56 protein-coding genes and 1 pseudogene (1 of these 57 running past the window's edge) are annotated in these 57,671 nt (G+C 54.4%); 42 read left to right on the top strand and 15 right to left on the bottom strand.

The annotated features are described in order from the left end of the window. The 3 genes in view from uvrB to hprK are tightly spaced (at most 60 nt apart) and all read left to right on the top strand, a layout consistent with a single transcriptional unit that may run on beyond the window. Positions 1–1,444 carry the 3' portion of an excinuclease ABC subunit UvrB gene (gene uvrB, locus BLU70_RS10645; protein WP_006446531.1) on the top strand. It extends 554 nt beyond the left edge of the window, so the window shows 1,444 of its 1,998 coding nt (coding positions 555–1,998); its start codon lies off the left edge, out of view; it ends in the stop codon at positions 1,442–1,444. Positions 1,445–1,474: 30 nt separating this feature from the next. Continuing rightward, positions 1,475–4,339 carry an excinuclease ABC subunit UvrA gene (uvrA, locus tag BLU70_RS10640; protein ID WP_074693438.1) on the top strand — a complete coding sequence of 955 codons (2,865 nt, stop codon included), beginning with the start codon at positions 1,475–1,477 and terminating at the stop codon, positions 4,337–4,339. Positions 4,340–4,399: 60 nt separating this feature from the next. Then, entirely contained in the window at positions 4,400–5,341 is a 942-nt protein-coding gene (gene hprK / locus BLU70_RS10635; RefSeq protein WP_006446529.1) for an HPr(Ser) kinase/phosphatase, read from the top strand. A gap of 31 nt (positions 5,342–5,372) precedes the next feature. Here the strand turns inward: hprK and argS are convergent, their stop codons facing one another. Next, positions 5,373–7,073 (bottom strand): arginine--tRNA ligase, encoded by a 1,701-nt coding sequence (gene argS / locus BLU70_RS10630; protein ID WP_052012255.1) that lies wholly within the window; start codon positions 7,071–7,073, stop codon positions 5,373–5,375. A gap of 217 nt (positions 7,074–7,290) precedes the next feature. Between argS and BLU70_RS10625 the strand changes: the two genes are divergently transcribed. The 8 genes from BLU70_RS10625 to BLU70_RS10590 all read left to right on the top strand — a co-directional run bounded on the left by BLU70_RS10625 (position 7,291) and on the right by BLU70_RS10590 (position 14,428). After that, positions 7,291–9,021 (top strand): tetratricopeptide repeat protein, encoded by a 1,731-nt coding sequence (locus BLU70_RS10625; protein ID WP_074693437.1) that lies wholly within the window; start codon positions 7,291–7,293, stop codon positions 9,019–9,021. Between the two features lie 292 nt (positions 9,022–9,313). Then, the gene (locus tag BLU70_RS10620; protein ID WP_237716425.1) at positions 9,314–9,835 is read left to right on the top strand and encodes an NUDIX domain-containing protein; all 522 of its coding nucleotides are present in this window, start codon (positions 9,314–9,316) and stop codon (positions 9,833–9,835) included. Beyond that, a complete protein-coding gene (gene rapZ, locus BLU70_RS10615) occupies positions 9,832–10,698 on the top strand; it encodes an RNase adapter RapZ (RefSeq protein WP_074693436.1) in 867 nt (288 codons plus the stop codon). Before BLU70_RS10620 ends, rapZ begins: the two co-directional genes overlap by 4 nt. Positions 10,699–10,700: 2 nt before the next feature. Continuing rightward, positions 10,701–11,861, top strand: coding sequence for a gluconeogenesis factor YvcK family protein (locus tag BLU70_RS10610; protein WP_040289121.1), 1,161 nt, complete (start codon positions 10,701–10,703; stop codon positions 11,859–11,861). An 11-nt stretch (positions 11,862–11,872) separates the two neighbouring features. Then, entirely contained in the window at positions 11,873–12,850 is a 978-nt protein-coding gene (whiA, locus tag BLU70_RS10605; RefSeq protein ID WP_006446523.1) for a DNA-binding protein WhiA, read from the top strand. Between the two features lie 79 nt (positions 12,851–12,929). Continuing rightward, the gene (locus BLU70_RS10600) at positions 12,930–13,193 is read left to right on the top strand and encodes an HPr family phosphocarrier protein (RefSeq protein ID WP_040289141.1); all 264 of its coding nucleotides are present in this window, start codon (positions 12,930–12,932) and stop codon (positions 13,191–13,193) included. Positions 13,194–13,289: 96 nt separating this feature from the next. Beyond that, entirely contained in the window at positions 13,290–13,826 is a 537-nt protein-coding gene (locus BLU70_RS10595; RefSeq protein ID WP_058095254.1) for a hypothetical protein, read from the top strand. 86 nt (positions 13,827–13,912) lie between these two features. After that, positions 13,913–14,428 carry a DUF402 domain-containing protein gene (locus BLU70_RS10590; RefSeq protein ID WP_040289119.1) on the top strand — a complete coding sequence of 172 codons (516 nt, stop codon included), beginning with the start codon at positions 13,913–13,915 and terminating at the stop codon, positions 14,426–14,428. Between the two features lie 76 nt (positions 14,429–14,504). Here the strand turns inward: BLU70_RS10590 and BLU70_RS10585 are convergent, their stop codons facing one another. Continuing rightward, the gene (locus tag BLU70_RS10585) at positions 14,505–14,732 is read right to left on the bottom strand and encodes a hypothetical protein (RefSeq protein WP_040289118.1); all 228 of its coding nucleotides are present in this window, start codon (positions 14,730–14,732) and stop codon (positions 14,505–14,507) included. A 153-nt stretch (positions 14,733–14,885) separates the two neighbouring features. Between BLU70_RS10585 and mutY the strand changes: the two genes are divergently transcribed. The 8 genes from mutY (at position 14,886) to BLU70_RS10545 (ending at position 22,574) form a co-directional block, all read left to right on the top strand. Further along, complete coding sequence (gene mutY, locus BLU70_RS10580; RefSeq protein ID WP_074693435.1) at positions 14,886–16,031, top strand: A/G-specific adenine glycosylase; 1,146 nt, start codon at positions 14,886–14,888, stop codon at positions 16,029–16,031. A 38-nt stretch (positions 16,032–16,069) separates the two neighbouring features. After that, positions 16,070–16,723, top strand: a complete 654-nt coding sequence (locus tag BLU70_RS10575; RefSeq protein WP_058095256.1) for a Bax inhibitor-1/YccA family protein — start codon at positions 16,070–16,072, stop codon at positions 16,721–16,723. Positions 16,724–16,849: 126 nt separating this feature from the next. After that, entirely contained in the window at positions 16,850–19,255 is a 2,406-nt protein-coding gene (leuS, locus tag BLU70_RS10570) for a leucine--tRNA ligase (protein WP_040289116.1), read from the top strand. A gap of 59 nt (positions 19,256–19,314) precedes the next feature. Next, the gene (locus tag BLU70_RS10565) at positions 19,315–20,013 is read left to right on the top strand and encodes a FadR/GntR family transcriptional regulator (RefSeq protein WP_237716422.1); all 699 of its coding nucleotides are present in this window, start codon (positions 19,315–19,317) and stop codon (positions 20,011–20,013) included. A 78-nt stretch (positions 20,014–20,091) separates the two neighbouring features. Continuing rightward, positions 20,092–20,517: a hypothetical protein gene (locus BLU70_RS10560; protein ID WP_100218613.1), complete on the top strand. Its 426-nt coding sequence runs from the start codon at positions 20,092–20,094 to the stop codon at positions 20,515–20,517. Positions 20,518–20,758: 241 nt separating this feature from the next. Next, positions 20,759–20,953: a hypothetical protein gene (locus tag BLU70_RS10555; RefSeq protein ID WP_006446512.1), complete on the top strand. Its 195-nt coding sequence runs from the start codon at positions 20,759–20,761 to the stop codon at positions 20,951–20,953. 22 nt (positions 20,954–20,975) lie between these two features. After that, entirely contained in the window at positions 20,976–22,097 is a 1,122-nt protein-coding gene (ytvI, locus tag BLU70_RS10550) for a sporulation integral membrane protein YtvI (protein WP_237716423.1), read from the top strand. After that, positions 22,098–22,574, top strand: coding sequence for a DUF402 domain-containing protein (locus BLU70_RS10545; protein WP_006446510.1), 477 nt, complete (start codon positions 22,098–22,100; stop codon positions 22,572–22,574). A gap of 3 nt (positions 22,575–22,577) precedes the next feature. On the opposite strand, the gene BLU70_RS10540 is transcribed toward BLU70_RS10545, so the two are convergent. Then, complete coding sequence (locus BLU70_RS10540; protein ID WP_006446509.1) at positions 22,578–23,135, bottom strand: RsfA family transcriptional regulator; 558 nt, start codon at positions 23,133–23,135, stop codon at positions 22,578–22,580. 186 nt (positions 23,136–23,321) lie between these two features. On the opposite strand from BLU70_RS10540, the gene BLU70_RS10535 reads away from it, so the two are divergent. From BLU70_RS10535 to BLU70_RS10485, 12 genes are all read left to right on the top strand, one after another. Then, entirely contained in the window at positions 23,322–25,598 is a 2,277-nt protein-coding gene (locus BLU70_RS10535; RefSeq protein ID WP_074693434.1) for a DEAD/DEAH box helicase, read from the top strand. A gap of 3 nt (positions 25,599–25,601) precedes the next feature. Beyond that, positions 25,602–26,855 (top strand): ribonuclease H-like domain-containing protein, encoded by a 1,254-nt coding sequence (locus BLU70_RS10530; protein ID WP_074693433.1) that lies wholly within the window; start codon positions 25,602–25,604, stop codon positions 26,853–26,855. A gap of 65 nt (positions 26,856–26,920) precedes the next feature. After that, entirely contained in the window at positions 26,921–27,571 is a 651-nt protein-coding gene (locus tag BLU70_RS10525) for a YktB family protein (RefSeq protein ID WP_074693432.1), read from the top strand. 12 nt (positions 27,572–27,583) lie between these two features. Then, positions 27,584–29,017: a bifunctional metallophosphatase/5'-nucleotidase gene (locus BLU70_RS10520; RefSeq protein WP_074693431.1), complete on the top strand. Its 1,434-nt coding sequence runs from the start codon at positions 27,584–27,586 to the stop codon at positions 29,015–29,017. Between the two features lie 4 nt (positions 29,018–29,021). Next, positions 29,022–29,702, top strand: a complete 681-nt coding sequence (nth, locus tag BLU70_RS10515; protein WP_074693430.1) for an endonuclease III — start codon at positions 29,022–29,024, stop codon at positions 29,700–29,702. A gap of 28 nt (positions 29,703–29,730) precedes the next feature. Continuing rightward, positions 29,731–30,327 carry a DUF2140 family protein gene (locus tag BLU70_RS10510; protein WP_006446503.1) on the top strand — a complete coding sequence of 199 codons (597 nt, stop codon included), beginning with the start codon at positions 29,731–29,733 and terminating at the stop codon, positions 30,325–30,327. 137 nt (positions 30,328–30,464) lie between these two features. Next, a complete protein-coding gene (locus BLU70_RS10505) occupies positions 30,465–32,261 on the top strand; it encodes a spore germination protein (RefSeq protein WP_244885184.1) in 1,797 nt (598 codons plus the stop codon). Next, positions 32,258–33,412 carry a GerAB/ArcD/ProY family transporter gene (locus BLU70_RS10500; RefSeq protein WP_074693428.1) on the top strand — a complete coding sequence of 385 codons (1,155 nt, stop codon included), beginning with the start codon at positions 32,258–32,260 and terminating at the stop codon, positions 33,410–33,412. Before BLU70_RS10505 ends, BLU70_RS10500 begins: the two co-directional genes overlap by 4 nt. Further along, complete coding sequence (locus BLU70_RS14640; RefSeq protein ID WP_176780886.1) at positions 33,405–33,578, top strand: hypothetical protein; 174 nt, start codon at positions 33,405–33,407, stop codon at positions 33,576–33,578. Before BLU70_RS10500 ends, BLU70_RS14640 begins: the two co-directional genes overlap by 8 nt. Positions 33,579–33,657: 79 nt before the next feature. Next, entirely contained in the window at positions 33,658–34,098 is a 441-nt protein-coding gene (rnhA, locus tag BLU70_RS10495; protein WP_040289114.1) for a ribonuclease HI, read from the top strand. Next, complete coding sequence (gene queG / locus BLU70_RS10490) at positions 34,095–35,270, top strand: tRNA epoxyqueuosine(34) reductase QueG (RefSeq protein ID WP_006446499.1); 1,176 nt, start codon at positions 34,095–34,097, stop codon at positions 35,268–35,270. Before rnhA ends, queG begins: the two co-directional genes overlap by 4 nt. 5 nt (positions 35,271–35,275) lie before the next feature. Continuing rightward, the gene (locus BLU70_RS10485) at positions 35,276–35,809 is read left to right on the top strand and encodes a methylated-DNA--[protein]-cysteine S-methyltransferase (protein WP_052012257.1); all 534 of its coding nucleotides are present in this window, start codon (positions 35,276–35,278) and stop codon (positions 35,807–35,809) included. Here the strand turns inward: BLU70_RS10485 and BLU70_RS10480 are convergent. From BLU70_RS10480 to BLU70_RS10470, 3 genes are all read right to left on the bottom strand, one after another. Beyond that, positions 35,765–37,051, bottom strand: a complete 1,287-nt coding sequence (locus tag BLU70_RS10480; protein WP_244885182.1) for a phosphotransferase — start codon at positions 37,049–37,051, stop codon at positions 35,765–35,767. The genes BLU70_RS10485 and BLU70_RS10480 overlap by 45 nt on opposite strands. A 202-nt stretch (positions 37,052–37,253) precedes the next feature. Next, positions 37,254–38,342 (bottom strand): isocitrate/isopropylmalate family dehydrogenase, encoded by a 1,089-nt coding sequence (locus BLU70_RS10475; RefSeq protein ID WP_040289113.1) that lies wholly within the window; start codon positions 38,340–38,342, stop codon positions 37,254–37,256. A 46-nt stretch (positions 38,343–38,388) separates the two neighbouring features. Next, complete coding sequence (locus BLU70_RS10470; RefSeq protein ID WP_074693426.1) at positions 38,389–39,156, bottom strand: IclR family transcriptional regulator; 768 nt, start codon at positions 39,154–39,156, stop codon at positions 38,389–38,391. 153 nt (positions 39,157–39,309) lie between these two features. On the opposite strand from BLU70_RS10470, the gene BLU70_RS10465 reads away from it, so the two are divergent. Then, the gene (locus BLU70_RS10465; RefSeq protein ID WP_074693425.1) at positions 39,310–40,296 is read left to right on the top strand and encodes an amidase domain-containing protein; all 987 of its coding nucleotides are present in this window, start codon (positions 39,310–39,312) and stop codon (positions 40,294–40,296) included. Positions 40,297–40,383: 87 nt separating this feature from the next. Beyond that, on the top strand, positions 40,384–40,848 hold the full coding sequence (locus tag BLU70_RS10460; protein WP_040289111.1) for a tRNA (cytidine(34)-2'-O)-methyltransferase: 465 nt from the start codon (positions 40,384–40,386) through the stop codon (positions 40,846–40,848). A 127-nt stretch (positions 40,849–40,975) separates the two neighbouring features. On the opposite strand, the gene lpdA is transcribed toward BLU70_RS10460, so the two are convergent. From lpdA to pdhA, 4 genes are read right to left on the bottom strand one after another with little or no spacing between them, the layout of a single operon-like run. Next, on the bottom strand, positions 40,976–42,388 hold the full coding sequence (gene lpdA, locus BLU70_RS10455) for a dihydrolipoyl dehydrogenase (RefSeq protein ID WP_006446492.1): 1,413 nt from the start codon (positions 42,386–42,388) through the stop codon (positions 40,976–40,978). A gap of 3 nt (positions 42,389–42,391) precedes the next feature. After that, positions 42,392–43,672, bottom strand: coding sequence for a dihydrolipoamide acetyltransferase family protein (locus tag BLU70_RS10450; RefSeq protein WP_006446491.1), 1,281 nt, complete (start codon positions 43,670–43,672; stop codon positions 42,392–42,394). 17 nt (positions 43,673–43,689) lie between these two features. Then, entirely contained in the window at positions 43,690–44,670 is a 981-nt protein-coding gene (locus BLU70_RS10445; RefSeq protein WP_006446490.1) for an alpha-ketoacid dehydrogenase subunit beta, read from the bottom strand. Continuing rightward, positions 44,671–45,807: a pyruvate dehydrogenase (acetyl-transferring) E1 component subunit alpha gene (gene pdhA / locus BLU70_RS10440; RefSeq protein ID WP_081503908.1), complete on the bottom strand. Its 1,137-nt coding sequence runs from the start codon at positions 45,805–45,807 to the stop codon at positions 44,671–44,673. A gap of 141 nt (positions 45,808–45,948) precedes the next feature. On the opposite strand from pdhA, the gene BLU70_RS10435 reads away from it, so the two are divergent. Then, on the top strand, positions 45,949–46,677 hold the full coding sequence (locus tag BLU70_RS10435) for an alpha/beta hydrolase (RefSeq protein WP_074693424.1): 729 nt from the start codon (positions 45,949–45,951) through the stop codon (positions 46,675–46,677). 8 nt (positions 46,678–46,685) lie between these two features. Here the strand turns inward: BLU70_RS10435 and BLU70_RS14635 are convergent, their stop codons facing one another. Continuing rightward, the gene (locus tag BLU70_RS14635) at positions 46,686–46,856 is read right to left on the bottom strand and encodes a hypothetical protein (protein ID WP_176780884.1); all 171 of its coding nucleotides are present in this window, start codon (positions 46,854–46,856) and stop codon (positions 46,686–46,688) included. A 90-nt stretch (positions 46,857–46,946) separates the two neighbouring features. Next, positions 46,947–48,155 carry a multidrug effflux MFS transporter gene (locus BLU70_RS10430; protein WP_074693423.1) on the bottom strand — a complete coding sequence of 403 codons (1,209 nt, stop codon included), beginning with the start codon at positions 48,153–48,155 and terminating at the stop codon, positions 46,947–46,949. Positions 48,156–48,453: 298 nt separating this feature from the next. Here BLU70_RS10430 and BLU70_RS10425 point away from each other — a divergent pair, with 298 nt between their 5' ends. Genes BLU70_RS10425 through BLU70_RS14630 form a run of 4 tightly spaced genes read left to right on the top strand, consistent with a single transcriptional unit; the run spans position 48,454 to position 53,147 of the window. Further along, a complete protein-coding gene (locus BLU70_RS10425) occupies positions 48,454–50,352 on the top strand; it encodes a PrkA family serine protein kinase (RefSeq protein WP_074693422.1) in 1,899 nt (632 codons plus the stop codon). 21 nt (positions 50,353–50,373) lie between these two features. Continuing rightward, positions 50,374–51,534: a sporulation protein YhbH gene (gene yhbH, locus BLU70_RS10420; RefSeq protein ID WP_006446484.1), complete on the top strand. Its 1,161-nt coding sequence runs from the start codon at positions 50,374–50,376 to the stop codon at positions 51,532–51,534. Beyond that, positions 51,531–52,979, top strand: a complete 1,449-nt coding sequence (locus BLU70_RS10415) for a SpoVR family protein (protein ID WP_074693421.1) — start codon at positions 51,531–51,533, stop codon at positions 52,977–52,979. The genes yhbH and BLU70_RS10415 overlap by 4 nt, the downstream gene beginning before the upstream one ends. A gap of 6 nt (positions 52,980–52,985) precedes the next feature. Next, positions 52,986–53,147 carry a hypothetical protein gene (locus BLU70_RS14630; RefSeq protein WP_157785454.1) on the top strand — a complete coding sequence of 54 codons (162 nt, stop codon included), beginning with the start codon at positions 52,986–52,988 and terminating at the stop codon, positions 53,145–53,147. On the opposite strand, the gene BLU70_RS10410 is transcribed toward BLU70_RS14630, so the two are convergent. After that, positions 53,110–53,658, bottom strand: a complete 549-nt coding sequence (locus BLU70_RS10410; protein WP_074693420.1) for a transcription repressor NadR — start codon at positions 53,656–53,658, stop codon at positions 53,110–53,112. The two genes, BLU70_RS14630 and BLU70_RS10410, sit on opposite strands and share 38 nt — an antisense overlap. A 243-nt stretch (positions 53,659–53,901) precedes the next feature. Between BLU70_RS10410 and BLU70_RS10405 the strand changes: the two genes are divergently transcribed. The 3 genes from BLU70_RS10405 (at position 53,902) to BLU70_RS10395 (ending at position 55,683) form a co-directional block, all read left to right on the top strand. Further along, positions 53,902–54,483: a hypothetical protein gene (locus BLU70_RS10405; protein WP_006446479.1), complete on the top strand. Its 582-nt coding sequence runs from the start codon at positions 53,902–53,904 to the stop codon at positions 54,481–54,483. 88 nt (positions 54,484–54,571) lie between these two features. Beyond that, a complete protein-coding gene (locus BLU70_RS10400) occupies positions 54,572–54,985 on the top strand; it encodes a thiol-disulfide oxidoreductase DCC family protein (RefSeq protein ID WP_074693419.1) in 414 nt (137 codons plus the stop codon). Positions 54,986–55,053: 68 nt separating this feature from the next. Further along, on the top strand, positions 55,054–55,683 hold the full coding sequence (locus tag BLU70_RS10395; RefSeq protein WP_074693443.1) for a trimeric intracellular cation channel family protein: 630 nt from the start codon (positions 55,054–55,056) through the stop codon (positions 55,681–55,683). Positions 55,684–55,697: 14 nt separating this feature from the next. On the opposite strand, the gene BLU70_RS10390 is transcribed toward BLU70_RS10395, so the two are convergent. Both BLU70_RS10390 and BLU70_RS10385 read right to left on the bottom strand, forming a co-directional pair. Continuing rightward, positions 55,698–56,315, bottom strand: a complete 618-nt coding sequence (locus BLU70_RS10390) for an alpha/beta hydrolase (RefSeq protein ID WP_074693418.1) — start codon at positions 56,313–56,315, stop codon at positions 55,698–55,700. Between the two features lie 6 nt (positions 56,316–56,321). Further along, positions 56,322–57,278 carry a ring-cleaving dioxygenase gene (locus BLU70_RS10385; protein ID WP_074693442.1) on the bottom strand — a complete coding sequence of 319 codons (957 nt, stop codon included), beginning with the start codon at positions 57,276–57,278 and terminating at the stop codon, positions 56,322–56,324. Positions 57,279–57,519: 241 nt separating this feature from the next. On the opposite strand from BLU70_RS10385, the pseudogene BLU70_RS14770 reads away from it, so the two are divergent. Continuing rightward, positions 57,520–57,671 (top strand): annotated as a pseudogene (locus BLU70_RS14770) (IS256 family transposase); the annotation flags it as partial.

Genomic DNA, 57,671 nt, shown 5'->3' with positions numbered 1-57,671 from the left:
GTACGAGCGCAACGACATCAATTTCATTCGTGGTACATTTCGCGTGCGTGGTGATGTTGTCGAGATTTTTCCGGCGTCCCGCGACGAGCATGCCATTCGGGTCGAACTGTTTGGCGACGAGATTGATCGCATTTCGGAAATCAACGTAGTCACAGGCGAAGTCGTGGCCAGGCGCAATCACTTCAGCATCTTCCCGGCCTCGCACTTTGTCACATCGCGGCCTCGACTAGAGGCGGCCATCGAGCGCATTCGTGAGGAGTTACGCGAGCGGCTGCACGAGTTGCGTTCGCAAGATAAGTTGCTTGAGGCACAACGGCTTGAACAGCGAACGATGTACGATATCGAGATGATGCTGGAGATGGGATTTTGCTCAGGTATCGAGAATTACTCCAGACATCTGGAAGGCCGTGCTGCAGGCGAACCTCCGAACACGCTCCTCGACTATTTCCCGCCGGGCTTTTTGACGCTAATCGACGAGTCGCACGTCACCCTGCCACAGATCCGAGGGATGTATGGCGGTGACAGAACGCGTAAGCTGACGTTGATCGAACATGGCTTTCGGCTTCCGTCTGCGGCGGACAACCGCCCTTTGACGTTTGAGGAGTTCGAGCGCGCAGTCGGGCAGTGTATTTACGTCAGTGCAACGCCGGGGCCGTATGAGGAGGAGCACCAGCAGCGCATTGTCGAACAGATTATTCGCCCGACGGGATTACTGGATCCCATCATTCACGTCCGCCCAATTAAAGGGCAAATTGACGATCTCGTCGGCGAGATTCGCGACCGCATCCGCCGCGATGAGCGCGTACTTGTCACGACGCTGACTAAGAAAATGGCCGAGGATTTGACGGATTACCTCAAGGAAATCGGCATTAAAGTGAGGTATCTGCACTCCGATATCAAGACCATTGAGCGCATGGTGATTCTTCGCGATTTGCGCAAGGGCGCATTTGACGTGCTGGTTGGCATCAACCTGCTTCGCGAAGGCCTTGATTTGCCTGAGGTATCGCTCGTTGCCATTCTCGACGCTGATAAAGAAGGTTTTTTGCGCGCGCATCGGTCGCTCATTCAGACGATTGGACGCGCCGCTCGCAACGCCAATGGCACGGTCATTATGTATGCGGATCAAATTACAGATTCGATGCGGATCGCAATCGACGAGACGGAGCGACGCAGAGCTAAACAGATTGCGTACAACGAAGAGCACGGCATCACGCCGACGACCGTTCGCAAAGCAGTCCGTGATGTCGTCGAGACGACGAAGGTAGCGGACACCCATGAGGAGTATGTAGCGGTCGCCGAACAGGCACAAGCTCTTAAAGGGCGTGAACGCAAAGAGCTAATTGCCAAGCTGGAGCAGCAGATGCGTGAGGCGGCGAAGGCCTTGGAGTTTGAGCGCGCTGCCCAGTTGCGCGATATGATTGCCGAATTGATGGATGCATCGTGATCGCAAGCGTGGGAGGAAGGGAAGAACGAGATGCCTCAGGATTTCATCTACGTGCGCGGCGCACGTGCGCACAATTTGAAAAACATCGACGTCAAAATCCCGCGCGACAAGTTTGTGGTAATCACGGGACTGAGCGGATCGGGCAAGTCGTCGCTCGCGTTTGATACGATTTATGCCGAAGGACAGCGACGTTATGTCGAGTCGCTCTCTGCGTATGCACGACAGTTCCTCGGTCAGATGGACAAGCCGGATGTCGATGGCATCGATGGACTATCGCCGGCCATTTCCATTGATCAGAAGACGACCAGCCGCAATCCGCGTTCGACAGTTGGCACGGTGACAGAAGTCTATGATTATTTGCGTTTGCTGTTTGCGCGGGTGGGGCGTCCCTACTGTCCGAATTGTCATATTCCTATCCAATCGCAGACGGTGGAGCAAATGGTCGACCGCATTGTGAAGTTGCCTGAACGTTCACGATTGCAGGTTCTGGCTCCCGTGGTGCGTGGGCGCAAGGGCGAGCATCAGAAGGTATTTGAGCAGATGCGCAAGGCAGGCTATGTCCGTGTGCGCGTCGATGGCGAGGTTCGCGAGCTTGAAGACGACATTCAACTGGAAAAGAACCGCAAGCACAGCATAGAAGTCGTGGTTGATCGCCTCGTCGTTCGCGATGATATTGCCAGTCGTTTAGCCGATTCATTGGAGGCTGCACTCGGGCTTTCGGGTGGCATTGTGTTGGTTGACGTGATCGACGGCGAGGAAATGTTGTTTAGCCAAAATGCGGCGTGTCCGAATTGTGGCTTTTCGGTGGAGGAACTCGCGCCTCGCATGTTTTCGTTCAACAGTCCGTTTGGCGCTTGTGACACGTGTTTGGGCCTGGGCGTCAATATGGAGGTGGACGAGCAGTTGGTGGTGCCCAACCCAGCGCTCAGTATTGACGATGGCGCTATCGTTCCATGGGCGGGTTCCTTTTCAAACTATTACCCAGAGCTATTACGGGCCGCCTGCCAATCATTCGGGATCGATGTTACGGTGCCGGTCGCAGAGTTGCCAGACGAAGCGTTGCACAAGTTGCTCTATGGCAACGGGGAAACTATACGCTTTGCTTATGAAAACGACTTTGGTCAGCACAAGACGGCACAGATTCCGTTTGAGGGTGTCATTCCGAACTTGGAGCGGCGCCATCGGGAGACGGCTTCAGATTCCATTCGTGAGTTTATCGAGTCGTTTATGAGCGCTAAGCCTTGTCCTGCCTGTCATGGCAAGCGGTTGAAGCCGCAGAGCCTGGCGGTCCTCATCGGGGGCAGAAATATTGCGGATGTCACCGAAATGTCTGTGGGGGATGCGTTAGCATTCTTCGGCGATTTGACACTATCCGAAAAGGAAATGCATATTGCTCGCCAAATTTTAAAGGAGATTGAGAGTCGGCTCGGCTTTTTGCGCGACGTGGGATTGGATTACCTGACCTTGGCGCGCTCGGCGGGGACACTGTCAGGCGGTGAAGCGCAGCGCATTCGTCTTGCGACACAGCTTGGATCGTCACTGATGGGCGTTCTCTACATTTTGGACGAGCCCAGCATCGGCCTACATCAGCGCGACAATGAGCGTCTCATCCGGACGTTGGAGCATATGCGCGATCTCGGCAACACCTTGATTGTCGTCGAGCACGACGAGGACACCATGCTGGCGGCCGATTATATCATCGACATGGGCAAGGGTGCCGGCATTCATGGCGGCGAAGTGGTGAGTCAGGGGACGCCCGCTGAGGTTATGCGCGATCCCAATTCTGTGACCGGCCAGTTTTTGTCAGGTTGCCGTTTCATCCCGGTGCCGGATGAGCGCAGGCGGCCTGGAGATCGATGGTTGGTGGTGAAAGGGGCTCGTGAAAACAACCTGAAGGGTATCGATGTCAAAATACCTATTGGTGTGTTCACATGTGTGACAGGCGTCTCGGGGTCGGGCAAGTCGACATTGGTCAATGAGATTTTGCACAAAGCCTTGGCACGTGACCTCAACCGAGCGCGTGTGCGGCCTGGTGCCCACGATGTCATTACAGGGTTGGAGCATTTGGACAAGGTCGTCGATATCGACCAATCGCCTATCGGTCGTACACCGCGATCCAATCCTGCGACGTATACAGGGGTGTTTGACGACATCCGCGACTTGTTTGCCTCGACGAACGAAGCAAAGATGCGAGGATACAAAAAGGGCCGCTTCTCATTTAACGTTCGCGGTGGGCGCTGCGAGGCGTGCAAGGGTGACGGCATCATTAAAATCGAGATGCACTTTTTGCCTGACGTCTACGTTCCGTGCGAGGTGTGCAAGGGCAAGCGGTACAACCGTGAGACGCTCGAGGTCCGATTTAAAGGCAAGAATATCGCGGAGGTGCTCGACATGACCGTGGAGGATGCGTGCACGTTTTTCGAAAATATTCCGCGCATCCAGCGCCGATTACAGACGCTCATGGACGTGGGGCTCGGTTATATCCGTTTGGGGCAACCAGCGACCACATTGTCTGGAGGCGAGGCGCAGCGCGTAAAATTGGCCTCAGAGTTACACCGTCGAAGCACGGGACGCACGTTGTACATTCTCGACGAGCCTACGACAGGACTGCATGTCGCTGACATTGAGCGGCTATTGACCGTGCTTCATCGTCTCGTTGACAATGGGGACACAGTGCTCATCATTGAACACAATTTGGATGTCATCAAAACGGCCGATTATTTGATTGATCTTGGGCCGGAAGGTGGCAGCCGAGGTGGTCAGTTGGTGGCAGAAGGCACTCCGGAAGCGGTGTGTGCTGTCCCAGCATCTCATACAGGGCGCTTTCTTGGTCCCATCCTCGAGCGCGATCGCGCACGTATGGATAAATTGCGCAATGCGGCCGTACGGTCGTAGGTTGATGGCTTTACCGACACGGCGGGACGGGTCTAGTTGTGGTGAAAAGGAGGGTGTCTTTTGGGGCAACCGCGTGGTGTGAGCGTTTCGCAGTTGGTCAAGGATCTCGATCTCCGCGTTTTTAATGACGACGCGGATTTGGATAAGATGATTTATACGCGCGACATCAACCGGCCGGGGTTGGCGTTGGCAGGCTATCTTCGCTATCATCCCGCCGAGCGCGTGCAAATCCTCGGGCGAACGGAGCTCTCGTTTTTGCGTGGAATGAATGAAAAGGAAAAAGCGTTGCGCGTTTTTGCGTTCTGCTCCTATCAACAGACGCCTTGCATCTTGATCACGCGGGGTGATACGCCGCCACCTGTGCTGCTTGCCGAAGCTACATCCAAGCACATCCCGGTGTTGGGCACCAATATGGTAACGACGCGTCTGACGGCCGCCATCTCAAACTATTTGGAAGAGCGTTTGGCACCGGAGACCCTGCAGCACGGTGTGCTTGTCGACGTGTACGGAATCGGCATTTTGATTACGGGATCGAGCGGCATCGGCAAGAGTGAGACGGGATTGGAACTCATTAAGCGCGGGCATCGTTTGGTTGCCGACGATGCTGTGGTCATTCGTCAAATTTCAGATGAAAGCTTGGTTGGTAGTGCGCCGCCGCTTTTGCAACATTTGCTCGAAATTCGCGGACTTGGTGTGCTGAACGCCATGACGCTTTTCGGGGCAGGTGCGGTGCGCACACACAAGCGCATCTCGATGGTCATTCACCTTGAGGCTTGGCGAGAGAATCACGCGTACGACCGTCTTGGCATCGATATGGAGACGATGAAAATTCTCGATCTCGAGGTACCAAAAGTGACGGTGCCTGTACGGCCCGGGCGCAACTTGGCCGTGATTGTCGAAGTCGCGGCGATGAACTTTCGCTTAAAGGGAATGGGCTTAGACGCGGCGAAGGCGTTTACGCAAGAATTGGAGCAGGTGATTGCATCACAGACCGGAATCTAAGGGCAAGGCGGTGGGAGAGCCCACCGCCTTTTTACATCTCTTGTGGAGCGTCAAGGCCAATCAGGTAGAGCGCCTTGGCGATGACATTGCGCGTTGCCTGAGTGAGGGCGAGACGTGCCGCGCGCAGCGGATCGTCCGCTTGGAGAATCGGGTTGTTGTGGTAAAAACGGTTGAATGCGTGGCAGACGTGCAGGACATAGCGAGCCATGACCGATGGATCAAACTCGTCGACCGCCCGCGCTAAAGCTTCCCCGGCTTGCGCCAAGCGCAGGATAAGCGCCCACTCGACGTCGTCTGGCTGCACCTGTGTCGGCCAGTTCAAAGGCTGGGCATCGGTTCCTGCCTTGCGCAACACGCTGCAAGCACGTGCATGCGTGTATTGGACATATGGCCCCGTTTCGCCGTCAAAGTTGAGCACGTCTTCGTAACGGAAGTCGACTTCGTGAATGCGATAGGTCTTCAGATCGTTAAAAATGACGGCACCGACGCCAACACTGCGAGCCACACCGTCTTGATCGGCCAAATTCGGATTTTTCTCCTGAATGATCCGCTTGGCTTCCTCAATAGCCTTGTTCAGTACGTCTTCGAGATACACAACATGGCCGCGGCGCGTGGATAGGCGTTCACCGTTAAATTTCATCAGGCCGAATGCGACGTGTGTACAGCGTTTGGCGTAGTCGCGTCCAAGCAACTCTAAGACCTTAAATACCTGCTGGAAGTGAAGCTTCTGTTCTGCCCCGACCACGTAGACGAGTGTGTCCGCCCCAAGCACGCGATGGCGATAGTCGGCAGCAGCGAGATCGCGCGTTGCATAAATGGAAGTTCCGTCTGACTTCTTGATGATGCAAGGCGGCATATCGTAGGCAGATAGATCGACGACTTCGGCGCCATCGTCTTCGACAAGCAACCCTTTGGCCCGTAATTCGTCGACAATAGCGTCCATCTTGTCGTTGTAAAAGCTCTCGCCAAGGTAGTGGTCAAACTCGACGCCGAGCGTCTTGTACGTCTCTTGAAAGGCGCGCAGGCTCTCATCAATAAACCAGCGCCACAGTCGATTTGCCTGCTCGTGTCCCTCTTCCAGTTGCTTAAACCAATATCGTCCTTCGTCTTCAAGCTCAGGATGCTCACGTGCCTCTTCGTGGAAACGAACATACAGCTTAAACAGTTCTCGCACTGGGTTCTTGCGTACGGTTTCTTCGTCGCCCCACTTGAGGTAGGCGGCAATATTTTTACCGAATTGGGTGCCCCAGTCACCGAGATGGTTGACACCTTCTACCCGATATCCATCTTCGCGCATGAGGCGGACGATGGCCTGTCCGATGATGGTGGAACGCAGGTGGCCAACGCCGAAGGGTTTCGCGATGTTGGGTGCCGAATAATCGACGGCAACGGTATGCCCTGTGCCACGTTCTTCAGAAAATAAATCGTGCACAGACTGAAGGGCTCGGTCCACGATACTAAGGGCATATGTCGAGCGCTCCAAAGTCAGGTTGAGGTATCCCCCCTGGGCGTTCGCATTGCCGATACCGTCTATCCCGGCGAGCTTGTCCGCCAATTCGGATGCGATCAACGCCGGGTTCTTCCGCAGTTGTTTGGCGAACTGGAAACATGGCAATGCGAGATCCCCAAGCTCTGGGTTTGGTGGGTATTCAATCAGGTTGACAATGTCCGCTGCGGGAAATCCTGTGTGTTCTGCGACCGCAGTGGCAATTGCATGCTTAATGGATTTCACGTCAATCCCCCTGTGCTTTCGCTCAAAGCTGATTCTTCATTATACCACATGGACGAATTACTTGAGGTACTTCGCCAACCGGTCTCTGATGTGGTATACTTTTTCCACCAGTTCACATAATCTTTGTCCTTGCGGTTGGTTCAGCAGCAATCCGGCTTGTCAACGCAGGGCCGTTTCGCAGACAACGGACAGCGTTGCAGGAGGTGCGTATGGACGTATGGACACACGTCATTATCGCCAAGATTCGTCCGACCGTCGATCCAACGTGATTGCGATGGAATTTGACGCATCGTACTTCTTTGAGCGCGGCGTTCGCTTTTTGCAGCGCAACGACTTGCCGCGAGCGCTTAGGGCGTTTCGTAAAACAGTCGAATATGAACCGGACAATCCTGTGAACTATTGCAACCTTGCAGGCGTCCTGTCCGAAATGGGCGACTTTGAGGCATCGAATCAGGTACTGCAGCACGTCTTGAACCACTTGGATCCGAATATGGCTGAGTGCCAGTTTTACCTTGCCAACAACTATGCAAACATGGGGCAGTACGATACCGCTGAAGAATACGTACTGCGTTATCTCGATATGGATCCGAACGGCGAATATGCCGCCGATGCGGAGGAAATGTTGGACATCTTAGTGGATGAGTTTGGCGGCGGGCGAGTTCTTCAGAAATGGCAAGAAGAGAAAGAAAAGCTCGATAACTTATCTGCGGTAAAGGATGGACGTTATTTTCTGGAAAACGGACAGTTTGAGGCTGCAGTCGAATGGCTGGAACAAGTTGTGCAGGAAGATCCAGGACATTTGGCGGCGTGTAACAATTTGTGTCTGGCCTATTATTACACTGGGCAGCATGACAAGGCGCTCAGGATGGTCGAAGAGGTTTTAGAACGGCAGCCGGACAACCTGCATGCGCTTTGCAATCGTGCTCTTTTGCTAAAGCACTACGGAGCGGAAGATGCTTTGGCGGTGGCGGCAGAGCCGTTAACGAAAGTGTTTTCTCTAAACCCTGATATTGCCATGAAAATTGGCACGACGCTCGGCATTATCGGTTGGCATCGCGAGGCGATGGTGGCATTTCGCAGACTGCTTCACGTTGCCCAATTGGATGATCCCATCCTGCTTCATGCCATCGCGGCGGCTGCCGCCAACTGTGGCGAGTGGGCGACGGCAGAGCGCTACTGGTTGTTGCTCAAGCGCCATCGCGATTATCGACACGTAGCGGAATACTACTTGGAGCGCTTGATGACCGTTCGGAGCGGGGCAGTTCCTAATTTCCGGGTCGGATATCAGCTCGACTTGCCTATCGAAGCTCAGTTGGCAGAAGTTAAAGACAGGCTGAAGTCGTCGGCTCCGGACGAGTGGCGGCGCGACCCGCTTTTGCGTGCCTCGCTGTATTGGGGGCTGCGCCACGGCAATCATGAGACACGGCGGCGCGTCATTCGCGCACTCGCAGTTGTCGCGGACAGCGATGCGGAAAAGGCTCTGCGGCTTTTCCTGGGGCGCCCTGAAATCGATGACACTTTGCGGCTTTATGCTGTCGTTGCTCTTAAACGCATGGGGGCGAAGGGCAGGTTGAAGGTTTGGCAGAGTGGAACCCTGCAGGAGATTTCGCTCGACGACATCAGTTCGGATGTCATTCTCAACCTGAACCCGCAGTGGCGTTACGTCTCAGAGCGTGTATGCGAGTGGTTATCGACCAAAAGTCTCGAAAGATTAATTGTAGAGGCTAAACGGGTGTGGAACATGTACTTGTACGACATGTTTCTACATGCAAACCGGCGGATCAGCAAACCTGATATCTGGGTGGCAAGCGTTCTGTTTATCGTCTTGCGGTATTACGGAGTTCCTGTGATACAAAGGGAATTAGCTGCAGAATTCAGCGTGTCGCCTTCGTCCATACGCAAGTGTAGCGCTCGCTTGGAACAGATTCTGCTCAAACTTGGCGTTTGACGGCCTCGATGGCAGGTACGGTCGTGAGGAGTCCAGCGTTGCTCAGATTGGACGTCGTACGGGCAGCCATGGTAGCTCTAAAATGTTTGTTGGTCATCGAAATTTCACCTCGCTGTAACACGATTGAAACATGAAGCCCTTATGATGAAACCGTAGCACATTTGACCCCCTTTTGATATAAAGCTTTTGGCGCCCGTTTCGGGCGCCCCTTTTTTTGCCCCGGGTATTCTACCCTGGTATACTTCGGCACGGAAATGCTATGCTTTTCACAAGTGAGGTGGACGCCTTGCAAGTGATTGTGAACTGTTATGTTCCTTGGGAACACGGGTTTGTCATGTTGTGCAAGCCGCGGCGCGGTTGGTGGTATTTGCCGGGTGGCAAGGTGGAAGAACACGAGTTATGGCGGCTAGCCGCCATGCGCGAATTTGCAGAAGAGACGGGAATCACGCTGACGGATGCCGCATTGCGAGGGATATATCAGGTTCGAATTGCAGGTGGTCCCGATGAGGAGCCGAAGCATCGGCTCATTGCACAGTTTGTTGGGTACGGCGCGAGTGGGGTTTTGTTGCCACAACATAGGGAAGGAAAGCTCGCCGTCGTACGGCCGGATGAAATGCTCGGCTTGCCGATGGATGAAGGCGATCGGCTGATGTTAAAGCGCACCATTGCGGCCGAATATCAAGGCGATAAGCGCGTCTTTTTCGGCCGCTTCGAATATGACGTTCAACACAAGTTGCTCGCCTGTGAGATGGATCCCGCCAATTATGAGTTCGATCCGCCGTTTGGGGCAGCGCAAGAGGGGGATGCGATGTGACAAGCCGCTTGCAAACGGTCGTATTGACCGGCATGTCCGGCGCAGGTAAGTCGGTCGCCATGCAGGCATTTGAAGACTTTGGCTTCTTTTGTGTCGACAATTTGCCGCCTGCCTTGATTCCGCGCTTGCTCGACATGGCCGAACACGCATCCGGCAGGCTGGCGAAGATGGCGTTCGGGTGCGATCTGCGCGGAGGCGAGCTGTTTGAACCTCTTTTGCAGACGCTTAAGGCGATCCGCGAACGCAAGGACGCTGAAGTTCAACTGGTGTTCCTCGATGCCGACGACGCGACACTGGTCCGTCGCTACAAAGAATCGCGTCGCCGGCATCCGCTCGCGCAAGGCGCCCGTCTACTGGAGAGCATTCAGGAGGAGCGCGTGGCCTTAGCGGCAGTGCGCCAGGCGGCCGACGCCGTGATCGACACGAGTCAACTGACAGCCAATCAACTTAAGCAGGAGCTTGGCCGACGTTTCGTCGAGCGAGTCATGCGTTTGCCTGTCCATGTCATGTCGTTCGGTTTCAAGTACGGGGTGCCGCTGGATGCGGATATGGTATTGGATGTTCGTTTTTTGCCGAATCCACACTACATCGATGGGCTGCGTCCGTACACCGGCGAGGACGTTCCGGTGTATCAATACGTGATGCAGTGGCCAGCGACGCAGGAGTTCCTTAAAAAGACTGAAGACATGCTCGACTTTTTGATTCCCGAATACCAGCGTGAAGGGAAGAGTCACTTGGTCGTCGGCATCGGGTGCACGGGTGGCAAGCATAGATCGGTTGCCATTGCTAAACACATCGCGAATCATCTCGCGCAGGCGGCCGATGTCGAGCTCACGCATCGCGATTTTCGGCGGGAGGGTTGAGCATGCGACAGTGGTGGCTATTGGCATGGACCATCGCCTGCTTTGGCATGGGTATCTTGGCTGGCGTGGTCCGCTTGGCGCACTGGCCGCATGCGACGATGCTGGGTCTGGCCGTGTTATTGGCGGCCGTACTGTTGCTGGCCTTTGGCTGGTGGTCGGATATGCGGCAGTCGCGTCGGCGCCAGCGCTGGCAAGAGCGGCGCCTGAAAATCGTCGCCATCGGCGGCGGTACTGGTTTGTCTACCATCTTGCGTGGTTTGAAGGAATATCAGGTTGAATTGACGGCGGTCGTGACGGTTGCGGATGACGGGGGAAGTTCGGGGCGATTGCGCGACGACTTCGCCATGCCACCACCGGGCGATATTCGTAACTGTCTCGTTGCCCTGGCAGACACCGAGCCGCTTTTGGAGCGCTTGCTGCAGTTTCGATTTCCAGCGGGACAAGGGCTTGAAGGACATAGTTTCGGCAACTTGTTTCTCGCCGCCATGACGCACATCATGGGTGACTTCGAATCTGCGATCCGCGAAACAAGTCGGGTTCTGGCGGTGCGTGGCAAGGTCCTGCCCGCTGTGCGCGAGGACGTTCGCTTGCGAGCTCATTTGGCGGATGGCAGCGTGATCGAGGGGGAATCGAAGATCCCGGAGGCCGGTGGCCGCATCGAACTGTTGGAACTCGTTCCAAAGGATCTTGAACCGCTGCCAGATGTCTTGAGCGCGATCGCGTCGGCGGACGCCATCGTCGTCGGCCCGGGAAGCCTTTACACAAGCGTGCTGCCAAATTTGCTGGTTCCGGGCATTGCCGATGCCATTGCAGGCAGTAGCGCACGTAAGATTTACGTTTGTAACGTCATGACGCAACGTGGCGAAACGGACGATCTCTCTGCTTCAAGCCACGTCAAGGCGATTTACAAACACATTGGCAAGCCTTTGTTCGACTATGTGCTTGTCAATGCAGCTCCGCTTCCCGAGGAAGCATTGCAACAGTATCAGCAGCAGATGAGCTACCCAGTGCGTGTGGATATTGAAGAATTGAATCGACTGGGGCTCAAGGTGATCGCGCGCGATTTTGTGCATTATGCGACTTATGCCCGTCATGACAGTCGCAAGATCGCCGAACAAATCGTCAGCTTGCTCGGCTATGAGCGAGACACCAGGCGAGAATAGGAGACACGCGTATGTCGTTTGCCGCAGAGACCAAAAAAGAACTCACGCAATTGACGTCCGATGCGGCGGCATCGCGTTTCGAATTGATGGCTATCCTTGCTCTGGGGGCCGTATTTAAGACTTTTGATGGGCGAAGCGAACTCGCGATCGAAACGGAAAATGTTGCGACTGCGCGGCGAATTTACACATCGCTGAAGGATCTCTGCCACGTTCGTCCGGAAGTCGTCGTGCGCAAGAAGATGAGGCTGAAGAAGAACCATGTCTACACGGTACGTTTGCCGCGGGTGCAGGCGGAAGCAGTTCTATCGGATTTGGGGTATCACGGTTCTTATGAGGAGGGTCCTCTGTCGGCAGCCTGGGATCTCCCGCCTGTGGATGAGTGGCGGCGCGCGTTTCTGCGGGGCGCATTTTTGGCTGGTGGTTCCGTCAATGCACCTGGTAGCTCCTCGTATCACTTGGAGATCTATGCCCCATCGCGCGATTTGGCACATTGGGTGCACGAATTGATGAACGCATACGAGTTGCACGCGCGGATGACCAATCGGAAAAAAGGTTACATCGTGTACATCAAGGAAGTCGAGAAAATTGTGGACTTCTTGAACATTATCGGCGCGGTGCGAGCTTTATTGCAGTTTGAGGATAGAAGGATTTTAAAGGGTATGCGCAATCAGGTGAATCGCTTGGTCAATTGCGAGACTGCTAACATGAACAAGACGATTTCCGCGGCGGTTCGCCAATTGGAGCATATTCGCTGGATTGAGCAGACCATTGGCCTCGACAGCCTGCCGGAGCATCTTCGGGAGGTGGCGGACATCCGCTTGCGTCACCCAGAGGCCAACTTGCAGGAGCTGAGCAAGCTTCTCAACGGGCGCGTTACCAAGTCTGGGTTGAATCACCGCTTTCGTAAATTAGAAGAGATTGCGTTGCAACATCGCGATCGTTCAAATATTGGACAACGGACTGTCAACGATTCGTCAGATTTGGTCTAGAAACGCCCCTGTAACCGCTATCGAGTGGGCCTTGGCGCGTGTTATACTCAAAACAAATCATGAGAAACTGGTGATGAAGATGGTGGAAAGAGAAACCACTGTGCGTTTGCAGGGAGGTTTGTTCGCTCGCGCGGCTGCAAAGTTTGTGCAGGAGGCAACGACGTTCAAATCGGAAATTTTTATCGAAAAAGACGGTCGTACCGTCAATGCCAAAAGCATCATGGGTGTCATGTCGCTGGCTATTGCATCCGGGCAGAAGGTGGTTTTGCGGGCTGACGGTTCGGATGAAGAGACGGCTGTTGAGCAACTGAGCCAGCTGATTGAGTCGGATCAACTGTTTTAAACGCTCCTTACTCTCCGCTGCTTTCCTCCTCGCCCCGTTCTGTCCCGAGCGGCTTGTTCATATTCATAGTCGTGAAGGAAGCATGGGGGTGAGTCCATGCAATCACGCATGAATCTTGGGCGCCGCCGCCGCATTCCCATATGGATCATGGCTGTACTGGGTGCGCTGGTACTGCTTTTTATGTTTGAGGCGTATCGGTTGGTTATGCCTTTTGTCTCCCGCAATCCGCTGTATCACGAGGTCAACTTCGGACAAACCGTGATCGACAACTGGGAATACGAAGGTGAAAACGAAGAGGGTTACCTGGAATTTTACAATCCGACTACGGGTGGCCATTCAATGTTGCCCCCGAGCGCAAAGTTGTTTGGCGCCGACGGCAAATGGGTTGTCATTGAGCACGCGGATGCCGCGTCGCTCACCTATGCGGAACCTTTGGAGAGTGCGCCACCATACTGGTATTTGATCATGCTGGCCATGATTGGAGGCGGTTTTTGGTGGATGATGCATCGACGTCGGGCGTTGCGTAAAAAGCGTATGTATCTGCGGGGGACGCGCAAAGAAACCATACATGTGCCGACCGTCAAGCGGCGTCCAAAGCGATTTCGCGCCAAATCTTCGCGCAGGTTGTGGTAAGGGACGGCAGCCTTGGCTTTGTGTTTTCCGCAACTCATGGTAGTCTATATGGAAAAGCGGATTTCACGGAGTCAGGAGGGGCGTGTGTGGCGCTTCGAGCAGGCCGCGTCCAGCAGATACATAAACGGGAAGAGCGCGGGATCGACCGATCGAATGAGCCGTTCACCATCGACAAGTTCTTTCGGCGCCCGGGGTTGGTCGTCGTGGAACGCCCCGCTTTTGAGCACGGCTACAGCAATCACATGCGGGAAATTTATCCGCAGTGGGGGATTGCCGTAAGCACGTGCATGGATCAAGGGGTTCCCGTTAAGCATCCGCGGCTTCGGTTTGATCACTATGTCGATCTCGTCAAGGTCTGGGAAGACCAAGAGTACATATACGTTGAGGATATGTATGTGGACGTGCTGTTGTACGAACGGTCGTACTACCATATCATCGATCTCGAGGAATTTGGGGAAGCGTTGTTCACACGGCAGGTCAGTATGGCTGAGGCGCGCCGGGTATTGGACAACACGCAAAGGTTTGTAGACAGCTTTAAGCGTAGTCGGCTATCGTATCAGGTTTGGAAACATAAGTATGGTATTCATCGCCGCTACCCTTGACTGAACACTGCTCGTCGGCGCCGTTCCCCCTGGAAACGGCGCATCGACGAACCAGCAGAGCGATGGTTACCCGAATTTACTCCTGGATTTCGCTCATCACTTCCTGAGCGATTTCCATCGCACTGCTGTTATTGCTTTGGGAGCCGCTATTCCTGCCTTGGACTTGGCGCACTGCTTCCCACGCGGCGATGCCGACACTCGCGCCAATCAGCAGGGCGGTCATCGTGCCGACGCCATTGCCGCGACGGCGCGGCATCATGCGCTGGCGCGCCATGCCCGTCATTGCGTTCATCACATTCCACATGGACAGCACCCCCCAAAACATATTGTGTCCGCAATCCGACACAGTATGAACGAGTAAACTGGAATCCTCGGTTGTTTTCGCCGCCGCGAAGTTTGACTTTCTGGCTTATCCAATGCGTCGACATGTACATTGCGCGAGAACGGGAGGTTTGGCATGCACTCGGCGGAAAGCTTGGCTGATTTCGCTCATACATTAGTGGCGTGGTATCGCGTCAACGCCCGCAAGCTCCCGTGGCGTGAAACCACGGATCCATACCGCATTCTGGTCAGCGAGACCATGTTGCAACAGACGCGGGTGGAAACCGTAATCCCGTATTATCACCGCTTTGTTGAGGCGTATCCAAACGCCGTCGCGCTGGCGGATGCGGCCGAGGATGACGTGATGAAACTGTGGGAGGGGCTTGGTTATTACCGCCGGGCCCGCAATTTGCACCGAGCGATGCAAGTCGTCCGGGATGCCTATGGAGGTGAGATCCCGGATGATGCCGAGGCTGTTCGCGCCTTGCCGGGGGTTGGCCCATACACGGCAGGTGCGGTGATGAGTATCGCGTTTAACCGGCCGCAGCCCGCTGTAGACGGCAATGTGTTGCGCGTCATGGCCCGCTTCTTATCTATCACTCATCCCGTTGACCTGCCCGCGACCAAGCGTACGATCACCGATGCGGTCGATCTCGCCATCCACACGGAGGAGCCACGCTTGTTGACACAAGCGTTGATGGAACTCGGCGCACTGGTTTGCGTTCCGCGCCGTCCACGTTGCGAGATGTGTCCAGTCGCTTCCGCTTGTCTGGGACGGCAACAGGGCACGGCGCCGGAATTGCCGTTGAAAACGGCGAAAAAAGCCCGCCGCAAGGTCACGGTTGTGGCACTTTGGATTGAGCGGGACGGGGCTTTGCTCGCCGAGCGTCGCGCGGACGACGGCTTGCTGGCGGGGATGTGGCAACTGCCGATGGTTGAACTGCCGGACGATCCGCCGTATAGCAGAGACCAGTTATACCTTGCGGCTCGCACACGATTGCATAAACTCGCATTCGGCAATACCATAGAGGAGGACGTGTCGTCTGTTGCCGAAAAGCCCGCGGCAGTTGATTTTGTGATTGCGGCGGAGGCAAGGCACGTCTTTACGCACCTAGAATGGCGGGTTGTCGTTGTGCGGCCAGTTGGGTATCATCAGGTACACATCGCAACTCAATCTGACGATGCGATGTGGGTTCCACGCGGCGAACTGTCCAAGCTTGTGTGGCCTAAAGTCTATCAAACGCTTCTCTCACAGCTGCTTCATGGCTTGCTCGTTCTTTAGGGGACGATGAATGGAGAAGGCTAAAGGAGGACATCGGCATGCAGCAGACCTATACGATTACGCAAAATCGCCTGTTGGGACGTGTGTTTTTAGGCCTGTTTGGCACCTTGTTGACGGCATTGGTCGGCGTGTTGGCTGGCACGCAACTACCCATGGGTTTGATACCTGTACTTAGCCTCGTCGAACTTGGGATGATTATCTACGCGATGTTCCGGCAGCGCACGCGTGCCATCGGTTTTCCGTTTGTGTATCTCTTCACCTTCATTTCTGGCATCACGCTGTGGCCCATTATCAGCTATTACGCGGTTGGTCTTGGTGTCGGTATCGTGATCAAAGCGCTGGCCGTAACGGCTGGTGCGTTTCTTGTCGCGTCGTTTGTGGCAACGCGTTCGTCGATGGATTTTTCGTTCCTTGGTGGCTTTTTGTTCATCGGAATGCTGGCTTTGCTCTTGATGGGTATCGTGTCTATTTTTACAGGGTTTTCATCGGTGGCAAGCCTCATTTATGCGTTTCTCGGCGTTGCTATCTTCGTCGGCTATGTGTTGTTTGACGTCAATCGCCTGGCGCAGTACGGCGTGGCAGAACAACACGTGCCGTGGATGGTGCTCTCGCTGTACTTGGACTTCGTCAACCTGTTCCTGTTCATCCTGCGCTTGATGGGGATTATGGGCGGATCGTCCGATCGCCGTTAAGTTAGAAATCGACATCAACAGACACGGCCTGGCGCCGTAGGGAACTCTCGTCCTATAATACGGACGAGAGTTTTTTGTCAGAATGCGGCCATGTGGCCGCCGACGCACCTAACAGGGGGACAAGACATGGAATACAAGCCACAGGAAATTGAACGCAAGTGGAAGGAACGGTGGCGGGAGACGGGCGTACATCGCGCTCACGGCAAAAGCGGCAAGCCGAAGTACTACTGCCTCGATATGTTTCCCTATCCGTCCGGCAACGGTCTGCACGTTGGCCACTGGCGGGGTTACACAATTTCCGACGTATGGAGTCGATATAAGCGGCTGCATGGATATGAAATTCTGCACCCGATGGGCTGGGACGCGTTTGGCCTGCCGGCTGAGAACTATGCGATTCAAAACGGCATTCATCCGCGCATCGCAACGGAGCGCAACATCGCAAATTTTAAGCGCCAGCTCGAAGAGATTGGTGCGATGTACGACTGGGAGCGCGAGGTCAACACGACTGACCCGTCGTTTTATCGTTGGACCCAGTACTTTTTTGTCAAAATGTTTGAACGCGGCCTGGCATATCGCAAGAAGATGCCCATCAACTGGTGCCCAAGCTGTAAGACGGGCCTTGCCAACGAGGAGGTCGTCGAAGGCAAGTGCGAGCGCTGTGGAGCTGAAGTGACCAAGCGCGAAATGGATCAGTGGATGCTGAAAATCACGGCATATGCGGATCGCTTGCTGGACGACTTGGACAAGCTGGATTGGCCGGAACATGTCAAGCGCATGCAGCGCGCTTGGATTGGGCGCAGCGAGGGAGCGCGCATTCGCTTTCAGTTGGTCGATCACGATGGCGAAATTGAAGTATTTTCGACGCGACCGGATACCATCTATGGAGCTACCTACATGGTGTTGGCACCGGAACATCCGCTCGTGCAGAGCATTACTACACCTCCCCAACGCGCGGCGGTCGAGGCGTATATCGAGGAAGCTCTGCGCAAATCCAATATCGAGCGGCAAGTGGTTGATAAGACGAAGACCGGCGTTTTCACGGGCGCGTATGTCCAACATCCCTTGCTTGACCGCAAGTTGCCGGTATGGATTGCCGACTACGTGCTGATGGATTACGGCACAGGTGCCATTATGGCCGTACCTGCGCACGATGAGCGGGACTACGAATTCGCGAAGCAGTTTCAACTTGACATCATTCCGGTCGTGAAGCCTTTAGCGGGCGAGACGGAGGAACTGTACACGGGCGATGGCGTCATGTATAACTCAGGCCCACTCGACGGACAAACGGTGGCCGAGGCAAAAAAGGCGGCCATTGATTTGCTTGCGCAAACGGGGCATGCGGAAGCGGCCGTCACCTATCGCCTGCGCGACTGGGTGTTTGCCCGTCAGCGGTATTGGGGCGAGCCCATCCCGATTGTACATTGCCCAAAGTGTGGTGCGGTGGCGGTGCCGGAAGATCAGTTGCCGGTTACTTTGCCTGACGTCGAGCGCTACGAGCCGACGGGCACCGGTGAATCGCCGCTGGCGGCTATTCCGTCATTTGTTCATACGACCTGTCCGAAGTGCGGCGGTCCGGCTGAGCGCGAAACCGACACCATGCCGCAGTGGGCTGGTTCTTGCTGGTATTTTTTGCGGTATGCCGATCCCCATAACGACAAGGCACCTTTCTCGAAGGAGGCCATCGATTATTGGCTGCCTGTCGACATGTACATCGGGGGTGTCGAGCACGCGGTGTTACACCTTTTGTATTCGCGTTTTTACGTCAAGTTCATTTACGATCTCGGACTTATTCAGTTCGACGAGCCGTTCCAACGCCTTTTCACGCAAGGCATGATCACACTGAACGGGGCAAAGATGAGCAAATCGAAGGGGAACGTCGTCAACCCTGACGACATCATCGCAGCCTACGGTGTCGACGCGTTGCGCATGTATGAGATGTTTGTCGGCCCTCCGGAAGACGAAGCGGAGTGGAGCACCAACGGCTTGGAAGGGGTCGCCCGTTTCCTCAGCCGCACATATAGGCTAGTCAGCGCCCATGCTGCGAACCCATCTCGCGAACGCCCGGCACTCACCAAGTTGCGTCATCGCTTTGTCGCTTCGTTGACTGAGCGCATGGAAGGTTTTCGCTTTAACACAGCAGTGAGCGCGTTTATGGAATACGTCAATGCCCTGAGCAGTGAAGCGAAAGACGGTATTGACCGGGCGTCACTAGAAACCTTGACGGTTGCGATCGCGCCGTTCGCACCGCACCTTGGCGAGGAAATGTGGTCGCTATTGGGTCACGAATCCTCTGTCTTTGATGCAACTTGGCCGACGTATGACGAAGCGTGGCTGAAGGATGACGAAGTTGAAATTGCCGTGCAAGTGAACGGGCGCGTTCGGACGCGCTTGACCGTGGCTGCCGATATTGGCCAAGAAGACGCCATCGAGCGGGCAAAGGCCTTGCCGGAACTGGCTGAGTGGGTCGAAGGCAAAGAGATCGTCAAGCAGATTTACGTGCCAGGGCGGTTGGTCAACATCGTCGTGCGCTGACGATGCACGCATTTTTTCGGGCCGTACAATGGCCGTGGCAACTGTAGGGAGGTGGCAGCGTGGACGGCAGAACCCCAAAGAAGCTGTATATGCAGATTGCCGACGATATGCGCCGGATGATCGAGCAAGGCTTGTTTCAACCTGGGGAAAAGCTGCCCACGTTGCAGGCATTGGCAGAGCAGTTCGGCTGTAGCCGCGCGACCGTTCGCGAGGCGCTTGGGGCGCTGCGCGGACAGGGACTGGTTGAATTTCGACACGGTAATGGCACGTATGTGCGTACGGCATCGGTCGAGATGTGGATGCAGCCTCTCGATGCCGCAATCCTTCTTGGCTTGGACGAGGTGCGCGACCTGATCGAATTGCAGACAGCTGTGCTCGCCGGTATTGCGCACGCTGCAGCGAAGCGACGAGGCGGATCGGACTATTCGGCGCTGGCTCGTGCTTTATTTGAACTTGAGTCCTCGGGGCGGCACAGTGAGCACCGCATCGCCAGTGAACTGCACTTTTATTCCGTACTGGCCGAGTGTGCCGCTAACCGTGTGCTCGAAAATGCGTTTCGCGTCCTGCAAGAGGCCTTGCGCAGCAGCTTGCGCGTGCTTAACCCGAAGCTCGATCTCGGTCTGCGTACGTGTCGCTCCATCTATGATGCGGTGCAAATGGAACGTCCTGACTTGGCGCGTGAAGTCGTGTATGCATATGGCGAGGAACTGTTGCGTGCGATGCAACTGAAAAAACGGACGCCCAAATCGGCGTTCTGAGGTTCTGCTCGCCGCCGTTTTATGTTATACTGTTGATGAAAGCGCTATCAATTATGTGCTTCTGAAAGGTTGATTTACGTGGTACAAAAAATGCTGGTGGCTGCTTGCTCGGAAGAGGATCGACTGCTGATTGAACGCGCTCTTGGCGCAGGCATCGACGTGCGAGTGCTCACTTGCTTTGAAGACGTTCATCATAAGGTGCGAGCTTGGTACCCCAACCGTACCATGTTAGTTCCAGCTCATAAAGCGACTGTAAAAGCGGCTGTACAAAGTGCGCAGTTGGACATCGCGATCGTCCGTGAAATGAACGATGCCATTCGGTCGGCGCTGCTGATTCAGACCTTGCGCGAGGCGGGCGTGCCACAGGTGATTGTCATTTGTAAAGATGAGTCGCGCGCGCAGATGTATCGTCGTTGTGGGGCAAACAATGTTGTGGTGGTAGATCACCGGGAAGACGCGTGGGATCGCATCATGCCGTACCTGCATCTGCATGTCTCCGCGTGATGGTAGACGCAGGCCGCAGGGCTAGACGCGGCTGTGGCCTGAACAATGGGTCCATCGCGAGCAAGGTGAGCGCAGCAAGAATCGTTCACTACTCATTGGTATCATTCTGACTCCTCTTCAATAAGGCACCCCGAAAATGAGCTTGGTGATTCCCTTCCTTCTCTGCACGCGCGAGGTCTTATGGTATGATGATCACATCAAATGACCTGTTGGTCTCTATAACACAATTGGGGGGAACGTCATGTCTGTTCCCGTGCGTCTGATGTTTTTTGGTATTGCATTGTTCACGATGGCCTTACTAGCCGCTGGTGCGATGCTCATGGCCGTAGGGCATCATGGATGGCTCTCAGCCTTGAGCTACGTGATTGGCATACTACTTGCCGGCGTTGGCTTTATGTTGCGTCGCCGGTTTATCAAACCCACAGCCGCTGAATAAAGGAGCGCTTTGCTTGCAAGGGATGGGACGCGAAGTGCAACTGCGCCGCTATTTATGGCGCGCCCTTGAAGTCTGCATCATGCTCGCGTTTATCGCGGCCGTCGCACTGACGCTAGCGTACCTCATGCAGTACATTTTGCCGTTTGTGATTGGCTGGATTTTTGCCATCCTGCTCATCCCCGTCGTGCGATTGTGTGAGCGTCGGGGCATGCGACGGCTGACATCGGTACTCAGCGTCATGACCGTTGCGGTTGTGGTTGCGCTGGCGATTTCCGTCGGTATCATCATCGGCACGCTGCGCGAAGCCACATCCTTTTTAACGCATAGTCAATGGTTCTTAAAAGCGGAATTGTTTCAGTTGGAACAGCGTCTTGATGGTACGCAACCTCTCTACGGCCAATTGCCGCCGCAGGTAAGTAGTGCAGTGCAATCCGCGGTTACGCAGTTCGTCCACGGACTGGAAGGTAGCGTCCATAAGTTCGTCACATCGCTCATCTCCATTGTTACGCATTTACCTGACACGTTGTTTATCTTTGTGATTTCTGTCGTCACCGCGTTTTTTATCTTGCTACGGCGTGAACGCATGCTTGCATCTTTTTATCGCTTACTTCCGCCTGGTTGGGCCCCAAAAGTCAACGTCGTTTTTACGGACATGGAACGCGCGTTTCTTGGTACAATCCGCGTACAGTTCATCCTCATGTGTCTATCTGCGTTTCTTGGGGTCATCGGCATGTACATCTTGCGTTTTCCGTACGCCGTCCTGCTTGGCATTTTATTTGGGTTGACGGGTTTGGTTCCCATTGTCGGATCGGCGTTGCTCACGGTGCCATGGGCGGTTGGGGCGCTGGTCATGGGTGATACTGCGACGGCGGTGAAGGTGCTCGCACTACAAGTGATCATCTCTCTCATTAGGCATGCTATCGAGCCGAAGATTCTCGCGGAAAGCGTTGGCTTGGACACGTTGACGACGCTATTCGGATTGTATGTGGGTTTGAAGGTGTTGGGCGTGATCGGGCTATTCATTGGCCCCATCGTTTTGATTGGAGCGAAAGGCCTTTTGCGTACGCGCCTATTCGTCGATTTTCTACCACATGAGTCGGAGCGGAGCGAGAAAGTTGACGGTGGTGCGGGAGGGGATGGTTAATTGCGCTTCATCAGTTTGCGTTATGATGGGCAACTCCATCGCGTATGGCAACGCGTCGAAAAGGTAAACATCCCGGGCTGCTATTTCATTCCGGCTGGTGCAACCGTACGGGAACGCGATGGCACGACATGGAGTTCGGATTACCCCGTTGCCGCGCTGTTTTGGCCCGGCGTGTTTTACCAAGTTTTTGTGCTTCTCAAACCGGAAGTTACCGATTATTATGCCAACGTGATTACGCCGGCAATCTTCGGGACCGACGTGGTATTTATCGATCTCGATTTGGACGTGCGCGTAGAGAGCCATCGCGTTTCGCTGGTGGATATGGACGAGTTTACGCGGCGCAGTCACCTCTATCCACAGAGTTGGCGGGGCGAAGCCATGGCTGCAGCTGAGCGTTTGTTTGCGATGGCGAAAAAGGGCAGTGGACCGTTTCGGCCCGCACTCGCTGCCGCGCTGCGGGCCAAACTTTGTGTATGACACTCAAGTTCCAGCCGGACGGTTGTCACCTAATAGCTTGCGAGCCCGCTCCATGATGGCGAAAAGTGTGCGCGAATCTTCTTCGAGCTGTTCGGGCGAGAATGGTTGTTCAAACGCCTTGCCCTGCGCTTGCAATTGGGCTTCGAGGGTTTCCACGCGCTCCGCAAGAAATTGCTTTTCCTGCTCGATTTGGCTCACGTACGCCTTAAGTTTCTGATATTGTTCGTCGAACGTCTGCAGGAACGTGATCACCTCGAGCATAGATGCACTCGTCTCGGGCTGCAGTGATTTGCCGGGTGTAGTTATATCGGCCTTTGTCTGCTGTGTTTTTCGTTCTTGTTTGGCCGCTTCGATCTCGTTTTGATAATGTTTTCGGATCACGCCATTCCAGCGGTAACCGCAGGCTGCTGCCGTTCTCCCGAGCAGTGTTGCTGCTTCTTCGAAAGCCTTGAGTTGCGTGCTGCCTGAGCGGATATGTTGCAGAACGAGTTCGGCCAAACGAGTATCATCGTCGGGAGTCCACGCATCTGAGCGTGTCGCCCATTTCTCAACCGTTTGCAAGGTGATTCCTCCCTCTACTCGGTACTATACCTTATTGCCATGCTGTACAAGATTCATACCCTCTCTATCGAGGGCTGTATTACATGCTATGATTGATTTTTCAAATCGTGACTGAATAGGTGACACATTAAAGGAGTTTTTCGTAGGCAACTTTACACAAGGTACGAGTGAAAGCGGATGGTATGAATGGTTTTGGAGCAAGTATTGGAAGAGTGGCGGCGAGATGAGGCGTTTGCGGCACAAGTAGCAGCATGGGATGTTGCGCCAGCGCGACTCGGTCGATTTCGCGAGATCCCTAAGGCGCTTCATGAGGATGTCAAACAAGCTCTGATTGCGCGTGGTATTGAGCGATTGTACAGCCATCAGGCGGAGTGCTGGGATGCGCTTGCGGCGGGTCGCGATATTGTTGTCGCCACACCGACGGCAAGTGGCAAGACCCTTTGTTATAACATGCCTGTACTCGATACCATCTGTCGCGACCCGAGTGCTCGGGCCTTGTACATATTTCCGACCAAAGCCCTGGCACAGGACCAAGTGGCAGAGCTCAACGAGTGGATTGGACGCTTGCGAACGCAAGTACAGTCGTTCACATACGATGGCGATACGCCTGTACATGCGCGACAAAGAATTCGCGAAGCGGGGCACATCGTGGTCACGAATCCTGACATGCTGCATGCCGCAATTCTGCCGCACCATACAAAGTGGCTTCGCCTGTTTGAAAATCTACGTTATGTCGTCATTGACGAAGCCCATATCTATCGCGGTGTCTTCGGTAGCCATGTGGCCAATGTGTTACGGCGGCTACAGAGGATTTGCGCATTTTACGGCTCGCACCCACAGTTCATCTTTAGTTCTGCCACAATTGCCAACCCAGGTGAACTGACGTCGCGTCTGTGTGGCCGGGAGACGATGGTCATCGATGAGTCTGGAAGCCCTGAAGGCGAACGGCACACCGTGGTTTACAATCCACCCATTGTGCACTCGCAGTTAGGTCTTCGGGCCTCGTCGTTGCAAACGGCCAGACGCCTGGCACGTAGATTATTGGACTCTGAGGTCTCAACCATAGCATTTGTCAAAACGCGCACACAGGTTGAAGTACTAGCTTCCTATTTGAAAGCAGACGCGCGTGAGCGGTTGCGCTCGCGGATCGTCGGTTATCGTGGAGGTTATCTCCCGAATGAGCGCCGTGCCATCGAACGAGGGCTGCGAAGTGGTGATATTCTCGGTGTCGTCAGTACGAACGCTTTAGAACTTGGCGTGGATATCGGCTCCTTACAAGCGGCCATCACGGTTGGCTATCCAGGCTCCATCGCTTCCATTCGTCAGCAGAGCGGCCGCGCTGGGCGCCGAAAGGGCATATCTCTTGCGCTGTTTGTGGCAAATGCCTCGGCGCTTGACCAATATTTGGTGCGCCATCCGGAAGCCTTGTTGGCGGGATCGCCAGAAGCAGCTCGCATTTACCCGGATAACTTGTTGATTCTTATGGATCACTTGAAGTGCTCGGCTTACGAGTTACCATTCGCCGCTGACGAGTCGTTTGCCGTCGAAACAACTGCTGAATTGCTCGAATATCTGGCCGATGCACGCGTGCTGCACAAGGGCAGCGACAATCGCTATCACTGGATGGCCGACGCGCTGCCGTCGCATGGCATATCGTTGCGCAGTGCGGCGCAGGAGAATGTCCTCATCATTGATCAAACGGACGTGGCAAGGCCGATTGTCATCGGTGAAACAGATCGCTTTAGTGCTCTCACGACGTTGCACGAAGAGGCTATCTATTTGCATCAGGCAAAGTCCTATCAAGTAGAAAAGCTCGATCTCGACAATGGCAAAGCGTATGTGCGGGCGGTCGATTGCGACTACTACACGGACGCTGAGCTCGCCGTCCGTCTGCAGGTGCTTGATGAGTTGCAGCATGTCGAAGGGGCAGGCGTCATACACCGCACGGGCGAGGTTGCCGTCAATGCGACGCCAACGTTGTTTAAAAAAATCAAGTTCGATACGCACGAGAATCTCGGCTGGGGGCGCATTCATTTGCCAGAGGCCGAATTGCATACGACAGGTTACTGGTGCACGTTCGACCAAGACTTGCTCGCGGTCGGATCTGACGCGTGGGAGTCGGCTCTTAAAGGCTTCGGCCATCTGCTTAAACACGCGGTTGCGCTTCATTGCATGTGTTCCGTGTCGGATCTTCACGCGGCTGTCCAAGTGCGCGATCCGCTTTACATCCAGCCAACGGTCTACGTGTACGACGCCTATCCGGGAGGCATTGGCATTTGTGAGCGGGCGTTTCGGGATCGTGATCTGATCTTACAGTCTGCACTCGACATGGTTCGCGGTTGTCGTTGCGAGTGGGGGTGTCCGGGCTGTGTCGGGCCGGGAACCGAGGAAGAGCAACTGAAACAAATGGTCGAAAAGCTGGTGGTGCGTTGCCTTGATGGTCGGCCGCTACAGGAGGTTTAAACGATGGCGCGAAGCCTGCTTGATAAGCTGCGCGCATTGGAACAAAGCGTCCGTGGGGTGACAGGTGACCCGGTGGCGACTGACGACAATCCGTCCATGTCTGGTGATCATTGTAAAACCAGTGCATGCACACCGCGCGATGAGGAGTTATTGGAGGCTGGCTTTCGTCAGGTCGCGACGGACGCAGGACACTGTTGGTGCCGTACGACATCGTTTGACGTGTTTACGAAGCATGGGGAGCGTCCATTCCTCGATGTGTTTGATCTCGACCTTGCCCCCGTGGCCAAGTTGGCGAAGGCACCCATCGCCATTGCTAACCTGCGCTTTTATGACACGGAGACGAATGGGTTGGGACTTGGCAGCGGTACACTTCCATTTTTGCACAGTGTCGGCTATTTCATAGACGATGAATTTTGCGTCGATCAATACTTTGTCGACGATTACGGGGCTGAGGGTGCGGTGCTTGCGGCGATGGAAGCGGGACCGCTCGGCGACACAGAAACAGTGGTCGTAACCTTTAACGGCAAATCGTTTGACTGGCCGCTTTTGCAAAATCGCCGAGTCCTTCACCAAATGCCGCGCATTGAACGCACGCAACTAGATCTTCTACATCCGAGTAGACGCCTTTGGAAGGACGTTCTCGGTCGCGTATCGCTGGCGGAGGTCGAGCGTCTGCTTGGGGTAACGCGAATGGATGATTTGCCAGGGCGTGAGGCACCAGCGCGTTATTTTGAGTTTGTCGGGGGAGCGCCGTTTTCGGTGATGGAGGATGTGTTTCGGCACAATTTACACGATGTCTGTTCACTTGTAGGCGTGCTCATCGCGATCGCCGAAGCCTTGTCGGGGCATGCAGTCTATATGGCGACAAGGCCCAATTTGGCGATAGCGACTTGGTTTGACGCTTGGCACGATTGGGAAGCGGCTGCAAACGCGTATCGGCGGGCAGTGGTCGCGGACGATGCCGATTGGCGCGCGTTTTGGCTGTTCAGCCTCTTTCTCAAGCGGCGTGGGCTGTGGGACGAAGCAGTTCGTCTTTGGTGGGAGATGGCGGAGAGCTATCCCCAGCAACCGGAACCGCTCGTTGAACTCGCCAAGTATTACGAGCATCGTGCCATCGAATTGCATGCGGCAAAACAGGCGACTTCATTGGCGTTAGAGCGAGTACAACGAGCATCTAGGGCAGAAGCGGCTTTGCTCCACAGGCTGGAGCGCATAAAGCGCAAATTAGCGACCATGACGCGTGTCGATCTTGCCTGACTCTATGGTCTTGTCTAGTCTAGGGAGGAAGGTAGATGCACGCTACACGCAGCTGATAAAGTGAGGTGCCGCGATTGTTCAACGGTTTTGACGAAGCGGATTTTGACGTGTTTTTCATTCCAGGTCTAGAACCGCGTATGACAGCTATTCGGGCGCGAATCCAGCCAAAACTCGCGGTACTCGGTGATTACTTCGTGCCATTTTTGTCTGAGCGGCTGCAATCTTCGATGTATGCCCATGTCGCCAAGCACGCGCGCCGCACGGTAAACCCGCCAAGTGATACGTGGGTCGCGTTTAGTGCGAACAGCCGCGGCTATAAGCAACATCCACACTTCCAAATTGGGATTTGGCCTACACATGTCTTTGCGGCGTTCGGCTACATTTACGAAGCCAAAGACAAGGTGGCGTTTGGACACTATTTGCAGGCACAAGCGAGTGAGATTCAACGAATTGTACCAGATGATTTTATCTACATACCGGATCATACACAGCCTTCGTCCATTCCGGCGGCACAAGTTGCGGATCGCGAGATTGCGGCGTTTGGCGAAAGGCTTGTACAGGTAAAAAAGGCGGAATTGTTGATTGGTCGGCGCCTGGACAAAGAACTTGCCATCACCCATTCGGGGGCTCAGCTGGTGGAGTGGGTCGAGAGCACATTCACGCCGCTTTGTAAGCTGTGGATTGAGGCGAGCCGGGCACAGGTCAGCCATGGATGATGAGGTGAAGGCGTGCGCGTCCATCTTTTGCACATGAATGACGTTCACAGTCGTTTAGAGAGTTACATGCGTCTTGGACAGCAACTAAGGGCATTGAGATCGCGCCTAGAGGACCTTGGCGAGCCGGTGCTCACGTTCGACATCGGGGACGTGCTTGATCGGGTCCGCCCCGAAACCGAAGCCACCATGGGCACACTCAACGCGGAGATGATGGCTGCGCTTGGCGTGAACGGCTGGGTGTTTGGCAATAACGAAGGGCTGACCATTCCGGTTCAAGACTGGCCTGGTTTGGTGGCGAGAGCGAACACTTCTGTATTTGGGACCAATCTGCGCCAGCCCAACGGCGACCCGTTTCCCTTTTTTATCGATACGCACGTGTTTGACGTACATGGCGTTCGCGTCGGCGCGTTCGGATTGACGCCGAATTACGATCTTCCCTACGAGATGCTTCACGTACAGCCGCTCGATCCGTTCGCCTGTGCCCGCACTGCGGTGAAAAATCTACGATCCGCAGGTGCCCATATCGTCGTTTGCCTGTCCCACCTTGGATTGCGCGATGACCGTCGGCTGGCTGCGATGGTGCCCGGCATCGATGTAATTCTCGGCGGGCATTCGCACGAGTCGATGCCAAGGGCAGAATACGTCGAGAAGACAGCCATTTTCCAACCTGGCAAGCATGCAACTGCATTTGGTCATACCATCATCGATTGGGACGGTCGAAGTGTCCAGCAAGTCGTCTCGAAGCCTGTTCCGGTGTTGCACGAAACGCCGTTTGACATGGCCATGGAGCAGGTCTACCGCAGGTACGAGGAGCATATACAAGCGATCCTCGGGCGTCCAGTCGCGTCGCTTGCGGAAGGGCTGCCCATTGTCTATCACGACGAATCGACTTTCGCAAATCTGCTGGTCGACGTGTTGTTTGACGAATTTCAAGGCGATCTCGCCGTGATGATGACGGGTGCGCTAAACGCCAGCCTTTTGCCGGGGACTTTGACATTGGAGGATTTGCTCGCAGCTTGTCCAACGCCAACTCGCCCAATTGTTGTAAGCCTGACGGGGCGCGAGTTACAGGCCGCCATCGAACAAGGCATTCAGCCTGAAACGTACGGTCGCTTGGGTATCGGCTTCGGCTTTCGGGGAGGGAAGATTGGTTATCTTGTGATCGCAGGAGCGGTCGTCGAGTTGGTGGACGATGGTGAGCGCCAGCACGTCCGTCGCATTCTGCACCAAGGCAGAGAATTGGAACCGGATCGGACCTATCGCGTCATCACCTGTGAGTATCTCTGGCTTGCACCTGTTTTCCAGCCGTTTCGCGCCGCCCGCGATATCACGTATCAACCACCATTGGTGCGGGAAGTTCTGATTGCCCGCATCGCGGATGAAGGGCGGATCGAGCGGGCGAAGTTGCGGCGTTACGTCCGTGTGTCCGCCGCAAAGAGGGGATGAGACGATGGCCTTGTTGACTAAGCGAGAGACGGCGGAAGTGGTTGCGCGTTTGGCGGAACGTTATCCAGATGCCAAATGTGCACTCAACTTCACAACCCCTTTTGAGTTGCTCATTGCGACCATGCTGTCCGCACAGTGTACAGATGCTCGCGTCAACATGGTGACGGCACGCCTGTTTCAAAAGTACCAAGGGCCCAGGGCCTTTGCTACTGCGACACCTGAGCAAATGGCAGAAGATATTCGCGAGGTGGGGCTGTTTCGCACAAAGGCTCAGAACATCGTTGCAACGGCGCGCATCCTGCTCGAGAAATACGGTGGTGAAGTGCCGAAAAACCGCGAGCAGCTAGTTGAGTTGCCCGGCGTTGGCAGAAAGACGGCAAACGTCGTACTATCCAACGCTTTTGGCATTCCTGCGTTTGCCGTCGACACACATGTTCAGCGCGTGACGAACCGCATCGGCATTGTGAAGAGCGACGATCCATTAAAAACCGAGGAACAGGCGTGCCGCAAATTGCCGCGCGAAATGTGGACGCAAGCCCATCACTTGTTCATCCACCACGGTCGGCAAATTTGCGTCGCGCGCAAACCCAAGTGCGATATCTGCCCAGTTTTCGAGCTGTGTCACTACGCCCGTGAGCAAGTGCGGCTCGCGGCGGGAAACCAGCGGCGCAAGGCAGAACCCTGAGCAAAGGGTTGGAGGAGGCGTCTTCGAGATGGCCTGGAAGCGTGCGTTTATCATATTGTTGTCGATCAACTTGCTCATCGTCATAGCTGCTCTTATCGTTTGGAATACATTCCCGACCAAGAACCAGTCGACCGGTGGGGCCGCTCCTTTGGTTGCCGGTCAACAGCCAGCGGTCGAAGTCCAAATTGGTCAGGAGGCCATTAACGCATATCTGTCATATGCTATCGCTCACGATGAAGAAGTGGGCAAGATTCTCGGCTCGGCAAATGTCCAGTTCGATCACGATTGGAATTGCGACTTTGGCATTCGTTTGTTGGGCAAAATCGTACCCTTTCACCTCGTGCTCACACCAAAGGTGACAGCGGGTAATCTTGTCCTTCACGTCGACAGCGCTTCGATGTCGTTTTTTCCAATCCCGAACAGCATTTTGTTTTCGGTTCTGGAGCGAGCGCACACGCCAAATTGGGTGGAGATGAACGCGAGTCAAGACGATGTCGAGATCGATTTCTCGAAGCGGCCGCAGCGTCCGTTCGGCATTCGGATGTTGAATTACTCGGAAGCCACAAAAAAGCTAGCCCTCCAATTGACGATTTCCCCACAAGCTGTAATGCCCGGAAACCAATAAATCCCTATCTGTGCATCATAAGAGTAAATTTTGTCCCGGCGCCGAGGTGGCGGCGGGATAACTTTTTGTCACCTGTCGCACCCTACGAGACATGAAACAAATGGTTTGCGAGACGATGGGAGGGTGCGTCGGTGGATATGAGCTTTACAGGGGCACTTAAACGCCTGTTGACGGTCGACGATTCGATGCTCGACGACCAGTTTTCACTCGCCGACGATGATCCGTCAGAACCAGCTGACACCTACGGAGAGACGCCGCAGCCGGAGACGGTCAATTTCACCACTGCGGAAAACAAGACAGATACCTCAAAGAAGCCTGTCTCGATGCGAACGTTTCTGCGGAGAGCGACAAAAGAGTATGAAGAAGCGGTGGAAAAGGCTCATGTGGGCCAGGATGACGAGATCGAATGTGACATCGATGAGATGAAGCGGCGCTTGGAACGCTTTTTTCACTTGCCACAGAACAAAGATATCGTGATCCGGGAGTTTCGCGTCGGCGTTGACACCAAGGCGCCATGGCGCGGTATGGCAGTGTTTGTTGATGGGCTATCCGATAAGAACGTCATCAACTCGGCCATTCTTGAGCCGTTGATGATTTTGACGCACGTGAGCGAGGAAAACCCGCGGCGAACACTGGAGTACGTCGTGGAGAAACTGCTTCCCAGCAATCAATCGCAAATCGTGAACAAGTGGTCAGAGGCAGTGGCCAATATTCTGACAGGATCGACAGTACTGTTTCTGGATCGCTGCAATGGTGCGCTCGTCATGGAGACCAAGGGATGGGAACATCGATCCGTATCGACGCCACAGACGGAAAATGTCGTCCGTGGTTCGCAGGATGCGTTTACCGAAAACTTTCGCGCGAACACCGGCTTGGTTCGTGCCCGCCTGCGCACGGAGCACTTGGTCACCGAAATTCACAGCGTTGGCAATCTGGCGCGGACCGACGTCGCCATCATGTACATTCATGGCGTGACAAATCCGAAGCTGGTACGTGAGGTGCGTCGGCGCATATCGCAAATCGACGTCGACTTTGTCCTCGATAGCGGCATGTTGGAGCAGTTTATCGAAGATCGGCCGAGCATGCTGATCCCGCAGGTCATGGCGACGGAACGACCGGATCGCGTCGCGGCTTCTCTGGCTGAAGGCTACGTGGCTCTGTTTGTAGGCAATAGCACGTATTGTCTCATTGTCCCGGTGGTTCTCTGGTCCTTGGTGCATAGCTCGGAGGATTCCAATATTCGCTTTTTGCCAGGCACGTTTATGCGACTCATTCGGTGGATCGCGCTGTTTACGGCTTTGTTGCTACCAGGTCTGTATGTGGCAGTCACCAATTATCATGCAGAAATGTTGCCAACGGATCTGATGCTTGCGATTGCCGGTAGTCGCGAACAAGTGCCGTTTCCGGTCGTGGTGGAAGTTCTGCTCATGGAATTTGCAATCGAGCTGATTCGGGAAGCCGGCATTCGCATTCCTTCGGTGATTGGTCCGACAATAGGCATTGTCGGTGCGTTGATCATTGGCCAGTCGGCCGTACAGGCGGGCATCGTCAGCCCCCTGTTGGTCATCGTCGTGGCGACGACTGCACTCGCTTCGTTCACGGTGCCCAATTACGAATTGAGTATGGGTATTCGGATTATGCGTTTTGCCTTTTTGATTGCCGGCGCCGTACTTGGATTTTACGGCATTGCTATTTTGTTTGTCGTGTATGTCGTTCGTTTGTCGATGCTCAAATCGTTCGGTGTTCCGATTTTATCGCCCATCGCGCCGTCTAGTGGCGCATCGCGCGACGTTTTGTTGCGCGGACCACTCTGGTCGATGAATAAGCGTCCATCCTTTTTGTATCCTCTGCGAAGCTGGCGCCAAAAGCCCATGTCCAGGCCATGGAGCGCGCCCACGCGCAAGTCAACTGGGAAAGAGGGGGGAGAAACATGAGCCAGTCGGCGCGGCGCAACGCCAAAGTGCCGGGCTCCGAGATGACGGCGATGCTTATCATCTTCGTCAGCACCAATGCGTTTCTTACCTATCCACGTTACATCAGTTTAAATGGGTATGAGGCGGCTTGGATGGAGCCTGTTTTTTCAGGCGTGTTGACGCTTATTTTATTTTTCTTGGTCGAACAGTTATTGCGCAGGTACTTTAAAAACCTGGACATTGTCGAGGTTTCGAAAGAAGTGTTTGGAAGGTTTGGCGCCATCCTGATCGCGCTTGTATTCTCCCTGTATTTCTTGTGTTCGACGGCCGCGGTGATGCGCGAGTTTACAGAAAACGTGGTCAGCACGGTGTTGCCTTCGACCCCCATTCTGATTGTCGGCGCGGTGTTCATGTTTGCGGTGGGATACATCGTGTATGGTGGTATTGAGGGTATTTGTCGAACCGCGTTCATCTTTTTGCCGATACTTTTAGTTGGGCTCGTTGCCGTCTGTCTGATGACCGTCAACTGGTGGCATCCTTACATGCTTTTGCCGCTCTGGGGGACGGGGCCAGAACAGGTTTTGCGAGGCTCTCTTCAATACAGTTCGATTTTCGCCAACGTGTTGTTGCTGACCATTATTTACCCACACGTTCACGATACATCGAAAATGCGGCGTATTGGTTTTGTCAGCATAGTGGTCTCGACACTGTTGCTTGTCGGGCTCATGCTTACCTATCACATGGTTTTCCCGGCCGCAGAAACGGGAAAGACGTCGTTTGCCTTGTACAGGTTGGCGCGCATGATTCATCTTGGGCCTTTTTTTCAAAGGCTGGAGAGTATCTTCATCTTTTTGTGGGTGACCGCTGCAACTGTGCGCATGGCCGTCACCTTGTGGGGGTGCTCATACTTGCTCGGCAAGGCGTTCGGTTGGCCCACGTATCGGCCGGCGGTACCCGCACTTGTCCTGTTGTCGTTCTCCCTAGGCATGTGGCCTGAAAACTGGATTCAGGTCATCAATTTCGACGGCACCTACTTACTTCGTTGGGGATGGATTGTCGTGTTTGCGATCCCGATTGCGGTGTTATCGATTGGTGCCATGGTGAGATCGATGCGCGGAGGCGGTCGTTTGCACGGGGGCCAGCGCGGCCGAAGGAGGATGCAGCGTGTTTAAGTTCCTGTTTGCCATGATCATCCCCGTGATGATTTTTGTATACACGATGTCCTTCACTCGTTGGGTCGGCAGTCGCGCCGGTGCGACTGCGCAGATATCCGCCGGTACACTGGGCATTTTATCGTTGGCCGTCAGCGCAGCTGTCCTCTGGAAACTGTTGACTTGATGTTTGACCGTCCAGCTGACCCGGTATATTCTGTTCTGGATTGAATGCCACCTTGTTGGTGGCAGGGAGGATGACGCCTATGGAAAACCGCGAACCGGTTATTGTCTATACCGACGGCGCTTGCTCCCGGAATCCGGGGCCGGGTGGCTGGGCAGCGATCTTGCAATGGAACGATAACGTTAAGGAATTGTCCGGAGGCGAGCGCGACACGACGAATCAGCGCATGGAAATTCGCGCCGTGATCGAAGGATTGCGGGCTTTAAAACGCCCATGCGACGTGGTGATTCACTCAGATTCGGCCTATGTCGTCAATTGCTTTCAGCAGAAGTGGTATGTGAACTGGCAGAAAAACGGATGGCGCAACAGTAAGGGAGATCCTGTTCAAAACAAGGACCTGTGGGAAGAGCTGCTTTCCGCGATGAAACCACACAACGTGCGCTTTCAAAAAGTCAAGGGACACGCCGGTGTACAATGGAACGAACGCTGTGACGAACTCGCGCGGCAGGCGATTCCGCGATGACCTCCTCTGTACAACTCACGCGGCAGGATATTGCGGATATGGCTGCTGCGCTTCATCTCCCGGAGATTGGCGTCACAGATGCACAACCGTTTCCCGAGTTGATTGCACCACTTCTCGCGTATGAAAAGCGGGGGCGAACAGGGTTTGAAGCTGGCGATCTCGCCGCGCGAACACAACCATCTCTATGGTTTCCGGAGGCTAAGTCGATTGTTGTCGCCGCGTTACCTTACATGACGCCAGATGGGCAAGCGCTGGCAAGGTCACATCCGCGCGGCGGACTGCGCGGTCAAGCCTCTGGCTACACCTATGGTCAGGACTATCACGAAGTCTTGCGGGATCGCCTGACGCAACTGCAGATGGCAATTGCAGAGCGCTTAGGAAGGCCTGTCGCTGGGCGCATCGCGGTGGACACTTCGCCGCTCGTCGACAGACGGGTGGCAGAGCGCAGTGGTGTTGGTTGGGTTGGGAAGAATGGCATGTTATACAGCCAACGCTACGGATCATACGTGTTTTTAGGCGCTTTGTTACTCGACGTCGAAATTGCCGATGCGAGCGCACATCCGCCTGCCGTTGGCCGTCATTGCGGCACCTGCGAATTGTGCATGACCGCATGTCCGACAGGGGCCATCGTGGGGCCTGGCCAACTGGATGCGACGCGTTGCCTGTCGTACATCACGCAGATGAAGGGTGTGATTCCCCGTCCATTTCGCAAAAAAATGGGGCGTCGCGTTTGGGGATGTGACGTGTGTCAGACGGCGTGCCCGGTGAACCGGTTGCGCGAAGCGCCGGACGATTCCGCCTTTCATCCCAACGCAGAGCTTGCGTTTCCCGACCTGGTCGAACTCCTTCAAATGTCCAATCGTCGGTTTCTGCGCGTGTATGGGGAGACGGCAATGGGTTGGCGAGGCGTGCGAACGTTGCAGCGCAATGCACTCATTGCGCTTGGCAACATGGGACGTGTGGAGGCCATACCACACATTGAGCCATTTCTGCAATCGGAACGGGCGGAATTACGGGCGAGTGCAGCGTGGGCGTTGGGTGAGATTGGCGGCCCAGATGCCGTAAGGCTCCTGCTGGATGCACGCGCCGTGGAATCGGATGCGCAGGTGCAATGTGAGATAGCGGATGCCATTGAGGCGGCGCGGAAGAAGACGCGGGAGAGGGAGGCTTGAATGGCGTGGATGGGCGCAGTGTGCGAGTAACCGACACTTCGTTTGGGCCGTTTGCCGTGGTGGCGGACGATGACGCTGTCGTGGAAGCGGCGTGGTTACGGGAGGAGCCGGATGTGGAGCGGATCCGGAACAATCGAAATGGTTCACGAGCGTCTCGTAGGCTTGCAGAACAGGCCATCGAAGAGATAAAGGCGTATTTTCGCGGCGATTTGTCCGCGTTCACGGTTCCGGTCCGTACCCGCGGTACCGCGTTTCAAGAGGCTGTATGGCAAGCCTTGTGCGCTATTCCCTACGGCGAAACGGCGACATATGGAGACATTGCCCAACGGATTGGACGGCCCGCTGCCGTGCGGGCGATTGGACAGGCAAACCGGGCGAATCCGGTCGCGGTCATCATACCCTGTCATCGCGTCGTCGGCAAAGGCAGCGTCCTGCGCGGCTATGCAGGTTCGGCCATCGACATTCAGCAGGGCTTACTGGCATTGGAACAAGGCTCATTCCTCCTGCTCCCCCAGATGTTCGACTTGATCCGCCAGTGAAGAGAGGAAGGCCTGGCGTTTCTCCTCTTGGAGTGCATACCGCTGTAGTTCATCAAGTTGCGCTTCATTCACGAAGTATCGGTAGCGGGTGTGTGCTAGTCGCCATGGTAGGTATGGGAAGCGCAAGAGCGACTCAACCAGCCGATATTCGACTTTCGGAATAGCCCGCACAGCATCGAAGTGGAGAAAGCAAGCGTAGGCAAGCTCGCCATTCCAATCACTCGCCTGAAAGCCTCGGCGGAGTAAATGTGCCATGTCCAATGCGCGCGGGGCATACGTGGCGAGATCGAAATCAATAAGGCAGACATGGTGATCTGGTGTGTACAGGCAGTTTCCTGGGATCACATCCAGGTGGCAGAGCCCTGCCTCGTCTTTGTCTTCGGCAAGAAAGGCAATGGCTTCGGCGTCGTCGACCAGATGCAGGCTATGTGCCGCATCGTTGAGTAGTGCGTCGCGCAGCGACAGCAGAAGGGCGTCGAAGGCATCCTTATCTCGCTTGGCATCGGCGCGTATGAGCATATGCCGGAGATCGCGTGTGCGTCGTTGCAGCATGCCGAAGAGGTCGAAGGCGTCGGCAGGCGCGTATTTTTCGTTGACAAAGCCGCGTGTGGCTTCGTGAAACTGTGCCAGAGTATAGGCTGTTTGCGCAACATGTTCCGCAGATGCAAAATGAGCCGGTTGCCCGTCGATCCACTTGGTGACGTAATACGCTTGACCGTCGTCAATCACGACCGGCGATTTTTGTTTGCTCAACACAAACGGTGCGTAACGCGTGAAACCCTGCTTGCGTGCATATACGAGCGCGCGATGCATGAAGCGCACTCGCGCTGGGGGGATGGACGCCCGTTTGACTGCATAACGTTGACCGTCTTCTGTCGTCACTTGTTCAACACCTTGAAGCTGTTCGCGCTTTGCAGAGGCGAACTCATACTTGGCGAGGACGGCCCTTGGTATGCGTGCTGAGTCGGCAGCCGTACCGGCGCGCAGGCCTGAAGTTTGGGCGGGTTCATGGCGACGTTCACGGTCTGACTGCTGCATAGGATGGACGGACGTTTTCTGCTGGTGCCTAGATTCGGGCTGTGGCGTAGAGGATGGTTCGTATTCGTTGCTTGGCTGGCTTCGCTTGTTCCCAGTATTTTGGTTGGCTCCGTTGCTTGGATTGAGGAAGTAAGGTGGACGTGTAAATTCGTCAATGAGTTGTTGCACCCAGTCAGGCAATTTCGTTCGTGGGGACTTTGGCATGGTTCGCATCTCCTTCGGTCACCAGCCTATTCGCAGAGCGCAGTGGGTGAACAGGCGATGGCCTATGGTTGCGAAGGTTCCAAGCAAAGCAGCGCTGGCATTGCACAGTTGGTTGGGTACAAGGCGGATCAGGCAGAATGATTTGCCCATGGCAAAGCCGCCAGACCACGTCAGTGGCCGGACGGCTTTCACCAAGTTCGCATTATACGTTGTCTCCGAACGTGCTCCAAACCTCGCGCTTCGTACGAACGCGGCGGATGACTTCGTCTGTGAACTCCGTCGTGCTTGCGCTGCCACCGAGATCGGACGTCCGGCAACCGTCGACGATGGCTTCTAACGTCGACTCGTAAATGGCCCGCGAGGCGGTATGTGCATCTTTGTCGTCGATGTAACCGAGCAGCGCCGCACCAGCGAGGATCATGGCCATCGGGTTGGCGATGTTCTTGCCAAACAGGCTTGGCGCCGTCCCATGTGGCGCTTCTGCCATGACCACCTGCGGCCGGAAATCGTCGTCTAAGGCCAAGAGCATGGATTCCGAGCCGGCAATGGACCCAAACATTTGCAGCACCAAGTCGCTCAGGCAGTCACCATCGCGATTGAGCGCGGGAATGACGAGCGGTTCACCCGCCTTGACGAGCAATAGCGCGTAGGTCGCATCGATGAGCTGGGGCTCGTAAGCGACGTCCGGATACTCCTTCGCCGCCGCATCCATCTCCTCTTTCAGCATGCCTTCATACACAGGGCTGACGGTGAACTTTGGACCGCCAAATACCTTGGCGTGCAAGCGACGCGCGTGTTGAAATGCGTACTTCGCTACACCACGGCACACCGAGCGGGAGATCTTCTCTGTGCGAAATGCGATCTCGTCGCCGTTGTCCGCAGTTTCACGCCATTCTTTCGCACCATAGGCGTCGTCCACGGCCATGCGTACGACCGAAATGGGCGAATACACGCCGACCGGCGGCGCGATACCGGGAATACGGCGGCCTGTACGGACAATTACGGTTCCGTTGATTTCCTTGCGGAGAATCGCATTTGGGCTTCCGACGTCGCCTTTTTCTTCAGGCGTGATCGTTGCGGCCTTGAGCCCGAGGCCCGTTTCACGCATGGCTTGCGCAGCTTCAAGCACAACCTGGTTGCCAGTTTTGCGGCGGTTCTCCAAGCTTAAATCAAAGCGCGACAGAGCGAGTTCGAAGCCTGTCACCTCGGGCGCCAACACACGTAGAGCTTCCTCCAGAAGTTCCTGTCCGGTTTGGTCGCCTTCCATTACGACGATAGTTGGTTTCGTCATCTCATTCACCTCATTTACGTTCCACTACACGATAGACCCCGATTGCTTAACGCGAGGCGTTTGCAATGGCCTTCGACAAGGTCTGCGCGGCGCCCAAAAGGTGGGATACCAAATTCTCCATTTTGAATTCGGTCAAACGAGACACAGGCCCCGATACAGCCAAAGCCGCAATGCAATCGCCATCTGGCCCGAAGACAGGTGCAGCCATCGCGGCCGCTCCTGCATCCCGTTCCTGAATGCTCACTGCATACCCGTCGGCCCGTACTTGTTGCAACTGTAATTGCAACTCGTTTACCGAAAAGCCGCTTGGCAGTCGTTCTCTGCGAAGTATTTCATCGAGTAGATCGACATCAGACCAGGCCAGCAAAACCTTGCCGGATGCACCGATATACAGCGGATAGCGTTCGCCGACGGTCGCGACATTGCGGATGGGTTCACGGCTTTCGACAGCCTGCACGCGGATGCGTTCGATCCCGCTACGCACATACAGACTGACCGTCTCTCCTGTGCGATCGCGAAGTTCCTCCATGGTGGGCAGCGCGACGGAAGTCCAGCTGTCAAAAAGCGGCGCATTCGCCGACAGGCAAAGGGCGCTCCAGCCGAGCATGTACTTGTCAGAACCAGGATGTCGGCGCACAAAGCCCTTTTGCTGCAGTGATAAAAGCAGCCGATGGGCTGTGCTTTTATGCAGTCCGACGTCGCGTGCAATCTCGCTCAGGCTCAATTCGTGAGTGGATTTCGTGAAACAGAGTAAAATGTCGAGCGCCCTTTCGACGGCGCGAACGGTCGTGGGTGGAGTCGATCGATACGGCAAAAAGGACGCCCCCTCTGTTTCATACTGCAAAACGCACTCTTGAGCGAGTATATCACAAACCGCCGCCAGGTTGCGTTTTTAGAACATTCCGTAGGTAACGCGGCACGGCGTTTGTCATATGATGCACCAGCAAGGAGTGAGGTGTGAGACGCCGTGGATTCTTGTATTGAAGCATTGCGCCAGTACTTCGACGCGCGATCACGCGTCTGGTTGACCCGCGATGTGGGATCCTTTGCAGCTCTCAAAGGTGCAGCTGCGAACGAGCCTTGGGTGAAGCGCTCGGTTCATCTGGCGGAACGAAAGCACCGTGCGTATCAAGCACAAGGTAAACAATTGCTACGCGTTCACACGCAAATTGAAGTTCGGGAACTTGTCCAGGGCAAAGAGCCGAATCTCGTACATGCGCGAGCCATCGAACGACTGTGCTGGACATATGAAGATAAACAAAACGTCGTCGAGGTTGAGTGCAGAACTATCGAGCACCGCCAACTGTGGCAGCAGCTCGGTCATACATGGCGGCTTGTACAAGCGGAAGAGACCACGGATGGCCGATCGTTTGACAGCGTTAAAGAGACGCGCGGCAACTACGTCTTCCCACGGTTGCCTCAGGATCGCAATCGGCGGCAGGGTGTGTACGATAGGGTACGCGCCATACGTTACGCCGACGTCTGGTGGGACTCCACCAATCCTCAATACCTGCGTTTGGAGGACGACTGTACCAATTTCATCTCGCAGTGTTTGCACGCAGGTGGGATACCGATGTGGGGACAGCCGGATGTCAATAAGGGATGGTGGATGGATACAAACGATCCGCGGACAGGACGGTGGAGCTACAGCTGGACGACGTCGAATGCGCTCTTTGGCGTTGTCACGTCTGCGCTCGGCGGGCAAGTGGTCGCGAAGGCGAGCGATTTGAAAATGGGCGACTTAATTTTTTACGATTGGAGCGGTTCGGGGACATATCACCATACGACCATTGTCACAGAATTCGATGCAGCAGGTGAACCTCTAGTCAACGCTCATACGGATGATAGTTTTCATCGGCCGTATTTGTATTACGATAGCCGTGCGTATACCCCCAACACGCGTTACGCATTTGTCCACTTGCCCGATCAGATCGCGATCTTGGATAAAGGGTGAATGACGTCCTTTGCGCAGTTCGCATTGGCCCCTCGTCCAAGGCCGTGATAGACTGGTTGCGGACTCGAATTTGGGGGTACATCCGTTATGCACATTGTTCTCGTAGAACCAGAGATACCGGCGAACACCGGAAATATTGCAAGGACTTGCGCCGTGACAGGAAGCACGCTCCACTTGGTACGGCCGCTTGGCTTCTCGACCGATGATCGACAGTTAAAGCGGGCAGGTCTCGATTACTGGCATCTTCTCGATATCCGTTATCACGATTCGTTGGATGAGTTGTGGGCGCAGTTCCCGCAGGCACGTTTTCATTACGTGGAGACACAAGGCGGTCATTGGTATACAGACGTCACATACACACAAGAGGATTTCCTGGTGTTTGGCAAAGAGACACAAGGGCTGCCCAAAGACGTGCTTGCGGCACATCCAGATCACGTAATCCGCATTCCAATGCTTCCAGATGCGGCGGCTCGGAGCTTAAATTTGTCGAATGCTGTGGCCGTTGTTGTATTCGAAGCGTTGCGACAGGTGGGCTTTTCTGGCATGGTGTAACGACTTGGGGAACAGGTCAAGGCTTGTCGAACTATTGCGCGGGAAATATGTCGAAGATGCGATGACGACGTCACAATAAAGGGCATGAAAAAGCTCAGGCGTTTCGGCCTGAGCTTTTTCATGCTTGTTAACGGGTAATGATATGAATGGGTTCGCCAAGTCCAACTTCGGCAGCTTCCATCACCATTTCTCCCAACGTCGGGTGTGCATGAATGGTGAGTGCGATATCTTCGAGCGTCGCGCTCATCTCGATGGCGAGGCCAAGTTCTGCAATCAAGTTGGACGCTTCGATGCCGACCACCTGGGCGCCTACGAGCACGCCATTTTCCTTGTTGGCAATCAGCTTGATAAAACCAGCGTCCGCATTAAGGGCGGTCGCCCGGCCGTTGGCTGCATACGGGAAGCGGCCAACCGCGATATCGCCGTACTGTTTCTTCGCCTCTTCTTCGGACAAGCCGACAGAGGCCATCTCCGGATCGGAGAAGACAACAGACGGAATGCAACGATAGTCCACGATGCTCGGTTTGCCGGCAATCGCTTCTGCGGCCACTTTGCCTTCATACGATGCCTTGTGGGCGAGGGCGGCACCCGGCACGATATCGCCGATGGCATAGACATTCGGATTCGTCGTCCGGCACTGCGCGTCCACTTTGACGAGGCCCTTCTCGGTAAGCTCAATGCCCGCGTCGGCAAGACCCAGATCGTCCGTGTTCGGGCGACGGCCAACGGTGACCAGGATGTAATCCGCCTCAATCGTCTTTTCCTCGCCAGCTTTGTTCTTGTAGGTGAGTTTGACCGCGTCATCCGTCTCTTCGACCGATTGCGCCAAGGCGTTTGTTTCGATCTCAACGTTATACTTCTTCAAGTTGCGTTCCACCAAGCGCACCATTTGCTTGTCGAAGAGCGCCAGGATGCTGTCCAGACCCTCAATGATGGTGACCTGGCTGCCAAACTTCGCAAATGTCTGGCCGAGCTCAATACCGATGTATCCACCGCCGACGACAACGAGGCGGTTCGGAACGTGATCAAGCGCGAGCGCGCCAGTCGAATCAATCACGCGCTTGCCTAGCGGCAAGTTCTTCAACTCGATGGGGCGAGACCCTGTCGCCAGAATACACTGTTGGAACTGAATGCGTTGGCTGCCATTCTCGTGCATAATGCGCACTTCGTTCGGCTTCGTAAAAAATGCTTCGCCGGAGATGACATTAATGCGATTGCCCTTCATCAATTGTTGGACGCCACCGGTCATCTTGTCGACAACGCTTTGTTTCCACGCTTGAACCTTGGCGAAGTCAAGCGCAGCCGTCGTTTCTACGCCTGGGAACGGCGACTCTTTCGCGGCCTCATAGTGGTGAGCCGCAGAAATCAGCGCCTTCGAAGGAATACAACCGCGGTTGAGACACACGCCGCCGAGTTCTGCTTTGTCGACGATGGTGACTGACTTGCCGAGTTGTGCGGCGCGAATGGCCGCCACGTATCCGCCAGGGCCAGCGCCAATAACTAGAACTTCAACTTCCTCCAACATATCTCCCACTACCATGGATTACACCTCCAGGAGCAACAAGCGCGGATTTTCCAGCATGCGCTTGATGTCGTTGACGAACTGTTGACCGAGTGCACCGTCGATCACGCGGTGGTCGAAGCTGAGTGAGAGCGACATCATTTGACCAACTGCAAATTCTCCATTGCGGATGACCGGCTTTTCCGTAATACGTCCGACGCCGAGAATTGCCACTTCCGGATAATTGATAATGGGCGTGAAGAACATGCCGCCGGCAGAGCCGATGTTGGTGATGGAAATCGTACTTCCGCGCATTTCAGCTGGCGTCAATTTGCCGGCGCGTCCGCGTGTGGCGAGATCGTTGATCTCCTCAGCAATTGTCCACATGTTCTTCTTATCGGCGTGACGAACCACTGGCACGAGCAACCCACGATCCGTGTCTGTCGCAATGCCAATGTGGTAGTAGTGCTTAAGAATGAGCTCCTGCTTTTCCTCGTCGTACGTCGAATTCAACTGTGGCTTTGTCCGCAGTGCTGCAATCAACGCCTTGACGATGAACGGCAAGTATGTGATTTTGACGCCGCGCTGTTCCGCAATCGGCTTGATTTCCTTGCGCAGTTTCACGAGTTCCGTCACGTCTACCTCGTCCATCAGGGTGACGTGTGGAGCCGTATACTTGCTCTTGACCATCGCACGTGCAATCGCCTGTCGGATCATCGGCAACGGCACACGTTCTTCGACTTCATCGCCTGTGACGGATACGGCACCTTGCGTCGTCGGCGCAGAATCCACACTTGTCGAGGCTTCGACTGGTGTTGGTTGCGCACCCGATTTCGCACGGTCAATGTCTTCTTTCGTCACTTTTCCGTTGTTTCCTGTTCCTTGCACTGCACGAATATCGACGCCAGCCTCGCGGGCATAACGGCGCACTCCGGGCGTTGCAAGTACCTGCTGTGCAGCACTTTGTGCCGTTGTAGTTGCACCCGCCACTGGCTGTGTTGACACAGGTGCCGGCTGGGCTTGCGCAGTCGCAGCCTCAGGTGCGGACTGTTGTTGCGGCGGGGCGGCTGCCGGTGCATCACCTTCGACTTCAATCGTCAGGATGATGTCGCCAACGACGCAGGTCGTTCCTTCCGGCACCTTGATCTCTGCGATCTTGCCACTGACAGGGGAGGGCAACTCGACCAGCGATTTGTCGTTTTCGATTTCGGCGACAGCGTCGTCCTCCTGAATTTGGTCACCGGGTTTGACCAGCCATTTGCTGATGCGGCCCTCGTGCAGACCTTCACCTAACTCGGGCAAGCCGAATTCAAACAGAGCCATTCGATCACCTCCAAAAATTAAAGCGTCATCACTTTGTTAAGCGTATCGACGACGTATTGCGGCGTCGGCAACCATTCGTCTTCGATCATGCCAAACGGATAGACGGTGTCAGGCGGCGTCGCACGCAGCACAGGAGCCTCCAGATGATAGATGGCTTGCTCGTTGATCTGAGCGACAATCTCCGCCGCGGCACCAGCCGAACGCTGTGCTTCCTGCACGACAATAGCACGATTTGTCTTCTGAATCGACTTGACAATCGTGTCGATGTCGATAGGGCTGATGGTACGCAAGTCGATGACTTCGGCTTCGAACCCTTTTTCTTTCGACCATTGTTCAGCAGCCTTTTGCGCAACACCAACCATTGCACCGTAGGCGATCACGGTCGCATCCTTACCTTCGCGTACGACATTCGCCACACCAAGCGGAATGGTGTAGTCGTCTTCTGGAACCTCTTGACGGAACGAACGGTACAACTTCATATGCTCGAGGAAGATGACAGGATCCGGATCGCGAATGGCCGCAAGCAACAGTCCTTTAGCTTCATATGGATTGCTTGGGATAACCACTTTGATCCCGGGTGTCTGCACGAACAATCCTTCCAAACTGTCGGCGTGCATTTCGGGTGTATGTACACCGCCGCCGAACGGAGAGCGGATGGTCACAGGTGCAGTATAGCGGCCGCCCGAGCGGTACCGCGTGCGTGCAAGTTGTCCTGCGATTTGGTCGAAGGCCTCAAAAACGAAGCCGAAGAACTGAATTTCTGGAACAGGACGAAATCCTTGAATGGCCAAGCCGTTCGCCAGCCCAATAATGCCGCTTTCCGCCAGCGGTGTATCAAAGACGCGATCTGCGCCGTATTTCTTCTGTAGCCCTTCTGTCGCGCGGAACACGCCGCCGTTGTTACCTACGTCTTCACCAAACACGAGCACGCGTTCGTCGCGCGCTAACTCGAGGTCGAGCGCGTGCGTGATTGCTTGAATCATCGTCATTTGCGCCATTTAGTTCGCCCCCTCGCCGGTGATCTCTGCGCGTTGCCGTTTCAGCGTCTGCGTCGGCTCCGCAAACATCGTATCGATGAGGTTGGCTACCGTCATCTTTTCCGCTTCATCAGCCTGCTTTAAGGCCTGATTGACGATTTCCTTCGCCTCTTCGATGTACGCCTGCTCTTCCGACTCTGACCAGATTCCTTTGCTCTCCAAATACTTGCGGAAACGGATGAGCGGATCTTTGCGTTCCCATTCTTCTTGCGTCTCTTTGGTGCGGTAGCGCGTCGGATCATCGCCGGACATCGTGTGCGGACCGTAGCGGAATGTCACGGCTTCAATCATCGTCGGCCCTTCACCAGCGCGAGCGCGTTCCACGGCTTCGTGCGTGACATGGTAAACGGCAAGCACATCCATGCCATCGACTTGCACGCCTGGGATACCAGCTGCGACGGCCTTTTGCGCGAGCGTCTTGGCGCGGGTTTGCAACTCGCGAGGAACGGAAATTGCGTACTGGTTGTTTTGTACGAAGAACACCGCCGGCAGGTTCATGGCGCCCGCAAAGTTCATGCCTTCGTAAAAGTCGCCCTGAGACGTGCCACCGTCGCCGGTGAAGGTGATGGCAACCCGCTTCTCGCCGCGCAGTTTAAAGGCGAGAGCAACACCCGGCGTCTGCACAATCTGTGCGCCAATGATGATCTGGGGGAGCATGCAGTTAACGCCTTCCGGAACCTTGCCACCGAGTTGATGACCGCGGGAGTACAGAAACAATTGATGCAGGGGATAGCCGTGGAAGTAGCATTGCGGAATATCCCGATAACCTGGCAGCAAAAAGTCTTCTTTTTTGGTTGCGAATTCGCAGCCAATCATCGATGCTTCTTGCCCCGCCACTGGCGCGTAGAAGCCGAGTCGGCCTTGGCGCGACAGCTTAATGGCACGCTGATCCCAAATCCGCGTGAAGACCATGCGTTTCATCAGTTCTCGCAACTGCTCGTCGGAAAGTGACGGAAGCAGGTCAGGGTTTGTCACATTCCCGTTTTCGTCCAGAATCTGAACGTACGGGGTTTCGTATTGAGCAACCGCTTGGCTCAAATCTGTCACCTCATATCTGAAGTAGTGATACAGGTCGATAAATATTATAATACACCACATCGGAACGTGCGAAACGATCACGATTCAGCGCGAAATGTTCTGTTATAGAATAAGCTTGCTTTACGAGTATAACAGTTGTGTACAGCGCTTTCACAGACGATTTGGCGCGATCGCACGGCGTCACAAGGAGGCTGGCGAACGATGTCGGAACTTCACCCCCGAAAAGTTGCATCTCATGTGATCACAAGCCGCGCTCTTGGCGGGGAGGAGCGGGTCCTTAAGGTTTTTGTGCCGCCGGTTGCCGAGGGACACGGTCCGCTTCCGGTCGTATATTGCCACGACGGGATTGAGTTTTTTACGCACGGCAGAACGGCGACCATTGCCCACCAATTGATGTCCCAAGGGCAACTGCCTCCGTTTTACATCGTCGGGATCGCCGTGAATTTGGACAAGCGGCGCGACGACTACGCCATGGACGGCAAACGCCATCGCCAGTATCTGCAGTTCGTCGCCGAGGAATGCATTCCGTACCTAGACGCGATGTATCCAATGGACGATCACGCTCGCTATATGGCAGGAATTTCGCTGGGAGCGGTCGCGACACTCAGTTTCGTATTGACGTATCCGCAGTGGTTTCATCGGACGATTTTGTTCTCTGGCGCGTATTTTCCGGAGTATCAAAGGCGGATTGAACAAGAGCCGGATTTGTCGCGGTTAGCTGCGTATATGTTCATTGGTGACGAGGAAGCTCAGGCGCAGACGCCGTCGGGCGTTTACGACTTTTTGTCGTACAACCAGTCCATGCGAGACCTTTTGATCGATCGCGGTGCCGATATTACCTATCGCGTCGGTCCCGGCAATCACATCTGGGGCGTGTGGCAAAAGCAAATCCCGGACGCGCTCATCTGGCTTGCGAACCGGGATCGATAATCCTTCTTTTATTGGTGTTTTCTTTTCTCTTGTTCTCGCCAATTCCCGTCCATCGCCTTGACCGTGCTGTCCGTCGGTTCATGGTACCGTTTGTCCTTTTGTACCGAGTCGGAACCGGTTAAGGCGATGGTCATATCCTGGATTTTGTTCCGTCCTTCACGCTCTTTACCCGTTGTCATGATCGGCACACTCCTTGACACACATGATGCCATAGTGTGCTCGGCGAATCGCTTTGCCATGCTTCCTGGCAATGAGGATGTATACACCTTTTACATCGACGCTGCCGTCGATACGTCCGTGTTCCTCCTTGCGCTTAGCCACATGTAGGAGCTCATCGCAAGTACACTCGCCATAAAAAGAATGACCCCCAGCGGCACGGCCGAATACTCACCTGCGATGCCAACGAGCGGCGAACTGATACATCCTAACAGAAAAGGAATGACGCCAAGAAGTGCAGAGGCGCTACCGGCGATATGGCCTTGTGACGCCATGGCCAGCGTAAACGAAACCGGGCCAATCGTGCCCATGGCCGCGACATAACAGACGAGTGGAATGACGAGTGTAAACAACGGGCCATGAGCCCATATGACGACGAGCACGGCGACAGTTGCTGCAAAGGACAGACCAAGACCGAAATGGAGAATGCGGTGTTCGGGCATGCGTCCCGCCAGCTTGCGTACAACTTGGGATGCTGTAATGAGCACGATCCCGTTTAGTGCGAAGAGCATAGAGAATACCTGCGGCGAAACGCCGTAAATCTTTTGGTACACAAACGGGGTTCCCGCGACGTATGCAAACACGCCGCCCAACATAAACCCTTGTGCCAATACGTAGCCCATAAATACCCGATTGCCTAAGAGTGTCTTGAAGTTGCCAACCATCTGTCCAATATTGCTGTGGATGCGCTTGTCTTCAGGTAAAGTCTCCTTCAACCGCCAGGTGGTCGCGATCGAAAGAATGAAACCGAGGATGGCCAATAAGTAGAATACGCCTTCCCATTTCGTAAACGAAATGATCGCGCTTCCCGCAAGTGGTGCGAGCAACGGTGCAACGCTGCTCATGACGCTGATGAGCGAAAAGAACTTTGTCAATTCCGTACCGTTGTATGTGTCGCGTGCAATCGCGCTTGCAATGGTACCCGCGGATACGGCGAATCCCTGAACGAAGCGCAAAGCGATGAACACGCCGATATTGGGTGCTACGGCACACGCGAGCGACGAGAGGCAATACATCACCATCGCGATGATAAGAGGTTTGCGTCTGCCGTGAACATCACTTAATGCGCCCATGGTGATCTGGCCAAGTGCGAGTCCCAAGAGGCAGGCTGTCAAGCTGACCTGAACGGTTGAGGCGCTCGTCGCAAAGAATTTCACCATTTGCGGGAATGAAGGGAGATACATGTCAAAGGTGAACGGCCCAAGCCCGGAAAACATGGCTAACATCAGTGCGAGTCGAACATGTCTTGTGTTTGCCTTCATCTCATACCCCTTGTCAACGATTGAATAGATCGACAGCCCGCTTAACTATAAACGATCTCAGACAACTGTTCTACGATGCAAACCATACCGAAATCGCCTTATTGATGAAAAGCCGTAGCGGCGAAATTTCTCACCTCTGTATGCGTCCTTTGCAAAAGAGATGCCAGGACTGGCCCAAAACTGACAGCATGGGCATGTTGGCAAGCCAAAACGGAATAGGATGAACAAAGGCGTCCAGTCTGTTGCAGGTCGCTTCAGGCGAGAAGACGTGCAACCGATCCTGGAGGAGGATGGGACCATGAGTTTTCTTGACCGACTGAACTCGTATCGCGCGGAGGAAGAAGCTCTGCGTTGGAAAGGAACGTTTGCTGATTACCTGGAAATCGTTCGCGAGAACCCCGATGTTGTCAAGACGGCCCATGCTCGAATTTATGACATGATTGCCTCTGAGGGTATTGAGACGGACGCCGACGGCAACCATCATTACCTATTTTTCGAAAGGGAAATGTATGGACTGTCGGCGACGCTTGAGCGCCTTGTCGAGGAATATTTCCACGCTGCAGCCCGGCGGACCGATGTCCGGAAACGGATCCTTCTCTTAATGGGCCCCGTAAGCGGCGGCAAGTCGACCATCGTCACGATGCTAAAACGCGGGCTTGAACGCTATTCGCGCACACCTTCTGGCGCCGTCTACGCAATTGCCGATTGCCCGATGCACGAGGAACCACTTCACTTGATTCCACAGGAACTGCGCAGTGAGTTTGAGGCGGAGTATGGCGTTCGCATCGAAGGCAATCTCTGCCCAAGTTGCCGCATGCGGCTCGATGAGGAGTTCGGCGGGCGGATCGAGCAAGTGCCTGTCGAACGCGTCTTGCTGTCGGAGGAGCGGCGCGTCGGTATCGGCACATTCAGCCCGTCCGATCCAAAGTCGCAAGACATCGCCGACCTCACCGGCAGCATCGACTTTTCGACAATCACGGAGTACGGTTCCGAGTCCGATCCGCGGGCGTATCGTTTTGATGGCGAATTGAACAAGGCCAACCGCGGTCTGATGGAGTTCCAAGAGATGCTGAAGTGTGACGAGAAATTCCTGTGGCACTTACTTAGCCTTACGCAGGAAGGCAATTTTAAGGCTGGCCGTTTTGCCTTGATTTCGGCCGACGAAATGATCGTCGCACATACCAATGAGGCGGAATATCGCGCATTTGTCTCCAACAAAAAGAACGAGGCTTTACAATCGCGCATGATTGTCATGCCTGTGCCCTATAACCTGCGCGTCGATGATGAAGTCAAAATTTACGAGAAACTGGTTCAACAGAGTGACTTGAAGCATGTGCATATCGCGCCCCACGCCCTGCGCACGGCTGCAATTTTCTCGATTCTTACCCGGCTGAAGGAATCGAAGAAGCAGGGCGTCGATCTATTGAAGAAGCTTTACTTGTACAATGGCCAGACTGTGGAAGGGATGAAGGAAGCAGACGTCAAGGAACTTCGCTCAGAGTTCCCCGACGAGGGTATGTCCGGGCTCGATCCGCGCTACATCATCAACCGCATATCCACAGCGCTCATTCGCCGTGATACGCAGTGCATCAATGCGCTCGACGTCTTGCGCGCAATCAAGGATGGCCTCGATCAACATCCGTCGATCTCGGCGGAGGATCGCGAACGGCTGCTCAATTTTATCGCCATGGCGCGGCGTGAATACGACGAGATGGCGAAGACGGAAGTGCAAAAGGCGTTCGTCTATTCGTTTGAGGAATCGGCAAAGACCCTGCTTGATAACTACCTCGATAACGTCGAGGCATATTGCAACTGGCAAAAACTGAAGGACCCCTTGACAGGCGAGGAGATCGATCCCGACGAAAAGTTGATGCGTTCCATTGAGGAGCAGATCGGCATTTCGGAAAATGCGAAACGGGCGTTCCGCGAGGAAATTTTGATTCGTATATCTACGTATGCCCGCCGTGGCAAGCGGTTTGATTATCATTCGCACGAGCGGTTGCGCGAAGCGATCGAAAAGAAGCTGTTTGCGGACTTGAAAGACGTCGTCAAGATTACGACTTCCTCCAAGACGCCGGACGAAACGCAGTTGAAAAAGATCAACGAGGTAACCGCACGGTTGATCGACGAACACGGATATTGCTCGGTCTGCGCAAACGAGTTGCTGCGGTATACCGGTAGCTTGCTCAATCGCTGACAAGGCGGGGGGAGAGGCGGCGTGATCGAATTTACCTTGGAGCGTGAAGACTGGTCCTTGCATCGCAAGGGCCAGCAAGATCAGGAACGGCATCGAGAAAAGGTGAGAGAGGCGATTCGCGAAAATCTGGCCGATCTCGTCAGCGACGAAAGTCTTATCATGAGTGACGGCAAGCAGATTGTGAAGGTCCCGATACGTTCACTGGAGGAATACCGGATTCGTTACAACTTCCAAAAGGGACGCCATGCCGGTACAGGTTCTGGCAACACACAAGTGGGCGACGTCGTCGCCCGTGGTCGTCCGGATCAGGACGGTGCTCCTGGGCCAGGGCAGGGCGAGGGCGCCGGCGAGCAGCCGGGTGTCGATTACACCGAGGCGGAAGTGACCTTGGACGAAATTCAAGCGGTACTCTTTCGGGAATTGGAGCTTCCTGACCTGGCCGACAAAGAGGCGGCGGATATGACCGTGGAGACGGTCGATTTTCGCGACGTGCGAAAAAAAGGCCTATCCACGAACATTGATAAAAAGCGTACGTTGCTACAAGCCATCCGCCGTGCAGGTCGTCCGCATGAAAAACGGGTGAGCATCACGCCGGAAGACCTTCGCTATAAGACCTGGGAAGATATCACGAAGCCGGATTCCAACGCGGTCATCCTGGCGATGATGGACCTGTCCGGGTCTATGGGGTTGTTTGAAAAATATTGTGCCCGTACGTTCTTCTTCTGGATGACGCGCTTTTTACGGACGAAGTACGCGAATGTGCAAATTCGTTACATCGCGCACCATACGGAGGCGCACGAAGTCGATGAAGAGCATTTCTTCAATAAAGGTGAAAGCGGGGGCACGATATGCTCCTCCGCCTATGAATACGCATTGACGATGATCCGAAACGAATATCCACCCGAACGCTATAACATTTACCCGATCCACTTTTCGGACGGTGACAACTTGACTTCCGACAACGAAAAATGCGTCAAATTGGTCACAGAGTTGTGTGCGATGTCGCGCATGTTTGGGTATGCGGAGGTGAACCAGTACTCGCGCGCGTCAACACTGATGAGCGCCTACGGAAAGTTTGAGCTTCCGCAATTCCGGAAGTACGTCATTCGTGAAAAATCGGAAGTCTACGGAGCGTTACGCCATTTCTTTTCGCAAAGCAGCGGCGGGGTGAGAAGCGCATGACCAACGAAGAAATGGCACAGCTTGGCGCCAGTATCGAACAGATGACAGAAATCGCCAAATCGTTCGGGCTCGATTTTTACCCCATGCGATATGAGGTATGTCCGGCGGATATTATCTATACCTTTGGTGCGTATGGCATGCCGACGCGGTTCCACCACTGGTCGTTTGGTAAACAATTTCACAGAATGAAACTCGATTATGATCTCGGTATGAGTCGGATTTATGAACTCGTCATCAATTCCAATCCCTGTTACGCGTTCTTGCTCGATGGCAACACACTTCTCCAGAACAAGACAGTGTGTGCACACGTGTTAGGGCACTGTGACTTCTTTAAGAACAACGCAACATTTCGCTATACTTCCCGCGATATGGTGGAACGCATGGCCGCCAGTGCGGAACGCATTTACCATTATGAACTACAGTACGGACGGGGCCGGGTTGAGCAGTTGCTTGACGCAGGCCTCGCACTCTCTGAACACATCGACGCTTCGACAGATGGACGCAATGCGCGTAAAGTCGTGAAACAGCAACAGTTCCTGCAGCGTCGCGGCGACAATCAGGTGGTTTTTACATCGAATCCACATGCGCGTACACCATACGACGATCTCTGGGAGTTGGATGGCAAGCCACCTGCGGACGATGTAAAAAAACCGATTGTCAAACCGAGAGCAGCGCAGAAGGACGTCATGTTGTTTATCATTGAGAATAGTCCGGCACTGGAGGAATGGGAGCGCGACATTCTCTCTATTTTGCGCGAAGAAATGCTTTATTTCTGGCCTCAGCTCGAGACGAAAATCATGAATGAAGGCTGGGCCACATATTGGCATTTGCGAATCATGCGCGAGATGGACTTGACGGACGATGAGGCCATCGAGTTTGCCAAAATGCATTCCGGCGTAGTGCTGCCATCGCGGATGAGTATCAATCCTTACCACATCGGACTCGCGATTTGGGAAGATATCGAACGGCGATGGAATGAACCAACCGTTGACGAGATCGACAAGTTTGGGCGTCAACCAGGGCAGGGTCGCGAAAAGATTTTCGAAGTGCGCGAGATGGAGAACGACGTTTCGTTCCTGCGCAATTATCTCACGAAGGAACTGATTGAGAAGCTGGATCTATATCTATACCAGAAAGTTGGTAACGACTGGCGCGTCGTGGAGACAGACTGGGAAAAGGTTCGTGACACCATCGTCGCCTCCCGCGTCAATGGTGGAATTCCCGTATTGTACGTCGAAGATGGAGACTACAATCGGAATGGCGAGTTATACATCAAGCACGAGTATGAGGGAGTTGAATTGGATCTGCGGCATCTGGAACGAACCTTGCCCTACTTGCATCGAGTATGGGGCAGGCAAGTGCATTTGCAAACCGTTGTCGAAGGCCGTGATGTGATCTTTTCTTATGACGGAAAGAAGACACAGCGCCGGTTTGTGAAGGAGTAAAGTGGTTTGGATAGATCGGGACAGGTCCGTCGCGGATTGGAGCAAGTGGTGAAGGTCGTCCAAGGACGGCCTTTTGCCATGTATGGGCGCGTGCAGGTCGAACGGACAGGAGATGTGCCGGACACTGCAACTATCTCTCCGGCACAATCGGCAATTCACCATTTGTGAGGAGCTGGATTCCCGCCTGTGTCAGTTGGTGGATGGCTGCATGCAACTGCTCGTCTTCCTGGTATTCCACGCGGTGATAGTGATAACCACCTGTTAATGTCGACAGTAAAGGTGCTTGTTCTGTGCGAATTCTCTGCATAAATAAGTCGACGTCGCGGCGTGAAGATAACAACAGGTTGCCCACCAATTCCCCATAGACTGGGTGCTCTACACGTACATCGAGCACACGCAGGCCGCAGTCAACCAGAATGCACAGTTCCGCTTCGGTTTGCTCCGGCGTATGCGAGACAGCCAAAACGGTTTGTTTGTTGGCAGGTAGTACAGACTCGATAAGGTATCCTTTGGGGGTTGCGAAGATTCGTTGCCCAGCAGCGCGCAAAAGTGCAATATCGTGCACAATAACCTGGCGCGTTACGCCTAGTTCGTCTGCGAGCGCCTGGCCTGGGATGGGCGCCGTCGCATTGACCAACAGTTCGAGTAACGCAGCTTGCCGATTCGTTAGTGGGGGCACGTTGTTCACCCTTTGTGAGATATCATTGTGTCCATTACAGATTGTACTCAATGTACCCGCAGCTTGCACCTTGATCCACGAAGGGCAAATCATGGCGTAGGGCCCTGTATTGCAACCGTCATTTACCGCCGTTCATAAAACCGTCAAATATGTGAGGGCTTTCTTCTGAGGCGTTTTTGAGTTAGGAGGTTCAGCATACCCATTGGCGCGCGATCGCGCTGATTTTACAAGGGAGATGGGTGTATGAACCGCAAGCAACAGATTAGCATGTTTGGAATTACAGCAGTGGCCATTCTGGCCTTGGCTGGTTGTGGTACATCTGCCAATAGCACGAGTGGTAACAGCACAAATGGCGGTGCGGCAAGTACAACCGTTTCTTCGGCAAAACACACGACGTCGGGGGACAAGGCTACGAGCGCAAAGAAATCTGCGGCAGCTAAAAGTACAACCAAGAAAGCCACGACCAAAGGTACCGTAGCGACCTCGAACCAATCGAAGTCAGATAGTGTCCACGCGGCGAACACCATCACAGTGACCTCGCCAAAAGCGGAACAAATGGTCGCGCCAGGGCAGACGTTAACCGTTACAGGCACAGTTGCCAATGGCTTTACGCAGAAGGACGTACAGGTAACACTCTTCGATGGTACCGCGCACGGTTCCAAGACGCTGGTGACGAGAATTTTTCAAGCCGGCAAAAACGATGCATGGAGCGGGACGATTGCCGTTCCCAAGAGCTTGCCGAAGTCCAGCACAGAGCTTGCTCTGGACGCTGAGGTGCTGGTCAAAGGCGGACCACGTGTACAAACCGTACTTAAGGTAAAGTAAAGCATGCTATACAATGAACGCGCCGGACATTCCGACGCGTTCATTGCATATTGGGAGTATGGGTCACCCCTAGTGTGGTGGTGAGGGTATGGCGGAGGATGACAAAATCATTGTTTTGTTTGACGGTGTTTGTCCACTATGTAACGGAATCGTGGATTGGCTTTTGCGGCGAGATCGTAAAGATATCTTGCGATTTGCTTCATTGCAATCGCCATTTGCCGAAAAGTTGCTGGAACAACACGGGATGAGCAGACGATGCCGGAACTCGGTGTATGTCTTTTTTCGTGGTACGCTTTATGAACGATCCTCCGCTATTGTGCAAATCTGCACGGAACTTCCCTGGCCTTGGTCGTGGTTGAGTTATTTTCGATGGATTCCACAGGAGACACGCGATACAATCTACGACTGGGTTGCTAGACACCGTTATGCTTGGTTCGGCCAGCGCAACGCCTGTCGGATTCCGGCACCAAACGAACGGAAGAAGTTTCTCGACGATTGGTGATGCGGCGGTCGTTTCGGTCGAACGTGGGCGCATCATTGTCGCTGCTTGTACGGCAGGAGGGATTTGCAATCGTCTGGGGCGTTTTGAACATCATTGGCACGATTGCCTTCGCGGTCAGCGGCTCGCTGGTGGCTATCGAGGAGCAGTTTGATTTATTAGGTGTATTTATCTTGGGATTCGTCACTGCGTTCGGTGGTGGCATGATTCGCAATTTAATAGTTGGCTTGCCGGTCGCGAATATCTGGCACCAGCCATCACTGTTTCTGACGGCGACCATTACAATATGTATTGTATTTGTGTTGCCCTATGAGTGGATGCATCGTTGGCAACGAATCGTTAGCTTTTTTGATGCAATTGGGTTATCTGCCTTTGCGATCGAAGGAGCGACTTACGCCCATCATGTACATAGTACATTCGCGACTACGCTTGTGGCCGGTCTCATGACGGGCATTGGCGGAGGAATCATTCGCGACGTTTTGGCGGGGCGCAAGCCACTCGTATTTCAATCCGAAATCTATGCTGTTTGGGCGTTGTTTGCGGGGCTCTGTGTCGGACTGGGCATCGTTCCGGTGGCACCCGCTCAGTACGCCTTATTTGTAGTAGTCGTTGTGCTGCGAATGATCTCTTTACATTATGGGTGGCACCTGCCCAAAAAGTGGACTCCGGCTACTGGTGAACACATCAATCACGATGCGTAAATCGTGCACGAAGCCTAGTTTTGCAACTGTTCCATCCACTTCCGGGCCACCGCAAGGTCTGAATTTGTTAAGCCGTGTCCAGCGTTTTGCCAGTTTAACGTGATGTCTGCACCCGCCTGTTGGAACATCTGTGCAAGCGTCTCACTGTTGTTTGCTGGAACAATCGGATCATGTCTTCCTGATAGCATCAGCACACGCTTGCCTGCTAGGTCGGGCAGTTCTGCTGGTTCAAGTGGAACCATCGCGCGGAATAAGACGGCTCCTGATAAAACGGCCGGCTCAAGGAACAGCACACTAGCCGCTATATTGGCTCCATTCGAGTAACCTACAGCATAGATTCGTTCTGGGTTAAGCGAATACGTCTTGGTTGCTTCCTCAATAAATCGAGCCAGTTCATGCGTGCGGAAAATCAGGTCCTCTTCATCGAATACACCTTCGGCTAGTCGACGGAAAAAACGTGGCATTCCGTTTTCAAGGACTTTACCGCGTACCCCAAGCATTGCGGCATGAGGAGCTAAAAACCGCGCAAGGGGAAACAGGTCCTCTTCGTTTCCCCCGGTGCCGTGTAATAGAAGCAAAGTGGTCTCGTTCGAACCAGTGGCAGACGGAATCCACTTGTGTATGAAGGTCATCGTGAATTACCCCCTGATCTTCGGCACGCTGATAGGCGGTAATTGAGCTTCCAGGTTGGAACGGGTGGGCTCAAGCCATTCGGGCAACTTTAAACTCGATCCCAAGTTTTCGACGGATTCATCGATCGCGAATCCCGGCGGATCAGTTGCCAATTCAAACAGAACACCGCCTGGCTCGCGGAAGTAAACGGATTTGAAGTAATTGCGGTCTTTGACTTCCGTGGCATGTAAACCAACATTTAGAAGCTTTTGTTGCCACCAAACGAGTTCTTCTTCATTGGCTACACGCCAAGCAATATGGTGAATAGTTCCGATGGATTGTCTCCCATACGCGGCATCTTCTTGGCTAATGACGTCAATCATGGTTCCAGGTCCGCCTTCTCCAACCTCATAGCGGAAACGGCACCCGTTCTGTTCAATCAATCGAAAACCCATCACGTCCTTAAGCAACGCGGAAGTTAATACGTGATTCTTCACTTTTATCGTGACGCTGTAGAAACCGCGGATCGCATGCTCGCTTGGCACAGGGCCATCTTGCCACCCCGGCCTTTTCTCGGCTCCTTGATGTGCAACCAGTTCGAGCGCAAGACCATCAGGATCGTAAAACGTGATGACTTGTCGATCATGCGATCGCGCTTGCGGACCGCTGACAGACAAGCCATGGTCTTGCAACCGTTGGATCCAGAAGGCAATTGATTCAGGGCGAATGGAGAACGACGTGACGGTTGCCTGACCTGCTCCGCTGCGACCTCTTGGGCCTTCGCCGAACGGGAAGAACGTCAAGATGGTTCCGGGATTGCCGACGGTGTCACCGTAATAAAAGTGGTACACGTCCGGTGCATCAAAGTTTACTGTCTTCTTTACCAATCGAAGCCCGAGAACGCCAACATAAAAATCTATATTTTCCTGTGCAATGCCGGACATGGCGGTGATATGATGAATTCCAAGAATTCCTTTATTCATAAAATCCAGCTCCTTTTGCACCTGCAGTTCGCATGCTCTGTGTTCGGTGGCCGCGACCGCAATGGCTTTGATCATTCAATTTGGGCATCTTTCATTGTGTCCTGCTACCTCACGGGAGTTGAGTCCATATAATTGGTGTAAATTCAGTGGAAGCGCTGGGTGACATCATGTAGACGTGCCACCCCGTCCCTCTTTGGTAGAATCAGTGTGACGAGCACAAATCTACTAGGAGGAATGCGAGATGGCACAGTACAACATTACCGTGGATGACGAGGTTTTGAAAGGGCTATTTACTGGGGATAAGGGGGTAGCGTTGTTGCTGGAGAAGGTGTTGAACCAGGTTCTGAATGCGCAGGCGTCTGAGCAACTGCAGGCTGAGCCATATGAGCGCTC

The organism is Alicyclobacillus hesperidum, assembly GCF_900107035.1.
Classification (GTDB): domain Bacteria; phylum Bacillota; class Bacilli; order Alicyclobacillales; family Alicyclobacillaceae; genus Alicyclobacillus; species Alicyclobacillus hesperidum.
Note: the sequence above shows the minus strand (reverse complement) of the source record. Positions and strands in the feature narration are given on the sequence as shown.

Coding starts and splice junctions, on each gene's coding strand:
- BLU70_RS10415 (WP_074693421.1), top strand. CDS start 51,531: ATGACCAACGAAGAAATGGCACAGCTTGGCGCCAGTATCGAACAGATG.
- BLU70_RS10600 (WP_040289141.1), top strand. CDS start 12,930: ATGGTGGAAAGAGAAACCACTGTGCGTTTGCAGGGAGGTTTGTTCGCT.
- BLU70_RS10510 (WP_006446503.1), top strand. CDS start 29,731: ATGGCCTGGAAGCGTGCGTTTATCATATTGTTGTCGATCAACTTGCTC.
- BLU70_RS10585 (WP_040289118.1), bottom strand. CDS start 14,732: ATGTGGAATGTGATGAACGCAATGACGGGCATGGCGCGCCAGCGCATG.
- whiA (WP_006446523.1), top strand. CDS start 11,873: ATGTCGTTTGCCGCAGAGACCAAAAAAGAACTCACGCAATTGACGTCC.
- pdhA (WP_081503908.1), bottom strand. CDS start 45,807: ATGTGGTGTATTATAATATTTATCGACCTGTATCACTACTTCAGATAT.
- queG (WP_006446499.1), top strand. CDS start 34,095: ATGACCTCCTCTGTACAACTCACGCGGCAGGATATTGCGGATATGGCT.
- BLU70_RS14635 (WP_176780884.1), bottom strand. CDS start 46,856: ATGACAACGGGTAAAGAGCGTGAAGGACGGAACAAAATCCAGGATATG.
- BLU70_RS10610 (WP_040289121.1), top strand. CDS start 10,701: ATGCGACAGTGGTGGCTATTGGCATGGACCATCGCCTGCTTTGGCATG.
- BLU70_RS10480 (WP_244885182.1), bottom strand. CDS start 37,051: ATGCCAAAGTCCCCACGAACGAAATTGCCTGACTGGGTGCAACAACTC.
- mutY (WP_074693435.1), top strand. CDS start 14,886: ATGCACTCGGCGGAAAGCTTGGCTGATTTCGCTCATACATTAGTGGCG.
- BLU70_RS10385 (WP_074693442.1), bottom strand. CDS start 57,278: ATGAATAAAGGAATTCTTGGAATTCATCATATCACCGCCATGTCCGGC.
- uvrA (WP_074693438.1), top strand. CDS start 1,475: ATGCCTCAGGATTTCATCTACGTGCGCGGCGCACGTGCGCACAATTTG.
- lpdA (WP_006446492.1), bottom strand. CDS start 42,388: ATGGTAGTGGGAGATATGTTGGAGGAAGTTGAAGTTCTAGTTATTGGC.
- BLU70_RS10400 (WP_074693419.1), top strand. CDS start 54,572: ATGGCGGAGGATGACAAAATCATTGTTTTGTTTGACGGTGTTTGTCCA.
- BLU70_RS10435 (WP_074693424.1), top strand. CDS start 45,949: ATGTCGGAACTTCACCCCCGAAAAGTTGCATCTCATGTGATCACAAGC.
- BLU70_RS10530 (WP_074693433.1), top strand. CDS start 25,602: ATGGCGCGAAGCCTGCTTGATAAGCTGCGCGCATTGGAACAAAGCGTC.
- BLU70_RS10505 (WP_244885184.1), top strand. CDS start 30,465: ATGAGCTTTACAGGGGCACTTAAACGCCTGTTGACGGTCGACGATTCG.
- BLU70_RS10425 (WP_074693422.1), top strand. CDS start 48,454: ATGAGTTTTCTTGACCGACTGAACTCGTATCGCGCGGAGGAAGAAGCT.
- BLU70_RS10390 (WP_074693418.1), bottom strand. CDS start 56,315: ATGACCTTCATACACAAGTGGATTCCGTCTGCCACTGGTTCGAACGAG.
- BLU70_RS10500 (WP_074693428.1), top strand. CDS start 32,258: ATGAGCCAGTCGGCGCGGCGCAACGCCAAAGTGCCGGGCTCCGAGATG.
- BLU70_RS10430 (WP_074693423.1), bottom strand. CDS start 48,155: ATGAAGGCAAACACAAGACATGTTCGACTCGCACTGATGTTAGCCATG.
- nth (WP_074693430.1), top strand. CDS start 29,022: ATGGCCTTGTTGACTAAGCGAGAGACGGCGGAAGTGGTTGCGCGTTTG.
- ytvI (WP_237716423.1), top strand. CDS start 20,976: ATGGGACGCGAAGTGCAACTGCGCCGCTATTTATGGCGCGCCCTTGAA.
- BLU70_RS10625 (WP_074693437.1), top strand. CDS start 7,291: ATGGACACACGTCATTATCGCCAAGATTCGTCCGACCGTCGATCCAAC.
- BLU70_RS10475 (WP_040289113.1), bottom strand. CDS start 38,342: ATGACGAAACCAACTATCGTCGTAATGGAAGGCGACCAAACCGGACAG.
- BLU70_RS10535 (WP_074693434.1), top strand. CDS start 23,322: ATGGTTTTGGAGCAAGTATTGGAAGAGTGGCGGCGAGATGAGGCGTTT.
- BLU70_RS10460 (WP_040289111.1), top strand. CDS start 40,384: ATGCACATTGTTCTCGTAGAACCAGAGATACCGGCGAACACCGGAAAT.
- leuS (WP_040289116.1), top strand. CDS start 16,850: ATGGAATACAAGCCACAGGAAATTGAACGCAAGTGGAAGGAACGGTGG.
- rnhA (WP_040289114.1), top strand. CDS start 33,658: ATGGAAAACCGCGAACCGGTTATTGTCTATACCGACGGCGCTTGCTCC.
- BLU70_RS10450 (WP_006446491.1), bottom strand. CDS start 43,672: ATGGCTCTGTTTGAATTCGGCTTGCCCGAGTTAGGTGAAGGTCTGCAC.
- BLU70_RS10555 (WP_006446512.1), top strand. CDS start 20,759: ATGTCTGTTCCCGTGCGTCTGATGTTTTTTGGTATTGCATTGTTCACG.
- BLU70_RS10575 (WP_058095256.1), top strand. CDS start 16,070: ATGCAGCAGACCTATACGATTACGCAAAATCGCCTGTTGGGACGTGTG.
- BLU70_RS10405 (WP_006446479.1), top strand. CDS start 53,902: ATGAACCGCAAGCAACAGATTAGCATGTTTGGAATTACAGCAGTGGCC.
- BLU70_RS10445 (WP_006446490.1), bottom strand. CDS start 44,670: ATGGCGCAAATGACGATGATTCAAGCAATCACGCACGCGCTCGACCTC.
- BLU70_RS10595 (WP_058095254.1), top strand. CDS start 13,290: ATGCAATCACGCATGAATCTTGGGCGCCGCCGCCGCATTCCCATATGG.